This window comes from Frigoribacterium sp. ACAM 257 (assembly GCF_007954365.1).
Classification (GTDB): Bacteria; Actinomycetota; Actinomycetes; order Actinomycetales; family Microbacteriaceae; genus Frigoribacterium.
On sequence record NZ_VOLO01000002.1, the window covers coordinates 1 to 57,251 of the forward strand.

At 68.5% G+C, this 57,251-nt stretch carries 52 protein-coding genes, 2 tRNA genes and 2 pseudogenes (1 of these 56 running past the window's edge); 25 read left to right on the forward strand and 31 right to left on the reverse strand.

The genetic code is table 11. The features are described from left to right. Window positions 1-250: 250 nt before the first annotated feature. Window positions 251-1,153: a phosphotransferase gene (locus ES689_RS06310; protein ID WP_146902000.1), complete on the reverse strand. Its 903-nt coding sequence runs from the start codon at window positions 1,151-1,153 to the stop codon at window positions 251-253. Between the two features lie 97 nt (window positions 1,154-1,250). On the opposite strand from ES689_RS06310, the gene ES689_RS06315 reads away from it, so the two are divergent. Further along, a complete protein-coding gene (locus tag ES689_RS06315; RefSeq protein ID WP_146902002.1) occupies window positions 1,251-1,493 on the forward strand; it encodes a hypothetical protein in 243 nt (80 codons plus the stop codon). 1 nt (window position 1,494) lies between these two features. On the opposite strand, the gene ES689_RS06320 is transcribed toward ES689_RS06315, so the two are convergent. Both ES689_RS06320 and ES689_RS06325 read right to left on the reverse strand, forming a co-directional pair. Further along, window positions 1,495-1,758: a hypothetical protein gene (locus ES689_RS06320; protein WP_146902005.1), complete on the reverse strand. Its 264-nt coding sequence runs from the start codon at window positions 1,756-1,758 to the stop codon at window positions 1,495-1,497. Window positions 1,759-2,113: 355 nt separating this feature from the next. Next, window positions 2,114-3,958 carry a carboxylesterase/lipase family protein gene (locus ES689_RS06325; protein WP_223269448.1) on the reverse strand — a complete coding sequence of 615 codons (1,845 nt, stop codon included), beginning with the start codon at window positions 3,956-3,958 and terminating at the stop codon, window positions 2,114-2,116. A gap of 101 nt (window positions 3,959-4,059) precedes the next feature. Between ES689_RS06325 and ES689_RS06330 the strand changes: the two genes are divergently transcribed. Then, window positions 4,060-4,686, forward strand: a complete 627-nt coding sequence (locus ES689_RS06330) for a TetR/AcrR family transcriptional regulator (protein WP_146902011.1) — start codon at window positions 4,060-4,062, stop codon at window positions 4,684-4,686. Window positions 4,687-4,723: 37 nt separating this feature from the next. Here the strand turns inward: ES689_RS06330 and ES689_RS06335 are convergent, their stop codons facing one another. Continuing rightward, the gene (locus tag ES689_RS06335) at window positions 4,724-5,914 is read right to left on the reverse strand and encodes an adenosylhomocysteinase (RefSeq protein ID WP_146902014.1); all 1,191 of its coding nucleotides are present in this window, start codon (window positions 5,912-5,914) and stop codon (window positions 4,724-4,726) included. 388 nt (window positions 5,915-6,302) lie between these two features. On the opposite strand from ES689_RS06335, the gene ES689_RS06340 reads away from it, so the two are divergent. Both ES689_RS06340 and ES689_RS06345 read left to right on the forward strand, forming a co-directional pair. Continuing rightward, on the forward strand, window positions 6,303-7,775 hold the full coding sequence (locus ES689_RS06340) for a hypothetical protein (protein WP_146902017.1): 1,473 nt from the start codon (window positions 6,303-6,305) through the stop codon (window positions 7,773-7,775). Window positions 7,776-7,959: 184 nt separating this feature from the next. Next, entirely contained in the window at window positions 7,960-8,691 is a 732-nt protein-coding gene (locus ES689_RS06345; protein WP_146902020.1) for a restriction endonuclease, read from the forward strand. A 152-nt stretch (window positions 8,692-8,843) separates the two neighbouring features. Here the strand turns inward: ES689_RS06345 and ES689_RS06350 are convergent, their stop codons facing one another. The 12 genes and pseudogenes from ES689_RS06350 to ES689_RS06400 form a co-directional block, all read right to left on the reverse strand. Further along, window positions 8,844-9,629 (reverse strand): hypothetical protein, encoded by a 786-nt coding sequence (locus ES689_RS06350; RefSeq protein ID WP_146902023.1) that lies wholly within the window; start codon window positions 9,627-9,629, stop codon window positions 8,844-8,846. Window positions 9,630-9,791: 162 nt separating this feature from the next. Next, complete coding sequence (locus tag ES689_RS06355) at window positions 9,792-10,562, reverse strand: hypothetical protein (protein WP_223269521.1); 771 nt, start codon at window positions 10,560-10,562, stop codon at window positions 9,792-9,794. Window positions 10,563-10,844: 282 nt separating this feature from the next. Then, window positions 10,845-10,934: pseudogene (locus tag ES689_RS16105) on the reverse strand (DUF2510 domain-containing protein); the annotation flags it as partial. Window positions 10,935-11,693: 759 nt separating this feature from the next. Then, window positions 11,694-12,134, reverse strand: a complete 441-nt coding sequence (locus ES689_RS06360) for a hypothetical protein (protein ID WP_146902029.1) — start codon at window positions 12,132-12,134, stop codon at window positions 11,694-11,696. A 2-nt stretch (window positions 12,135-12,136) separates the two neighbouring features. Beyond that, window positions 12,137-12,688 carry a hypothetical protein gene (locus ES689_RS06365; RefSeq protein WP_146902032.1) on the reverse strand — a complete coding sequence of 184 codons (552 nt, stop codon included), beginning with the start codon at window positions 12,686-12,688 and terminating at the stop codon, window positions 12,137-12,139. Between the two features lie 390 nt (window positions 12,689-13,078). Beyond that, complete coding sequence (gene dnaB, locus ES689_RS06370) at window positions 13,079-14,482, reverse strand: replicative DNA helicase (RefSeq protein ID WP_146902035.1); 1,404 nt, start codon at window positions 14,480-14,482, stop codon at window positions 13,079-13,081. Between the two features lie 619 nt (window positions 14,483-15,101). Beyond that, window positions 15,102-15,554 (reverse strand): 50S ribosomal protein L9, encoded by a 453-nt coding sequence (rplI, locus tag ES689_RS06375; RefSeq protein ID WP_146902038.1) that lies wholly within the window; start codon window positions 15,552-15,554, stop codon window positions 15,102-15,104. A gap of 28 nt (window positions 15,555-15,582) precedes the next feature. Continuing rightward, window positions 15,583-15,843 (reverse strand): 30S ribosomal protein S18, encoded by a 261-nt coding sequence (gene rpsR / locus ES689_RS06380; RefSeq protein ID WP_055964231.1) that lies wholly within the window; start codon window positions 15,841-15,843, stop codon window positions 15,583-15,585. 51 nt (window positions 15,844-15,894) lie between these two features. Then, entirely contained in the window at window positions 15,895-16,470 is a 576-nt protein-coding gene (locus ES689_RS06385; protein ID WP_146902041.1) for a single-stranded DNA-binding protein, read from the reverse strand. A 111-nt stretch (window positions 16,471-16,581) separates the two neighbouring features. After that, a pseudogene (gene rpsF, locus ES689_RS06390) lies at window positions 16,582-16,944 on the reverse strand (30S ribosomal protein S6); the annotation flags it as partial. 192 nt (window positions 16,945-17,136) lie between these two features. Beyond that, window positions 17,137-18,543: a sugar ABC transporter substrate-binding protein gene (locus ES689_RS06395; protein ID WP_146902047.1), complete on the reverse strand. Its 1,407-nt coding sequence runs from the start codon at window positions 18,541-18,543 to the stop codon at window positions 17,137-17,139. A gap of 16 nt (window positions 18,544-18,559) precedes the next feature. Then, a complete protein-coding gene (locus ES689_RS06400; protein ID WP_146902050.1) occupies window positions 18,560-19,990 on the reverse strand; it encodes a CCA tRNA nucleotidyltransferase in 1,431 nt (476 codons plus the stop codon). 173 nt (window positions 19,991-20,163) lie between these two features. On the opposite strand from ES689_RS06400, the gene ES689_RS06405 reads away from it, so the two are divergent. The 6 genes from ES689_RS06405 to ES689_RS06430 all read left to right on the forward strand — a co-directional run bounded on the left by ES689_RS06405 (window position 20,164) and on the right by ES689_RS06430 (window position 28,157). After that, complete coding sequence (locus tag ES689_RS06405) at window positions 20,164-22,455, forward strand: DUF6049 family protein (RefSeq protein WP_146902054.1); 2,292 nt, start codon at window positions 20,164-20,166, stop codon at window positions 22,453-22,455. Further along, the gene (gene murJ / locus ES689_RS06410) at window positions 22,452-24,122 is read left to right on the forward strand and encodes a murein biosynthesis integral membrane protein MurJ (RefSeq protein WP_223269449.1); all 1,671 of its coding nucleotides are present in this window, start codon (window positions 22,452-22,454) and stop codon (window positions 24,120-24,122) included. Before ES689_RS06405 ends, murJ begins: the two co-directional genes overlap by 4 nt. Window positions 24,123-24,295: 173 nt before the next feature. Further along, window positions 24,296-25,303, forward strand: coding sequence for a thioredoxin-disulfide reductase (gene trxB / locus ES689_RS06415; RefSeq protein WP_146902057.1), 1,008 nt, complete (start codon window positions 24,296-24,298; stop codon window positions 25,301-25,303). Between the two features lie 71 nt (window positions 25,304-25,374). After that, a complete protein-coding gene (gene trxA / locus ES689_RS06420; RefSeq protein WP_146902060.1) occupies window positions 25,375-25,701 on the forward strand; it encodes a thioredoxin in 327 nt (108 codons plus the stop codon). A 123-nt stretch (window positions 25,702-25,824) separates the two neighbouring features. Further along, window positions 25,825-27,132 (forward strand): PLP-dependent aminotransferase family protein, encoded by a 1,308-nt coding sequence (locus ES689_RS06425; RefSeq protein ID WP_146902063.1) that lies wholly within the window; start codon window positions 25,825-25,827, stop codon window positions 27,130-27,132. Between the two features lie 65 nt (window positions 27,133-27,197). Beyond that, complete coding sequence (locus ES689_RS06430) at window positions 27,198-28,157, forward strand: D-alanine--D-alanine ligase (RefSeq protein WP_146902066.1); 960 nt, start codon at window positions 27,198-27,200, stop codon at window positions 28,155-28,157. 58 nt (window positions 28,158-28,215) lie between these two features. On the opposite strand, the gene ES689_RS06435 is transcribed toward ES689_RS06430, so the two are convergent. The 8 genes from ES689_RS06435 to rpmH all read right to left on the reverse strand — a co-directional run bounded on the left by ES689_RS06435 (window position 28,216) and on the right by rpmH (window position 33,678). Further along, window positions 28,216-29,178: a ParB/RepB/Spo0J family partition protein gene (locus ES689_RS06435; RefSeq protein WP_146902069.1), complete on the reverse strand. Its 963-nt coding sequence runs from the start codon at window positions 29,176-29,178 to the stop codon at window positions 28,216-28,218. Then, window positions 29,178-30,080 carry a ParA family protein gene (locus ES689_RS06440; RefSeq protein WP_305038351.1) on the reverse strand — a complete coding sequence of 301 codons (903 nt, stop codon included), beginning with the start codon at window positions 30,078-30,080 and terminating at the stop codon, window positions 29,178-29,180. Before ES689_RS06440 ends, ES689_RS06435 begins: the two co-directional genes overlap by 1 nt. Before the next feature lie 508 nt (window positions 30,081-30,588). Continuing rightward, the gene (rsmG, locus tag ES689_RS06445) at window positions 30,589-31,227 is read right to left on the reverse strand and encodes a 16S rRNA (guanine(527)-N(7))-methyltransferase RsmG (protein ID WP_146903519.1); all 639 of its coding nucleotides are present in this window, start codon (window positions 31,225-31,227) and stop codon (window positions 30,589-30,591) included. 50 nt (window positions 31,228-31,277) lie between these two features. Next, window positions 31,278-31,724 carry a R3H domain-containing nucleic acid-binding protein gene (locus ES689_RS06450; protein ID WP_223269508.1) on the reverse strand — a complete coding sequence of 149 codons (447 nt, stop codon included), beginning with the start codon at window positions 31,722-31,724 and terminating at the stop codon, window positions 31,278-31,280. A gap of 140 nt (window positions 31,725-31,864) precedes the next feature. Next, window positions 31,865-32,827, reverse strand: coding sequence for a membrane protein insertase YidC (gene yidC, locus ES689_RS06455; protein WP_146902074.1), 963 nt, complete (start codon window positions 32,825-32,827; stop codon window positions 31,865-31,867). Window positions 32,828-32,837: 10 nt separating this feature from the next. Further along, the gene (yidD, locus tag ES689_RS06460) at window positions 32,838-33,188 is read right to left on the reverse strand and encodes a membrane protein insertion efficiency factor YidD (protein WP_370512340.1); all 351 of its coding nucleotides are present in this window, start codon (window positions 33,186-33,188) and stop codon (window positions 32,838-32,840) included. Between the two features lie 8 nt (window positions 33,189-33,196). Further along, window positions 33,197-33,532: a ribonuclease P protein component gene (gene rnpA / locus ES689_RS06465; RefSeq protein WP_146902080.1), complete on the reverse strand. Its 336-nt coding sequence runs from the start codon at window positions 33,530-33,532 to the stop codon at window positions 33,197-33,199. Window positions 33,533-33,540: 8 nt separating this feature from the next. Further along, complete coding sequence (gene rpmH, locus ES689_RS06470) at window positions 33,541-33,678, reverse strand: 50S ribosomal protein L34 (RefSeq protein ID WP_123356527.1); 138 nt, start codon at window positions 33,676-33,678, stop codon at window positions 33,541-33,543. Between the two features lie 306 nt (window positions 33,679-33,984). On the opposite strand from rpmH, the gene dnaA reads away from it, so the two are divergent. The 10 genes from dnaA to ES689_RS06520 all read left to right on the forward strand — a co-directional run bounded on the left by dnaA (window position 33,985) and on the right by ES689_RS06520 (window position 45,316). After that, entirely contained in the window at window positions 33,985-35,400 is a 1,416-nt protein-coding gene (dnaA, locus tag ES689_RS06475; RefSeq protein WP_123547400.1) for a chromosomal replication initiator protein DnaA, read from the forward strand. A 490-nt stretch (window positions 35,401-35,890) separates the two neighbouring features. After that, on the forward strand, window positions 35,891-37,039 hold the full coding sequence (dnaN, locus tag ES689_RS06480) for a DNA polymerase III subunit beta (protein ID WP_133739079.1): 1,149 nt from the start codon (window positions 35,891-35,893) through the stop codon (window positions 37,037-37,039). Window positions 37,040-37,095: 56 nt separating this feature from the next. Next, entirely contained in the window at window positions 37,096-37,980 is an 885-nt protein-coding gene (gene gnd / locus ES689_RS06485; protein ID WP_146902083.1) for a phosphogluconate dehydrogenase (NAD(+)-dependent, decarboxylating), read from the forward strand. 15 nt (window positions 37,981-37,995) lie between these two features. Then, complete coding sequence (gene recF, locus ES689_RS06490) at window positions 37,996-39,192, forward strand: DNA replication/repair protein RecF (protein ID WP_146902086.1); 1,197 nt, start codon at window positions 37,996-37,998, stop codon at window positions 39,190-39,192. Further along, complete coding sequence (locus ES689_RS06495) at window positions 39,189-39,773, forward strand: DUF721 domain-containing protein (protein ID WP_370512341.1); 585 nt, start codon at window positions 39,189-39,191, stop codon at window positions 39,771-39,773. Before recF ends, ES689_RS06495 begins: the two co-directional genes overlap by 4 nt. Window positions 39,774-39,938: 165 nt before the next feature. After that, a complete protein-coding gene (gyrB, locus tag ES689_RS06500) occupies window positions 39,939-41,912 on the forward strand; it encodes a DNA topoisomerase (ATP-hydrolyzing) subunit B (protein ID WP_146902089.1) in 1,974 nt (657 codons plus the stop codon). 76 nt (window positions 41,913-41,988) lie between these two features. Further along, window positions 41,989-44,661: a DNA gyrase subunit A gene (gene gyrA, locus ES689_RS06505; protein WP_146902092.1), complete on the forward strand. Its 2,673-nt coding sequence runs from the start codon at window positions 41,989-41,991 to the stop codon at window positions 44,659-44,661. Beyond that, on the forward strand, window positions 44,654-45,061 hold the full coding sequence (locus tag ES689_RS06510; protein ID WP_146902094.1) for a DUF3566 domain-containing protein: 408 nt from the start codon (window positions 44,654-44,656) through the stop codon (window positions 45,059-45,061). The genes gyrA and ES689_RS06510 overlap by 8 nt, the downstream gene beginning before the upstream one ends. Before the next feature lie 71 nt (window positions 45,062-45,132). Then, window positions 45,133-45,206, forward strand: a tRNA-Ile gene (locus ES689_RS06515). A 37-nt stretch (window positions 45,207-45,243) separates the two neighbouring features. Next, window positions 45,244-45,316: transfer RNA gene (locus ES689_RS06520), tRNA-Ala, on the forward strand. Window positions 45,317-45,925: 609 nt separating this feature from the next. Here ES689_RS06520 and ES689_RS06530 read toward each other — a convergent pair. Then, complete coding sequence (locus ES689_RS06530; protein WP_146902100.1) at window positions 45,926-46,471, reverse strand: hypothetical protein; 546 nt, start codon at window positions 46,469-46,471, stop codon at window positions 45,926-45,928. Between the two features lie 138 nt (window positions 46,472-46,609). Between ES689_RS06530 and ES689_RS06535 the strand changes: the two genes are divergently transcribed. Together ES689_RS06535 and ES689_RS06540 are read left to right on the forward strand one after the other, a co-directional pair. Then, a complete protein-coding gene (locus tag ES689_RS06535; RefSeq protein WP_146902103.1) occupies window positions 46,610-47,149 on the forward strand; it encodes a peptidylprolyl isomerase in 540 nt (179 codons plus the stop codon). Further along, a complete protein-coding gene (locus ES689_RS06540) occupies window positions 47,150-47,995 on the forward strand; it encodes a rhomboid family intramembrane serine protease (RefSeq protein ID WP_146902106.1) in 846 nt (281 codons plus the stop codon). Window positions 47,996-48,177: 182 nt separating this feature from the next. Here ES689_RS06540 and ES689_RS06545 read toward each other — a convergent pair whose 3' ends face one another. Beyond that, window positions 48,178-48,441, reverse strand: a complete 264-nt coding sequence (locus tag ES689_RS06545) for a cell division protein CrgA (RefSeq protein WP_123547410.1) — start codon at window positions 48,439-48,441, stop codon at window positions 48,178-48,180. Window positions 48,442-48,554: 113 nt separating this feature from the next. Here ES689_RS06545 and ES689_RS06550 point away from each other — a divergent pair, with 113 nt between their 5' ends. Genes ES689_RS06550 through ES689_RS06555 form a run of 3 tightly spaced genes read left to right on the forward strand, consistent with a single transcriptional unit; the run spans window position 48,555 to window position 50,127 of the window. Continuing rightward, a complete protein-coding gene (locus ES689_RS06550; RefSeq protein WP_146902108.1) occupies window positions 48,555-49,328 on the forward strand; it encodes a class E sortase in 774 nt (257 codons plus the stop codon). 2 nt (window positions 49,329-49,330) lie between these two features. After that, window positions 49,331-49,492, forward strand: coding sequence for a hypothetical protein (locus ES689_RS15570; protein WP_191330261.1), 162 nt, complete (start codon window positions 49,331-49,333; stop codon window positions 49,490-49,492). Beyond that, a complete protein-coding gene (locus ES689_RS06555) occupies window positions 49,489-50,127 on the forward strand; it encodes an aminodeoxychorismate/anthranilate synthase component II (protein ID WP_146902111.1) in 639 nt (212 codons plus the stop codon). Before ES689_RS15570 ends, ES689_RS06555 begins: the two co-directional genes overlap by 4 nt. 57 nt (window positions 50,128-50,184) lie before the next feature. Here ES689_RS06555 and pknB read toward each other — a convergent pair whose 3' ends face one another. The 5 genes from pknB to ES689_RS06580 form a co-directional block, all read right to left on the reverse strand. Next, window positions 50,185-51,882 carry a Stk1 family PASTA domain-containing Ser/Thr kinase gene (gene pknB / locus ES689_RS06560; RefSeq protein WP_223269450.1) on the reverse strand — a complete coding sequence of 566 codons (1,698 nt, stop codon included), beginning with the start codon at window positions 51,880-51,882 and terminating at the stop codon, window positions 50,185-50,187. Between the two features lie 209 nt (window positions 51,883-52,091). Further along, window positions 52,092-53,882 (reverse strand): protein kinase, encoded by a 1,791-nt coding sequence (locus ES689_RS06565; RefSeq protein WP_146902117.1) that lies wholly within the window; start codon window positions 53,880-53,882, stop codon window positions 52,092-52,094. After that, complete coding sequence (locus tag ES689_RS06570) at window positions 53,879-55,351, reverse strand: penicillin-binding protein 2 (protein WP_146902120.1); 1,473 nt, start codon at window positions 55,349-55,351, stop codon at window positions 53,879-53,881. The genes ES689_RS06565 and ES689_RS06570 overlap by 4 nt, the downstream gene beginning before the upstream one ends. Then, window positions 55,351-56,832: an FtsW/RodA/SpoVE family cell cycle protein gene (locus ES689_RS06575; RefSeq protein ID WP_146902123.1), complete on the reverse strand. Its 1,482-nt coding sequence runs from the start codon at window positions 56,830-56,832 to the stop codon at window positions 55,351-55,353. Before ES689_RS06575 ends, ES689_RS06570 begins: the two co-directional genes overlap by 1 nt. Next, window positions 56,816-57,251, reverse strand: partial view of a PP2C family serine/threonine-protein phosphatase gene (locus ES689_RS06580; protein WP_146902127.1) — the 3' end only. Its footprint extends 809 nt past the window's final position; only the last 436 of its 1,245 coding nucleotides appear in the window; its start codon lies beyond the right edge, outside the window; it ends in the stop codon at window positions 56,816-56,818. Before ES689_RS06580 ends, ES689_RS06575 begins: the two co-directional genes overlap by 17 nt.

Consider the following 57,251-nt stretch of genomic DNA (forward strand, 5'->3'; position numbering starts at 1 on the left):
TCCTCGAGGGCACCACCGTCCACATCAGCCCCGACGCCGCCGCCCTGCTGAACCAGACCTTCAACACCGACGCCGTCCAGGACGAGATGCTCGTCGGCGTCGCGAAGATCACCGTCGCCACCGAGTAACTCTCTCCCGCACGGTGTCGACCGCGCCGGTGCTGCGCCGTACCTCGTAGGGCCGGCATCCCGGTGGAACCCCATCCCGCTTCGTGAGCGGGATGGGGTTTTTCCGTGCGCCCGGGCGGGCCTCAGGCCCAGCGCCGCCTCAGCCAGCCCAGGGCGGCCGCGGCCTCTCGCCGTTGGAACTCCCGGAGGGTCGGCATGTCCGCCGGCGCGGGCGTCTGCAGCGCCTCCGTCCACGAACCGGCGAGGCCGGCGAGGACCGCGTCGACCGCCTCCGGCGGCACCTCCCGCAGGGAGTCGTGCAGGAGGTGCCCCTCGACGTCGCTGCTCGGGTCGCGTACGAGCACATCGAGCAGGTACGTCACCGAGTCGAACCACGACGCACCGACCGAGGCCCACGGCCAGTCGACCAGCCACACGCGTGAGCCAGCGTCGACGAGGAGGTTGTCGGCACGGCAGTCGAGATGCACCAGGTGGTCACCGTCGGCCGCCTCAGGGAGCCGCAGGGAGGCATCGCGCAGCCGATCGAGGTGCGTGACGGTCCAGGGATCGAGCTCCCCCACCGCTCCGGCCGCGCTCAGGCGGTCCCAGCTCGCGGCGTCGGGCGTGAGCTCGTCCGTGAGGCGCGGCAGTGCCGAGACACCGTCGACGCGGGGCAGAGCGGCGAGCGCATCGAGCACGAGCGTCGTGTCGTCCGGCCCCGGATGACGGCCGTCGACGTCCTCGAACGCCGCGACGACCCAGTCGTCCTGCTCGACCTCCGCGACCAGTCGGGGCGCCGACACCGACGCGGGCAGCTCCCGGACGACCCCCGCCTCCCGCCGGTGCAGCTCGTGGGTACCCGCGTTCCGCGATCGGCTGGCCGACTTCGCGAAGACCCTGTGGCCGTCCGCGAGCACCAGCCGATCGGCGCTGCCGGAGGAGAACCCCGCCGACTGGCTCACCGCCTCCTCGACCTCGCTGCCCAGCGCCTCCTCGAGTGCACGGCGCACGGCGCGGGGCACCTCCGCCCACGTCGTCCTGGCCATGTTCGCTCCTCCCGCGACTCTCCTAGTCTCCCCGGTGGTGCAAGCACCCGACCGGAACCGGTGCCCGCGCAGTGTCACGAGGGGCGATACTCGATTCGTGAACGACACGACGCGCCGCGGCGAGCGCGCCCTGCGTCAGCGCCTGCGCACGACGTCGTGTTCCGACTGCGAGCACCCGTGGGAGGAGCACGCCGGGTCGGCGGACGACGCTCCGACGACCTGCAGCGAGTGCCGGTACGAAGCCGACCACGACCAGGTCGTCGACGGTCGGCCGCTGTGTCGCGACACCGTCCCCGCGGCCGTGATCGCACCTCCTCCCCTCAGGGGCGATCAGCCGTAGGTCACGCGTCGGCGGACGCTGCCGAACGCCGTCGGAACAGGCGCACGACCACGGTCCCCGCCACCCAGACGACCGTGAGGGCGACGAAGGCGACCCACATCGGTGCGTCGAGGCGGTCGACGACGAACCAGAACAAGACGCTGCCCCCGAAGACCAGCAGCAGGTTGACCACGACGTCCTTGACGGGCAGCCACGGCGACGGGGGCTCGACGACCTCACGGACCTCGACGGGGCGAGGTCTCGGCGGGTCTGTCTCGTCGCTCATGGTCTGAGGATGCCAGATGTCCCCGCGCCTCACTCGGACCCGAGGAGGTGGCGATCGCGTCCGCGAGGACGACCGTCGCTGGGGGACCGTTCGAGCTCCGTCGTCCGGGCGCGCGGTCCGAGGCACCATGATCGGTTCATGAGGATCAAGGTCACGTCGGCGGCGATGGCGATCGTCATCCTGTCGACACTTTCCGGTTGCGCTGCGTCTGGACGTCACCGTCGTGTTCGATGACGGAACGCTGCAGCGTGAAGCTGACGAGCGCTACGGCTCCGACATCGTCGTCGTCGTCTCGGCCTTGAAGCCCGCCTGACCGTCCCGGGTCACGGATCAGCGGTCGACGCGGTCGCGGTCATCACGGTCGTTGGCGGCGCAGCCAGAAGTCGACCGCCTCCGCCGACGGGCGCGCCGTGACGGAGGTGACGTCACCGAGCTCGAGGACGCTGTCGGGCGCCTCCTGCAGGCTAGGCCACCGTCCACGGTCGGCTCCGTTCGGATCGCCCCGCGTGACGAAGTCGAGCCAGTACCCCGTCATCTCCGACTCGAGGCGACGGTCGACGGTCGTGTAGTCGATGTCCCCGTCGGCGCCGAGGTTGCCGTACGCGTACATCACCTCGGAGCCGTGGTACGCGCCGAAGCGGTCGAGGTCCGGGTCCGGAGGAACTCGCGTGAAGTAGTAGGGGTACACCGGCGACGTGCCGGACCTGGCAGCCGTCAGCCCCCACTTCCGCATCGGGGCGGTCATGGACTGGTCGGTGCCGGACCGGATCCGCGACGCGACCACCTCCTCCTCGTCCCCTCCCGGGTACAGCCCGAGGAATTCGTCGGCGTCGTCCCCGTACTCCTCGCGGGCCTCCCGAGCCCAGGTCGCCGGGTCCGAGTCGACCCCGCCGATCAGGTCGAGGGACGTCTCGTCGGCGTTGCTGCCGAGCAGCAGGGGGACGTCGTTCTGCTGCCCGGCCTCGTAGATCGCCGACGGGGTGTCGGGCAGCACGGCGTCGCCGACGACGGGCCACCAGTGCGTCGTGAGGTCCGCGGCCGCTGATGCCTTCGCGATTCGCTCCGCCGGCATGTCCCTCATCTCCGCAAGCGTGGCGCCGCCGAGCGCGTCGCTCAGGCCGCGGGCGGCCTCGCGCGCGTGCTCGGCGTCGTCGTAGAGATCGCCCCCGTCGCGGTCTCCCGCACTGCCCAGGCACCCGCCGCTCTCGCCGATGAGACCGTGGACGAGGCCCCTGGCCAGGGGCGAGACGCCCAGGATGCACGCGGCGCCCGAGCCCGCCGACTCCCCCGCGACGGTGACCCGCCCCGGGTCCCCGCCGAACTCGCCGATGTTGTCGTGCACCCACTCCAGGGCGGCGAGCTGATCGAGCAGCCCCTGGTTGCCGGGGGTGCCGCCGCCGAGTTGGTCGCCGGCCAAAGCCGTGCTGTCCAGGAACCCGAACACCCCGAGCCGGTAGTTGATCGTGACGACGACGGCTCGACCGGTGGACGCCAGGGCCGTCCCGTCGTAGGCGGGCAGCGCGCCCGAGCCGGAGACGAACCCGCCGCCGTGCAGGTAGACGAGCACGGGCAGGGGCGAAGGAGGCGCCTCCGACGGTCTCCAGACGTTCAGCCGCAGGCTGTCCTCGTCGGTCGCGTACCCGCCCAGCAGCGTCTGCTCGAGCGGCAGGTCGAGCACGCGGGTCGCGGCCCGGGTGACGACGCTGGGCTCGGCCTGGACCACGGAGGTGCCGAAGTCGTCGGCGACGAGGGTCTCGGATCGTGCGGGCGCCGGTCGCGGCGCCTCCCACCTCAGGTCGCCGACCGGCGGGGCCGCGTAGGGGATGCCCGCGAAGGCGTCCACGCGGCCGCTCGGGTCGCGCACGCCGACCACGTCGCCCTGGGCGGTCGTCACGGGATCCGTGTGGGGGCCGTCCAGGGTCCTGGTCCCGACGATCGGCCCTGCCGCCAGGGCCACGCCGCCGACGAGGGCAGCCACCCCGACCCACGCTGCGCCGCGGACGAACCACCGTCGACGCCGCCACGTCCGCGACAGGAGCGCGGCCGCCGCGACGGTCGCGGCCACGAGCAGCCACCCCCACCACGGAGCCTGGTTCAGCCAGGCGACCACCGCGCCGACCAGTGCCACGGCTGCGGTCGGCAGCCACCACCTCCTGCCGTGCGGTCCGCTGCGTGATCCGTCCTGCGTCTTCTTCGTCACCCTGATCCTCTCGATGCGGTCCGTACTCGATACGAACCGTACTCGATACGGACTGCACCCAATCTGGAGGAGGTGCGGGCCGGGGCGCATAGGCTCGTCCCGTGAACGACGGAGAAACCCCCTCGGTGCGGCGACGGACCGACACCCGGCGTCGCCTCCTGGCGGCCGCGGCCGACCTGTTCGAGGCGAGCGGCACGATCAGCCAGAGCGTCGAGGCCCTGTGTGCGCGGGCGGGCTTCACCCGCGGGGCCTTCTACTCGAACTTCACCAGCGTCGACCAGCTCTACCTCGCGCTGCACGAGGAGCAGGCGGGCCGGGTCTGGCACCGTCTGTGGGCGGCCCTGGAGGCGCAGACGTCAGGTGAGGGGCGGCGAGGCTCCCTCGAGGAGGCGGTGGGCCACCTCCTGGACTCGCTGCCCGACAGCAGGGAGTGGTTCTCGCTGCGGTCGGTGCTGCTCGCGCGGGCGGCTGCGGACCCCGTCTTCGCCGACCTGATGAGGATCGACGACGGCGCCGTCGCGGCGGAGCTGGGCGCGCGGTTCGTCGCCCTCGCCGCCGTCCACGGACGCGAGCCCGTCGTCGAGCCGGCCCTGCTGGCGAAGGCCGTCGTCGCCGCCCACGTGGGCGCGGTCGGCCAGTCGGCCGTCGATCCCGACGGCGTGCGGACGCAGGTCGTCGCGGTGACGGCGGTCATCCGCGGGCTGACGGTCGAGTCGGCTGCGCCGTAGGGCTGCTACCGCTCCCCCGACGGACGTCCGTGGCTCGTCAGCGCTCGCCGCCCCTGCCGAGCATGGCCACCAGGGCGGTGGCGAGGCTGCGGTCGATGTCGTCGGGGACCGCGCCGGCGCCCGTCCAGGGCACGTCGCCCCGGGCGATGGCGGCGAGGCTGCGTGCCTGCAGCGACAGGCCGAGGTCCATGGCCTGGATGGGGTTCCCGCCGGCGGCGGTGAGGTTGATCATGCGAGTGCCGTGCAGCGTGATGATCTCCCGACCGTCGACGAGACGGTGCAGGACACGGGCGTCGGGGTCGCCGCCGGGGGCGGAGAGGTCGACGGTGTCCACGGTGCGGCCGGCGAGCGCCGCGTGGTCGAGCTCCAGGCCCTCGTGGCCGACGCCGGCGATGATGACGCCGTCCCTGAGGAACTCGATGTGCTCGTCGTCGATGACGGCCCGTGCGCCGGTCGCGAGGAAGAGCAGCTCGGTCCCGGGCAGGACCGAGCGGAGCGACCCGACGAGGTGGCCGCGCATGATGGCGTCCAGGGCGCGGAAGGGATCGGTGTCGACGACGCTGACGACGGCGCCGAGACCACGGAGGGTGTCGGCGACGCCCTTGCCGCAGGGACCGTACCCGACGACGGTCGCCCGGGCTCCCGGGAGCATGGAGTTGGTCGCGTTCATGAAGCCCTGGACGATGCTCTGCCCGACGCCGTGTTCGTTCTCGACGACGAGCTTCAGCTGGCTGTCGTTGATGACGACGACGGGGAAGTCGGGGGCGACCGGGAGGGCGCGGACGGCGATGCCCCCGGTGGTGGTCTCCTCCGTGGCGCCGAGGAAGTTCGCCGACCGGGGCGCGCCCCGGGTCAGCTTGGCGATGAGCTCGCCGCCGTTGTCCATGACGATGTCGGGCTCTGCCGCGAGGAGTCGGTCGAGGTTCCCGTCGTGCTCGTCGGCGCCGTCGGCGCGGTGCCCGATGACGGTGACGCCGAGCTCCCCGAGTGCGTCGGCCGTCTCCGCGACGGTGGTGCCGACGTTGCCGGTGAGGGTGACCCGAGCGCCCTGGTCGAGCAGCCAGCGGCACAGCACCGCAGTCTTGGGCTCGATGTGGATGCAGATGCCGACGTGCAGACCTGCGAAGACGGGGGCGTCGCGGCTGATGCTGTCCGCGAGGAGCGGCATGTTGCGGGTGGCCCAGTCGATGGCGGGGTAGCCGGCGGGGGCGAGGGTGCGTGAGGACATCGTGGTGCCTTCTTGTTCTGTCAGGCGGGTCATCGGTGGTGTGGTTTGCGGTCCACAGTGTCACTCGGCGCATGGGATGAGAGCCTTTCTGTCACCCTTGGCGGACCCTGGCTGCTGCTCTGTTTGTCACCAATATGATCCAACAGCCCATTCGGCTCTCGGCTCTCGGCTCTCGGCTCGGAGCTATGGGCGCCTGCCCAAGATGGCATTCCGGCTAGACCCTCCACCTGAGGTCCCCCTAGCTGCTGCAAGCAGCTGCAAGGACGATCGATGCGGAGGGCAAGGCGGCGCGAGCGGCCAATGCGTAGATCGCATCAAGCGCGACGTCGACTCGAACCGCGCCTGCAAATGGCGACCTCATGTCGCGGTGATGGGGCAGACTGCATGTGTGAGCACACCTCGCATCTTCTTCTCTGACCAGTTCGGGATTCCCCGTGCAGCGCTCGACAAGTACGGCGCGTTCGATATCAACCTTCTTGCTGATGTACGCCTGTTTGTCGACCCCTTCCTGCTGTTCAACAGCAAGAAAGCGGAGTACCAGGCGTTACACGAAGATGTCCTCCGGTACCTCCGGTTCCTTAAAACAATCGCTGGCGATGACCTTCCCTCCGGAACGGTCAAGGATTTGTTCCGGTTCCAAGAAGTCAAGCAAAACTGGTTCGGCTACTGCGAACTCGGTAACGAAGGGCGTGGCCTCGGGCTCGACTTCGCTAAGGCGATGCGAGAAGCCCTTGGGCGCGCGCTCAGTAACTTCGGCGAGGAAACTGGGACAAAAAGTAGTCACCTGGAAAAGGTGGCCCTTATCCGCCCACGCGTGGGCAAAGACAACATCAGTGACTTCACCACGAACCTGATCAAGCACTATTTGGTGGATTACACCGAAAGGTTCGCGAAAGAACACATCGATCCCGCTTTCTGCGCGACGGTCGGTGTTCGTAGGGTTCGTTTCAATTACGACACGCAGACTTGGGTAGACGAACCGAGGTACCTGCCCGTATTCCAGGGTGATTACGTGCTCCTCACCCCGGTAGACATGCTGATTCACGATGACGTCTGGATCAATCATGGCGACATGGTGAAGCGGTATCCGCAGATCGTTGAAGGCGTAGATGACGACGTGCAACGCGCCCGAGTAGACCAGTACTTCCGTCGACAGCTCGCCGGCACGAAAGACCCAACGCCAAAACAAATTGGAAACGCGCGAGAGCGGACTCTCGCGATGTTTCCTTCATTGCTGGACATCTATATTCGCTTGCGCGAGAACGACGGCGATGGTGCGGCCGCTGTCAGTGACGAAGAGATCGAGTACCTGCGGGCTGTGTTCGTGTCCTCTCTCTCTAAAGTACTCGAGGAGTTCTGGTCCCTTCCGGACATGGCCGCGAGGCCAAAGGCACCGAGTCTCGAAGAGGTCCGGTACCGAGTCAATGTCTTCAAGCGGTGGGTAGAAGACCAGGAAGGCTACCGGACTCTCAACGATGTTCGGGGCAAAGCTGCAGCAGAGAAGGACCTTCAACGGGTGGTCTTCCTTGCCTTGCAAGCAAGCCGATTTGACGTAAACGCAGAGGTGAACAACGGCCGCGGGCCGGTCGACTTTAAAGTGAGCCGAGGGTCAGCTGACAGCGCCTTACTCGAGATCAAGCTGGCATCAAATTCCCACCTGCGTCGGAACCTACAAAACCAAGTCGACGTCTATCGAAAAGCGAATAACACCCGACATTCGGTGACCATGATCATCTACTACACCCGGGAAGAGAAGGCGAGAGTGGATAATATCGTGGCAGAACTGGGGTTAACGGACGAACCTGACGTTGTCCTTATCAACGCCCGGAACGACGACAAGCCATCTGGCTCAAAGGCGTAGGCAAATAGAAATGCCTTCTTTGGGCGTAGGGGCATCTCAACCCATAGCGGAGATCCTGCGGTTGACTCAGGCACCGGCACAATATCCGTATTTAGGGAGTGGTCCGACGGCTGGCAAACCTAAGCCTCCCTTGATGCCATAGGACCGCATTACGCTGGGTCAGCACACACAGAACTGGATAAGTATGCAAATCGAGCCCCTACACCGCCAGAAGGCAGTCGAACTGGGCCTCCTATTTGGCGAAGGTTACCCCAACATCCATGACTCTGCGGCAGCGATTAGCGAAGCCGCAAGGCGCGACCGAGAGATGCAACGCGAGCTCAACGACATTGCAGCTGAATTTGGGGATGCACATTTTCACGTGGCGCCCGAGAACGACTTCACGCCCAGCCAGCTCAGGATCGCCAAGCTCTACCTGGCCGAACTCGGCTCCATCGCTTCTAAAGCGATTGCTACCGCCCTCCAGTGGCGAGCCCTCTTGGGTAAAGATGGCACTTACCCAGAGGCTGGCACGCAGTACCCACACCTTCGAGACGCGGCGACCCGCAAAGAAATCGCGCGGGAGTTCGCTACAAAACACCCGACGGCCGCCATGAGTGGCGTAGGTAGCGCCGGAGGGTCATTGCGTCGCCCGAGACCGGGGACAGCCGAGGCACGATATGCGGAGCTGTGGGTCGCCAGTCATCTCGGCGGCGGCGCCACCGCAGCTAGTAATGATCGTGGCATTGACGTCCTGGGCGGGGGGTACGCGGTACAGGTGAAGAACCTTGCCAGCCCCGTGGGTCGGCCGGTTGTTCAGAGCATCTTCGGGGCTGCCCAGGGACATGGAAAACCGGCTATCTGGTCAAACCGTGGATTCACGTCTGGGGCCGTTGCCGAGGCCCGTCGGCTCGACGTTGCATTGTTCAGCTTTTAGATCACCCGAGGAAATCACCAGCACTCTTGCCAATGATCCCGGGACTGCTGTCGCTTCAGTTGCCTCCTGCGCTGCAAGGATTTCGGTTCTCACGAAACGACAGTCACCGCGCCAAGAGCAACGCATATGACGATCACGCGTCAATAAAGGCTCTATCCAGAGGTTGCCTCGTCATGCAAACTAATCCATGTAGTGCCTACGGCCTGTGCCAGGTCACCTGACACTTCGTCCGACGTGATGACGGCGACGGCACCGTCGCGCTCAACCCAGAGGTCATTCTCATTCATTTTTCCTACCTCGATTACTCCTGCGGCAAACTCGACCTCGAGGGCGTCAGGACTGGCGGCCTGGACGAATACAGCCGGCCGCGCTCCCTTCGCATCCACGATCATGCAGCTCGCACTCGCGACGAAGCGCGAAGTATCGACTTGGAAGAGCCCCTGGTCCGCTGGCGCTGGCGCCACCAGCTCGTCAACACAGGGCAGAAGAATGGTCAGTTGCTGGATGTTGACAATCTCACCTTGGTTCTCTCCATAGTTTTCTCCGTAGAGCCGGATACTCGAGTTCGCATGGAGGCCGAAGAGAGTAAGGCAGCAAACGACAGCGCTGACAACCAATGCACTTGCCATCGCGTAAGCGGTGGCTTTTGATGCTTGCCCCCCGGTACGGAGGGACAGGAACGACAGCCCTGTCCCCAAAGCTCCGAACAGGACTCCGAACCAGGAGACGTGCCCGAGGAAGAACAGGCCGCAAGCCATCACGACGGATAGGGCAGCAGCAAGGGATGGCCAGCTTGTCGGCTCTCCACCCCGACCTTGCCTCAGGGGCCTACCCGTCGATCCTCTGGTGGTCAGGATGTGATAGATAGCCCACAGGAAGAACGCGATTGCAGCTCCGGCCAGGGCAAACCACACCATCATGCAGACGAGGACAATCATCGAAAGGACTTGAACAAAGCCCAGCCCTAGTGACGCTTCCCGCATATTCGCCCCCCCAGGCCACAGTGTCAGGTCCTGAGGACCATGCAAACCCCATGTTCGGGGGCGCCAATTTCACTTCACGTAAGAGGACGGTTGCGTCCACGCGTCGCGGTCTGGCGATTACTTCGCCGCTTTGAGCGCGGCTGTGTTGACGGCTGCGGCGAAGCTGTGGGCTAGTTCGCTGTCCTTGGGGCTCAGTTTGACCGACCAGACCCGTTCGGCTCCGGTGATGACGAGGTAGAGCTCGCGGTCGTCGGTCTTCTTCTCTCTCGCTCCAATTACTGCTCCTACAGGGCCGAGAAGCGCAGCGCCGGTGATGGTGTTTCCCCAGTCGAACCGTCGAGAGATCTGCCCTGAGGTAAGCACCTCCACGTGGGTACCAGCCACCGGCTGGCTTGCACCCGCGTACGTGATTCGATTGCCGGAGAAGGTGACCCCACCTAGCGTGTGGATTCCGTCGACGCCGCGAGCACCTGCCTCCTTCTTAGCCTTTGCGTAGAAGTAGATGCCAAATCCGATGGCGCCGATGGCGCCAGCGATTAGTGCGTAGGTCAGCCCGCCGGCAAAGGCACCGATGGCGGCGCTCATGGATCCGCCGATTATGGCCCCGAGCCAACCCTCGGCCTGACCGGGTACCCGTTTCTTGACCTTTCGTCTCTTCCTCGGCTCACTCAGCGCGGCCGGCGGTGCCGGGATCTTCTCGACGGCAAGTCGTTCCGCCATTACGAGCGCCTCGCGAATGCGTAGCCATTCCTCTCTGCTCGTCGTGGAAGTTCGAACGAAAGCAGTTTGAGACGTAGCGGATATTTTGTCGAGCGGCGGTTGGCCAACACGGTCGAAGTCGACGACATTGTTCATGTCGTTCACCCTGACGCTACTGACGGTGCTCATGGGCAATTCAAGGTGCGGTTTACTCGTGGCCAGCTTCCGAAAGAGCAGTACTCCCCGCGCATCAAGCTCAATGAGGTTTCCCACGACTTGTGTCGGGGTAAATGTCGCGACGTTCGAGGCCTGTGTGTCGACCGGTTCGGCGCTCAAGTTGCCGCTTTCGGCGGGTGCAGCAGGCGCGGTTGCGGAAGGGGCGCTCCCCGAGGACGACGGGGCGGCTGCAACGATGACCTCGTCACTCTTCGGGGCGGGTTCCGACTGCTGGAGCTCGCTGGTAGCTGACCGGTGCTCGGTCCATTGGTTTCCGTCCCACCACCGCGCGTGACCCGCTCGCCCCGCATCCGGGTACCAACCTGCCGGAACCTGCTCAGCCATGGGCACTCCCTCATCCTGCCCGGATCCTCGCACAAGGATGGAGGACACAAAGCCGCCGCCGCGCACATACGGTTCTTTATGTGGCTTAGGGACGTCTCGTCTCGCCGCGAGACGGGCCCGGTCATGGGCTCCCACGCACGCAAGTCCGATCTGCGAGCACGCATCGTGAGGCGTGTTTCAGGGATTGCCGAAGAACCGATCGTGACGGGTAGCCAACAGACAGCTCGGGTGTTCAGCACTGACCAGGGAACGGAACGGACTTGTGCCGTCCCTCGGGTCATGAGGCAACGTTGGCGAAAGGCTTGCGTCCAAACGTCTCCTCGAACCGAGCTATCCACCGCTGCTCTACCGTCCGGCCGAGTTCTTCGCCGGTGGGCGCCCAGCCCACAAGAAGTTCGTTTGCGTCCGCTAGTTGCCAGATGGCGCGTCCGCCGGTGTGGCTACTTCCTCGGCGTGCGTATTGCTTGACGCGACTGTGTATGCCGCCCTTCGCTGGGTCGGCTTTACCGATGTAAAGGATCGGGCTGTTCTCTACCCATCGGCCCACCAAGGTTTCAACGTCGTAGGGCCTACCTGTCGCCAGGCTTGTGCTCGTGAAAGCCCGCTTGGTGGAACCTGGGCGCACGACGGCGTAGATACCGTGCGTCTTCGGCAGCTCGAGGTGTCGAGGAATCCGGACATCGTCGAATGTAACGAAGCCGCGAAAACCCACAGACTCAAGGCCCGCTCGGTCCCAGCTTGGAGGATATGGAAACTCGTTCATAAGTCACTCGGCGTGTCGTCGTCTGCCAAAAGATCGTCGATCCGCCGCTGGACGCGTGCGGCCTCGGCATGCCGGTCACACGTCCAGATGCCACTGATTGCCACTGCCGCGTCGTCGCCGCACTGGGAACCGAGAGCGCCACCTCGCTCACACCGGTGCTTGATTTCTGGCAGCAAATGCGCGGGAGCAAGATCACTGTTCCGCCACCACCGACCTGTCCACTGGCTCAAATGTTCAGAGCAGTACCACCATCCGATACCACCGGACTTAGTCCAGTGCCTGATCACCGTCACGTCCTCAACCGGGTACCACGGGTCGCCTTCTCGGGTTCCGCGGTATGAGCACTGGCTCAGGTTCTCGCTGCCGACGTAGAGGCTGCGGTCTTCGACCTCACGAAGTGGTGTCGGCGTCTCGACCTTCATCTCACCTAGCTTCATGGTCAGGCTACGTTCTGCGTTGTGCGGTTCAGGACCGCACGCCATCGTTTGGCCTGCTCTTCCGTGATGCCAACGTGCAGCTCGTGCCTCAGCTTGAGCTGCCGGCCGGACATGGTCACAAGAGGCCACTCGGTCGAGCCTTCATAGAGTCCGGGCCCCCACAGTGGAGCGTCTTTGTAGTGCTTCCTCAGGTGCGGAGTGATGTGGCGGCACGCAGTTCGCCATTCTCCGATCGTGAGCTCCGTGCGCTCGGAGATGTCCGTTGTGGAGAACAGCGTCCCGGGACTCTCGGCACAAAGAGTCATGACGATGGACCACCGACGGGTGGTCTCGGTCGTCGCTGCCGCGAGCCGCTCCAACGCAGATTCAGGCCACGGAATGAACGCGCCGAACGTCGTGCGACGAAGCATTTCGCTAGCAAGCTCGTCATCGCTCAGTTCACCAGCTGACGGCGAAGTGGGTTCGCCACGCTTCCGTTGACGCTCCGCGATATCGAGTTCGATCGAATCGGCGTCTTGTGCCGGGACGGGAAGAAGAACCCATTTTGTGACCATTATTTGGTCCTTTCGGTCGCAGCCAGGACTTCCGGCCGCCTCCAAATAGAGTGACCCGTTGCTACCAATCTGCACAACGGGCTACGTCGGAAATTTGCAACCCGCAGCTGGGCGGTCCCGAAGAGGGCGAAGGAAGGGAACTCCTGACGCGACTGCGAAAGCTGCTGAATAGCACCTCACCCTGGAGGCGACAGCAGCCCCCCGCGCTGGCTTCTCTAGCCGGATAGACGTGTGTTGGCAACCGTTTCCGAGTGGAGCGCACGGACGCGGAACGGCAGTATCGAGACCGGAATGCCCATCCTGCTAGTGCAGGTCAAATTGTCGCCTTTCGTCGAAAGCGACAACTTAGACAGCATTTCGACAAGATAGTTCGCAGACGACAGCAAGTTGCTAGCTCGGCATGTCCACGAACCGCGAGAACATGCCGTGGAAGGCCACGGTGATCGTGTCCGTCGGGCCGTTGCGGTGCTTGGCGACGATGAAGTCGGCCTCGCCTTGGCGCGGGTTGTCCTTCTCGTAGGCGGACTCGCGGTGCAGCAGGATGACCATGTCGGCGTCCTGCTCGAGCGAGCCGGACTCACGCAGGTCGCTGATCGCGGGCTTCTTGTCGGCACGCTGCTCGGGGCCACGGTTCAGCTGCGACAGCGCGATCACGGGCACCTGCAGTTCTTTCGCCATCAGCTTCAGGGCACGCGAGAACTCCGAGACCTCCTGCTGACGGCTCTCGACGCGCTTGCCCGAGGTCATCAGCTGCAGGTAGTCGATCACCACGAGCTTGAGGTTGTGCTGCTGCTTGAGCCGGCGGCACTTCGCGCGGATCTCGACCAGCGTCATGTTGGGCGAGTCGTCGATGAAGAGGGGCGCGTCGTTGATGCGGCCGCGCACCTGCGCGATGTTCGTCCAGTCACGGGCGTCGACGGTCCCCTTGCGCATGTTCTGCAGCGGCACGCTCGACTCGGCCGACATCAGGCGCATCGCGATCTCGCTGCGCCCCATCTCGAGCGAGAAGAAGACCGAGGCCTGGCCGTGCTTGATCGATGCCGCCCGCGCGAGGTCGAGCGCCAGCGTCGACTTTCCGAGCGCGGGTCGCGCCGCCACGATGATCAGCTGACCGGGGTGGAACCCGTTCGTCAGCGCGTCGAGCTGCGCGAAGCCGGTGGGCACGCCGGTCATCTGCCCGTCCCGGCCCTTGGCCGCCTCGATCTCGTCGATCGCGACCGTCACGGCCTCGTTCAGGGGCACGTAGTCCTCTGTCTGGACTCCCCCGGCGACGTTGTAGACCTCGGCCTGCGCGTTGTTGACCAGGTCGACGACCTCGCCCTCGCTCGCGTAGCCCATCTGCACGATGCGGGTGCCGGCCTCGACCAGGCGCCGCAGCACCGCCTTCTCGGCGACGATCGAGGCGTAGTAACCGGCGTTGGCGGCCGTGGGCACGACGCCGGTGAGCGTGTGCAGGTACTCCGCGCCTCCTGCCCTCGACAGGTCGCCCGACTTCATCAGCTCGTCGCTGACCGTGATGACGTCGGTGGGCTCGCCGTGCGAGTACAGGCCGAGGACGGCGTCGTAGATGACCTCGTGCTTCGGCACGTAGAAGTCCATGCCGCGGACGGTCTCGATGACATCGGCCACCGCGTCTTTGCTCAGCAGCATGCCGCCGAGGGTGCTCTGCTCGGCGAGCAGGTCGTGCGGGGGCACCCGGTCCATGCCGGTGCCCATGCCGCTGCGGTCGCTGCGCTGCTGCCGGTCGCTGTCGCCGGACGTGCCGCTCGCGAGACCGAGGTGAGCGATCGACATGGGACCTCCTGCAGGGTGTTCGGGTGCGTGCCGGACGGCGACGGACGTCGTCCAGGACGGTTCTACAGCGAGCGACCGACATCCCCGTGCCGAGCCGCCGCGACCCCCGTCTGGTGAGCGCGGTACACCTTATGGACACCAAGTTCTCCACAGCAAATGCACCTGTGGATAACTCTGGGGAGAACCGGTGAGAAACGCCGGGGGTGCTTGTTGACAACTGTGGATCGTCCTGTGGACAAAAAGATACTTCACGCCAATTACAGCCCTTTGACCTGGGCTTTAATTCTCGGCAGCCTGTGTGTAGAAAGTTCCTTGAACCGTGGGTTGAGAGTCCCGATTTGACTTCTGGCTGTGCACAGAGAAGTTGACAAGGAGGCGCGGTGCCCGGTACGAGCGCAGGTCGCGTTCAGCTTGACGTAACCCCCTGTTCGGGGGCTGTTCGCCGCCTCCTGCACCCCACTGGCCCCACGTCGTACCCTCCATGCAGCGTTCCGGACAAGATGACGCGGCACGCGGGTGCATCCTGTCCGGAACGCGGCACCAGGGGACGCAGAAGAGCGGCGACCCCCGTGGGGGCCGCCGCTCTGCTCTGCTGCGGTGCTGCTGGCGCAGCGCAGGACTACTTCGCGCTGACCACCGTGAGGGTGATCGTGGCGACGACGTCCTCGCGCAGGCGCAGGGTCGCCTCGTGGTCGCCCACGAGCTTGATCGCCGTGGGGATCTCGACCTTGCGCTTGTCGATGGTCGCGACGCCCTGGGCGTTGACCGCGTCCGCGACGTCGCCGGGACGGACGGAGCCGAACAGACGACCGTCGGCACCGGTCTTGACCGTGAGGCGGATCTTCTGGGCCTCGAGGCGGGCCTTGAGGTCGTGCGCCTCCTCGATGGTCTTGAGCTCGCGGGTGGCGCGGGCGGTGCGGATCTGCTCGACCTGCTTCTCGCCGCCACGCGACCACGCCACGGCGAAGCCCTGGGGGACGAGGTAGTTGCGGGCGTAGCCGTTCTTGACGTCGACGACGTCACCGGCCGAGCCGAGGCCGGAGACCTCGTGCGTGAGGATCACTTTGGACATGGTTGCTCTCTCTTCCGTTCGCCGCTGATCAGCGGCCGGAGCCGGCGTAGGGGAGGAGCGCCATCTCGCGGGCGTTCTTCACGGCACGGGCGATGAGGCGCTGCTCCTGGACGGAGACGCCGGTGATGCGACGGGCGCGGATCTTTCCACGCTCCGAGATGAACTTGCGGAGGGTCGCGACGTCCTTGTAGTCGATGACGCCGACGCGGATCGCCTTCGCGGGAGCGGCGTTCTTGCCGCCCTTGCCGCGGAGGGGCTTGCGGCGGTCGCCGCTGCTCTTTCCAGCCATTGTTTTTCTGCTTTCGAGTTCAGATGAAGAAGAAGTGAGGTGCGACGAGGCCTAGAAAGGCGTCTCGTCGTTGTAGGTGCCGCCGCCGCCGGGGGTGTTCCAGACGTCGCCGCCCTGAGAACCGCCGCCCTGCTGGCCGCCGCCCTGAGCCGGTGCGGACTGGCCCCACGGCTCGGACTGCTGGGCGCCGCCGACCTGGCCCTGCTGGCCGCCGCCGCGGTTGCCCCCGAAGGAGCCACCGCCACCGCCGCCCTCGCGGGACGAGGCCGCGCGCGTGACCTGGGCGGTCGCGTAGCGGAGCGAGGGGCCGATCTCGTCGACGTCGAGCTCGAAGCTGGTTCGCTTCTCGCCCTCTTTCGTCTCGTAGCTGCGCTGCTTCAGACGGCCCTGCACGATGACGCGCGAGCCCTTCGTCAGCGACGACGCCACGTGCTCGGCGAACTCGCGCCAGACGCTGGCACGGAGGAAGAGCGCCTCGCCGTCCTTCCACTCGTTGGACGCGCGGTCCAACGTGCGGGGGGTCGACGCGATGGTGAAGTTCGCGACCGCGAGCCCGTTCTGCGTGTAGCGCAGCTCGGGGTCACTGGTGAGGTTGCCCACCACTGTGATGACGGTCTCGCCAGCCATCGGCTACTCGGCAGCCTTCGGTGCGGCGGGCGCAGCGGGAGCGGCAGGCGTCGCGGAGCCGGCAGGCGTCGCGGAACCGGCGGCAGCCGGTGCAGCAGCGGCGGCCGGAGCAGCGGCGGGAGCCTTGGCGGCCTTGCGGGCAGCCTTCTCGTCCGAGAGCTTCTTGGCCTCGGCGACCATCGCGATGGCCTCCTCGGCGCGCAGCACCTTGGTGCGGAGCACGGCCTCGGAGAGACCCAGCTGACGGTCGAGCTCGACCGTGGCGGCCGAGTTCGCCGTCATGTTGACGACGGCGTAGATGCCCTCGGTCTTCTTCTTGATCTCGTAGGCGAGACGACGACGACCCCAGATGTCGACGTTGTCGATCGTGCCGCCGTCGTTGCGGATGACGTTGAGGAACTTGTCCAAGCTCGGGGCGACGGTGCGCTCATCGATCTCGGGGTCCAGGATGACCATCAGTTCGTACTGGTGCATGACTAACCCACCTCCTTCGGACTTCGCGGCTACAGACGTTCTGCAGCAGGAGGGTGTTCATGACGTCGCGCCCGCCCGGGGGCAGACGCAACCTTCCCAGCGTAGCCGGTCACCCGGCCCCGCACAATGCCGGGCCAGCACAGTGCCCGGCCGGCGACGACTGGCGACGAGCACCGACCGAGACGACCCCGGTCAGCGGGGAGTCCCGCGCCCGCCCGCGTCCTGGTCGTCCTCGAGCGTGGCGGTCGCCGCCTCCTGCGCCCTGGCCAGCGCCTCCTCGACCGTCGTCGTGCCGAGGAACATCTCGTCGAGCACCGGGTCGACGACCGGCTCGGCGTCGCCCCAGATGCCGGTCGGCGCGGGGATCGAGCGTCCCGAGGCCACCACGTCGAAGAACGGCGCGACGTCGACGCCCTGCTCGGACCAGTGCTCGTAGTACGCGGCCTGGGCGCCGAGCACGGCGGGCACGGCCGCTCCGTCCGCGCCGATGTAGCGAGACCCGTCGGTCGAGCCGAGCCAGGCGAGCACCCGTGCCGTCGCGTCGAGGTGCGACGTGTGGGCGTTGCCGGCCGCGACGATGCCGTTCGACACGCTGACGCGCCCTTCCGGCCCGGCGGGCATGCGCGCGACGCCCCAGCTGAAGTCGGAGGCGGCCGCGACCGGCGCCAGGCTGTACAGCCCCGACTGGAACAGCGCCATGTGGCCCGACGTGAACTGGTCGCGGCTGTAGTCCGGGTCGGCGTTGGTGAGCGACGCCGGGGGAGCGACCCGGTGCTGCTGCACCAGGTCGACCACGTACCGGAACGCGGCCTGCGCCTCCGGCGTGTCCAGCTCGAAGGAGGTGCCCGTCGCGTCCTCGAGGCTCGCCCCGTTCGACCCGAGGTAGTCGAGCCAGATCGCCTGCAGGTCCTCGCCCGCGTTGTAGCCGTACTGCACGGGGGTGCCGTCGAAGGCGGGATCGGCGGCGCTGCGGCCCTGGCCGTCGCGGGTGAGCTGCTCGAGCACGGGCAGCAGGGTGTCGCCCTCGCCGCCGCCCGGTGCCCAGGTGAGGTCGTCGAGCGCCGCGGGGTCGACGCCCGCCGCGGCCAGCAGGTCGGCGTTGTAGTAGAGGGCGACGCCGCCGTCGCTGAGCTGGGGCACGCCCCAGAGGTGCCCGTCGAGCGTGTACTGCTCGGTGACGTCGGGGCTCCAGGCGCGGTGCGCCGAGGCGCCGAGCACCTGGTCGACGTCGAGCAGGTCGCCCGCCTCGGCCTGGTCGGCGTAGGCGGCGCTGTTCAGCCAGTAGACGTCGGGGGCGGTGCCGGCGTCGACGTCCGAGTCGAGGTCGGCGAAGTACCCCGAGTACGGGACCACCTCGACGTCCACGTCGATCGTCGGGTTGTCCCGCTCGAAGGTCGCGAACGACTTCTCGTAGCCCGCCGCGACTCCCTCGTCCCACAGCCGCACGGTGACGGTCTTCCGTCCGTCGCGGCCGGGAGACGCCGTCCTGCTCTCGGACGAGTGGGAGGCGCCGAACGCGGCGATGCCCGCGGCGGAGCCGGCGACCACGACGACGCAGACGGCGGCGGCGATCGTGACGGAGCTGGGTCGGGTGCGCACGACCCGACAGTACGGCCTAGGAGGCGCGCGCCGCCCACCAGGCCAGCAGCCGGTCGGTCGCGACCTCGCTGCCGAGGGGCCCCTCCTCGGTGCGCAGCTCGAGCAGGAACCGGTACGCCTCGCCCACCTCGCGGCCGGGGGAGATGCCGAGCACGCGCTGGATGTCGTCGCCGTCGAGGTCGGGGCGGAGCGAGTCGAGCGCCTCCCGCTCGCGCAGGTCGGCGATGCGGGCCTCGAGGTCGTCGTAGGCGAAGCCGAGCCGGTCCGCCTTCCGCTTGTTCCGCGTCGTCACGTCGGCGCGGGTCAGCATGTGCAGGCGCTCGAGCTCGTCGCCGGCGTCGCGGACGTACCGACGCACGGCCGAGTCGGTCCAGGCGCCCTCCGTGTACCCGAAGAAGCGGAGGTGCAGCTCGATCAGCCGTGACACGGCCTTGGTCGTGTCGTTGTCGAACCGCAGGGCCCTGAGCCGCCTGCGGGCCAGCTTCGACCCGACGACGTCGTGGTGGTGGAACGTCACCACCCCGCCCGGCTCGAGCCTGCGGGTGTCGGGCTTGCCGCAGTCGTGCAGCAGCGCGGCGAGCCGGAGGGTGAGGTCGGGCGCCTCGCCGGGGTGCCGCTCGCGCTCGTAGCCGATGGCCTGGTCGAGCACCGTGAGGCTGTGCTCGTAGACGTCCTTGTGGTGGTGGTGCTCGTCGATCTCGAGGCGCATCGCCGCGAGCTCGGGCAGGACGTGGTCGGCGAGGCCGGTGTCGACCATCAGCCGGATGCCGTCTCGGGGCGTGTCGGTGCGGAGCAGCTTCGAGAGCTCGTCGGCGACGCGCTCGACCGAGACGATCGAGAGGGTGGAGGCGCGGGCCGAGATCGCCTCGCGCACCTCGTCCGAGACGGAGAAGCCGAGCTGCGCGACGAAGCGGGCGGCGCGCATCATGCGGAGCGGATCGTCCCGGAACGAGTCGACGGCGCTGCCGGGCGTCGCGAGGCGGCCGGCCAGCAGGTCCTCCACGCCGCCCGAGGGGTCGACGAGCACCTGCTCGGGCAGCCGCAGCGCCATGGCGTTGACGGTGAAGTCGCGGCGGACCAGGTCGCCCTCGAGGGTGTCCCCGAACTCGACGACGGGCTTGCGCGTCTCGCCGTCGTAGACGTCGCTGCGGTAGGTCGTGATCTCGACGACCTCGCCGTCGACGCGGGCCGCGATGGTGCCGAACTGGCGACCGACGTCCCAGTGCGCCTCGGCCAGCGGCACGACGATCTCGAGGATCTCGTCGGGGGAGGCGTCGGTCGTGAAGTCGAGGTCGTTGACCCGCCGGTCGAGGAACGCGTCGCGGACGGGGCCGCCGACGAGGGCGAGCTCGTGGCCGGCCGCGGAGAAGGCGGCGGCGAGCCTCGCGATGCGGGGCGTGGCGGCCAGGTGGTCCAGTCGCTGGAGGGCGGAGGCGACGGTGTCCATGACCGACCACTTTGCCACAGTGCGCCCGGCGCACCCGGCCGCGCCCGCCTCCTCCCCAGGGCTGAGCCGGTCCGTCGCCGGTCGCGTCCCGGGGCGCCCACCGCGACCGTCCGGTCTCGATTGCCTAGACTCGGCATGCTCGTCGGCCGTCCCGCGCCGGCCGCACCTTGCCTATGAGACGACTCCACGCCCTGCTCGCCGCGCTGACGGCGGTGTTCGTCGTGGTCGTCGGGCTGCCCGCAGTGGCCGGCCCAGGTCTCGGGCTCGGCGGTGCGGGCCTCGGGCTCGGCGCCTCCTCGGCGTCGGCCGCGTCCGTGCCCTCGAGCGTCCCCGACGACGCCGTCACCCTCGCCCTGGCGCCCGCCGAGTCCGGGGTGCTCGTGCCGGATCGCGACCTCGTGCTCGACGTCGTCGTCACCAACACCACGGAGGACGACCTGCCCGCGTCGGTCGCCCGCGTCTACCTCGACCGGAACGCCTTCGTCACCCGGGCCAAGCTGGCGAGCTGGCTCTCGCCGGGCTCGACCAGCGGCAACGACTACCTCGGCACCTCCCTGACGCGCGTCGACGTGCCCGAGGTCCCCTCGGGGCAGTCGCGCACGGTCGGATCCGTCACCGTGTCCGCCGCGGCCGTCGCCCTCGGCGGCTACGGCTGGGGCGCCCGTGCCCTGGGCGCCCGACTCGTCGACTCGGACGGCGCCCAGCTCGCCCAGGCGCGCAGCAGCGTCGCGTGGTTCCCGGCCGAGAGCTTCCAGGCGACGAAGGTCGCCGTGGCGGTGCCGATCACGACGCCCGAGACCGAGAACGGCGTGCTCGACGCCAGCGCGCTCGCGGCCTACACGTCGATCGACGGCACGCTCACGCGCCAGCTGAGGGCCGTGAAGGGCACGCAGGCCGCCGTGGCCGTCGACCCCATGATCATCGCGTCCGTCCGGCTGCTGGGCACGTCGGCGCCTGCCTCCGCACTCGACTGGCTCGACCAGCTGCAGCGCTCGGGCCTCGAGACGTTCCCGCTCGCGTACGCCGACGCCGACGTCGCGGGCCTGAGCCAGGGAGGCGCGGCGTCGATCCCGACGCCCGTCTCGTTCGACGCCCTCGTCGACCCGACCCTCTTCGCCGAGTCGACCCCGAGCGGCACCCCCGAGCCGTCGACGAGCGGCACCTCCGAGCCGTCGGCCGTCGAGCCGCCGGCCGACGGGGGCACGGGCCCCGACGGGTCGGACGACCCCGCCGCGGCGCCGCCGCTGCCCACCACCGAGTCGCTGCTGAGCTGGCCGTGGTCGTCCACCGGCGTCGCGTGGCCCGAGGCCGACACCGTGGTCGCCGCCGACCTCGACGTCCTGGCCGCGAGCGGGTACACCTCCACGATCCTGTCGAGCTCGAACGTCGCGGTCTCGACGGGAGCCACCGAGAACGCGGCGACCCAGCTCGGGGCCACCGCGGGGCTCGTCTCGGACGACACCCTCTCGACCCTCCTCTCGGACGCGGCCGGCGCCTCCGGCGACGAGGCCTGGGCCACCACGATGGCCGAGCTCTCCGCCAGCGTCGCGACCGTCGCCCGCGAGCGTCCGAGCGACGCCCGCACGCTCCTCGCCACGCTCGGACGCGGCTGGTCGCCCGACGGCGCCTACCTGACCCAGACCCTGGCGGCGCTCCGCGACCTGCCGTGGTCCGCCGCGAGCACCCTGCAGGAGGCGTTGGCCAGCGCCCCGACCGCCGCCACCGTCGTCGACGAGCCCGAGGACGACGCCCGGGCGGCCCTGATGCGCACGCTCGTCACGGCCGATCGCCGCGTCGTCGACTTCGCCACCGCCCTCGCGCAGCCCCAGACCGTGACGGCCTCGTCGCGCCTCCGGACCCTGGCCCTCGCGTCGCACTCGTGGCGCGCGAACCCCGACGGCCTCGCGACGGAGGTCGCCGTCGCCGACGCCGACTCCGTCACCACGTCCGGCCTCGTCTCGATCGTGCAGGGCAGCGACCTCTCCATCCTCGGCGACCGCACGTCCCTGCCGCTCTACGTCCAGAACTCGACGTCGTCGGCTGCCACCGTCTACCTGATGGTCCAGCCGTCGAACTCGCTGCTGTCGGTCGAGCAGAACCGGATCGAGGTGACCGTCGCGTCCGACTCGCAGGCACGGGTCAGGGTCCCGGTGCAGTCCGTCGCGAACGGCACCGTCGACGTCTCGCTCAGCCTCGTGAGCTCGACGGGGGTCGCCATCTCGACGCCCGCCACCGTGTCCATCTCGGTGCAGGCCGGGTGGGAGACGGCGATCACGTGGGTCTTCGCCGTCGGGTTCCTCGTGCTCTTCGGCGGGGGCATCTACCGGACCTTCCACAAGCGGCGGCTCGCACGCGAGCAAGCGGCCGGCGCAGGCGCAGGCGCCGGAGCAGAAGCGGACGCAGCAGCAGCAGCAGCGGCGTCGACCGACGGCGGCGACACCGCCGAGACCGGTGTCCGCCCGTGAGCGCACAGGGCGGCCTCGGCCGCGCGAGCGTGTTGCTCGCCTCGGGCACGATGGTGTCGCGGGTGCTCGGCTTCGTCAAGACGGCCGTGCTGGCGGCCGCCATCGGCCAGTCCGCGAGCCGCGCAGCCGACTCGTTCGCCCTCGCCAACCAGCTGCCGAACAACATCTACGCGCTCATCGCGGGCGGCCTGCTGAGCGCGGTGCTCGTGCCCCAGATCGTGCGGGCGGCCACGCAGGACGACGACGGCGGCCAGCGGTTCATCAACAAGATCGTGACCCTCGGCACCATCGTCTTCGCGGCGGTCGGCCTGGTCGGCACGCTGCTCGCGCCCCTGCTCGTGCGCCTCTACGCCCAACAGGCAGGCTCAACTGGTCAAGGGGGTTACACGTCCGACGCCATCGCCCTCGCGACGGCCTTCGCCTACTGGTGCCTGCCGCAGATCTTCTTCTACGCGATGTACTCGCTGCTGAGCGAGGTGCTCAACGCCCGTCAGGTGTTCGGGCCCTTCACCTGGGCTCCCGTGATCAACAACGTCGTGGCGATCGCGGGCCTGGTCGTGTTCATGGTGCTGTTCGGCGGCTCCGCCGAGAACTCGGTCGTCGAGGTCTGGACCCCTGGCCGAATCACGGTGCTCGCCGGCACGGCCAGCCTCGGCGTGCTGGCGCAGGCGGGATTCCTGCTGCTCTTCTGGCGCCGCGCAGGGCTGTCGTTCCGCCCCGACTTCCGCTGGCGCGGCGTCGGCCTCGGCGCCACCGGCAAGGCCGCGGGCTGGCTCTTCGGCATGGTGCTCGTCACCCAGCTCGCCGGTCTCGTGCAGAGCCGCGTCGCGTCCGAGGGCAGCGGGACGGGCGCGTCGAACGCCGTGCTCGCCAACTCGTGGCTGCTCTTCATGCTGCCCCACGGCATCGTCGCCGTGTCGATCGCGACCGCCTACTTCACCCGGATGAGCGGGCACGCCTCGCGCGGGGACCTGCGCGCGGTGCGCACCGACCTCTCGCAGTCGCTCCGCACCATCGGCATGTTCATGGTGTTCGCGACGGTGGCCATGTGCGTCGTGGCGTACCCGTTCGCGAGCTTCTTCGAGAGCACCTTCACCGGGGCGAGCCAGATGGCACAGGTCATCCTCGGCTTCATGCCGGGGCTCGTCCTGTTCAGCGTCCTCTTCGTCGTGCAGCGAGTCTTCTTCGCGCTGCACGACCAGCGCACGCCGTTCTTCATGCAGATCGTCCAGTCGGGCATCTTCGTGATCGGCACCCTCATCTCGTCCGCCCTGGTGCCCGACGACCTCATCGCCGTGGCCATCGCGGTGACGACCTCGGTCGCGGGCTCGGCCCAGACGATCGTCGCCCTCGTGCTGGTGAAGCGCCGCCTCGGCGGCATCGACGGCCGCTGGGTGCTGCGCCGGTACCTGCAGTTCGCCTTCTTCTCGCTGATGGCCGGCATCGTCGGGCTCGTCGTCGTGACCGGTCTGGGTGGTTTCGACCCCGAGGGCTTCGCGCACTCGGGCCGCATCGCGGGCATCCTGACCGTCGTCGTCGCCGGGCTCGTCATGGCCGTCGTCTACCTCGGGCTCCTGGCGCTGATCCGCCTGCCCGAGCTGACCGACCTGACCGCCCCGGTGATCCGCCGGGTCCGACCGCTGGCAGCGCGCCTCCTACGTCGCTGACCGGAGAGCGAGCCGGCTGCCGAGCCGGTCGCTGGGCGCCGTCTGCGAGCCCTGGGCCGTCGGAATGCGTCGACCCTAGGATGTGTTTCACCAGACGGTCGAGCGAGGGCGAGACGGGCGGACAGCCCGCCGTTCCCCTCCCGTCATCCACGAACGTCACGAGGAAGGTGCTCATGCGCCAGATCATCATCATCGGCTCCGGACCCGCCGGCTACACGGCGGGCATCTACGCGGCACGCGCCGGCCTCGAGCCGCTGATCGTGGCGAGCTCGGTCGAGGCGGGCGGCGAGCTCATGAAGACCACCGAGGTCGAGAACTTCCCCGGGTTCCCCGACGGCATCCAGGGGCCCGAGCTGATGTTCAAGCTGCAGGAGCAGGCCGAGAAGTTCGGCGCCGAGGTGCTGCTCGACGACGTCACCAGCGTCGACCTCACGGGCGACGTGAAGACGGTCACGCTCGGCAGCGGCACCGTCGAGCAGGCGCTGACCGTGATCTTCGCGACCGGCAGCGCGTACCGCAAGCTCGGCCTGCCCGACGAGGAGCGCCTGAGCGGCCGCGGCGTCAGCTGGTGCGCCACCTGCGACGGCTTCTTCTTCAAGCAGAAGGAGATCGCGGTCGTGGGAGGCGGCGACTCGGCCATGGAGGAGGCGACGTTCCTGACGCGCTTCGCCTCGAAGGTCTACGTCATCCACCGCTCGGAGACGCTCCGCGCGTCGAAGATCATGCAGGACAGGGCACGCAGCAACGACAAGATCGAGTTCGTGTTCAACACGCAGGTCACGGCGATCCTCGGCGACGAGAAGGCCACGGGCGTGCAGCTGACCGACACGGTCGACGGCAGCACGCGTGACCTCGACCTCGACGGCCTCTTCATCGCGATCGGCAACGACCCGCGAGTGCACCTCGTGCACGGCCAGGTCGACCTCACCTCGAGCGGCACCATCGCCGTCGAGGGCCGCAGCTCGAAGACCAACCTCCGCGGCGTCTTCGCGGCGGGCGACGTCGTCGACGACACCTACCGCCAGGCGGCCACCGCGGCCGGCTCCGGGGTCGTCGCCGCGCTCGACGCCGAGCACTTCCTGGCCAGCCTCGACCAGTCGTTTCTAGCCGAGCACACCGAGGGCGCCGCAGAGGGCATCGACACCGCCGAGTCGGTCGCCCCCGAGCCCGTCTCCGCCTGACCTGCGACCGCGGGTCGACGACGTCGGCCCGCGTGCGCGAACCACACGAACCCCTGACGAAAGGAACCACCATGAGCAGCGCCAAGGCAGTCACCGACGCCTCCTTCGAGGCCGACGTCCTCAAGTCCGACAAGACGATCCTGGTCGACTTCTGGGCCGAGTGGTGCGGCCCGTGCCGCGCCGTCTCGCCGATCCTCGACCAGATCGCGGCCGAGCACGCCGACAAGATCGAGATCGTCAAGCTCAACGTCGACGACAACCCGCAGACCGCCATGCAGTACCAGATCACGTCGATCCCGGCGATGAAGGTCTACAAGGGCGGCCAGGTCGTCAAGACCGTCATCGGCGCCAAGCCGAAGCCGGCCCTCGAGGCCGACCTGGCGGAGTTCCTCGCGTAGGTCGACCCCGCGTCGACGCACCGCACGAGAGCCCGCCCAGCACCCGCTGGGCGGGCTCTCGCCGTCTCCGGGCCGCTCCGGGCATATCCTGAACCGCACCACCTCTGACCGACAGGGACGCACATGACCGACAAGGGCACCAACCTCGACCCGTGGTACGACTCGTACGCCGACCGCACGGCCGGCCTGAGCGCCTCCGAGGTCCGAGCCCTCTTCGCCGTCGCCAGCCGTCCCGAGGTCGTCTCGCTGGCGGGCGGCATGCCCTTCGTCTCCGCCCTGCCCCGTGAGCTCGTCACCGGCGCCATCGACCGCGTGATGTCGCAGAACGGCGGAGCCATGGCCCTGCAGTACGGGTCCGGGCAGGGCACTCCCGCGATCCGCGAGCACATCATGCAGATCATGGCCATGGAGGGGATCCGGGGCAGCGCCGACGACGTCGTCGTGACCACCGGCTCCCAGCAGGCCCTCGACCTGGTCACCCGGCTCTTCGTGAACCCGGGCGACGTCGTCCTCGCCGAGTCGCCCAGCTACGTGGGCGCCCTGGGCGTCTTCAAGGCGTACCAGGCCGAGGTCTCGCACGTCGCGACCGACGCCGAGGGCCTCGTGCCGGAGGCGCTGCGAGAGACGATCGCGCGGGTCAGGTCCGAGGGCCGCACCATCAAGTTCCTCTACACGATCCCCAACTTCCACAACCCGGCCGGCGTGACGCTGACCTGGGCCCGCCGACTCGAGATCCTCGAGATCTGCCGCGACGCCGGGATCCTCGTCCTCGAGGACAACCCGTACGGCCTCCTGTACTTCGACCAGCCGGCCCCCCAGGCGATGCGCTCGGTCGACGACGAGGGCGTCATCTACCTCGGCTCGTTCTCGAAGACGCTCGCTCCCGGCTTCCGCGTCGGCTGGGCCCTGGCCCCGCACGCCATCCGCGAGAAGCTCATCCTCGCCAACGAGTCGGCGACCCTCTCGCCCAACTCGTTCGGCCAGTTCGTCATCACCGAGTACCTCGACCAGGCCGACTGGCGCGGTCAGATCGAGTCGTTCCGCGGTCTCTACCGCGAGCGTCGGGACGCCATGATCTCGGCGCTGGGGGAGTATCTCCCGTCGCTCAGCTGGACCGTGCCCGACGGCGGTTTCTTCGTGTGGGTCACCCTGCCCGACGAGCTCGACTCGAAGGCGATGCTGCCTCGTGCGGTGAAGGAACTCGTCGCCTACACGCCCGGCACGGCGTTCTTCGCCGACGGTGGCGGCCGCCAGAACATCCGGCTGTCGTTCTGCTACCCGACGCCCGAGTCGATCCGGACCGGGATCGCCCGGCTCGCGACCGTGGTCAACGGCGAGCTCGATCTGCTCGCGACGTTCTCCGGCGCCCGGCTCGGCTCGCCCCTGACGATGCGCTCCGGCGTGTCGACACCGCCGCCGAACACCAACTGATCAGCACTTAAGCCGAAACGCCGCCACAGGACGACCACGTGGCCGATCCACGAGAGAGAGCCCCGATGACTCAGAGCGCCGTCAAGAAGGTCACCGTGCTGGCCGGGGGCATCTCCCACGAGCGCGACGTCTCGCTGAGATCGGGGAGGCGCGTGGTCGACAGCCTCGTCGCCAACGGCATCGAGGTCGACCTGCGCGATCCCGACGCGTCGCTGCTCGGGCACCTCACCTCCACGCGCCCCGATGTCGTCTGGCCGGCGCTGCACGGCGCCAGCGGCGAGGACGGCGCCTTGCGAGGTCTACTCGAGGCGCTCGACATCCCCTTCGTCGGCAGCAGCTCGGCGGCGGCGCGGCTCGCCTGGGACAAGCCCACCGCCAAGGAGCTCGCGCACCGCGCGGGAGTCCGGACACCTCGGGGCATCACCCTCTCGCACGACGCCTTCCGCGAGCTCGGCGCGGCCGGAGTGCTCGCCGCCATCTCGGAGGAGCACCCCGTCCCCGTCGTCGTGAAGCCGGCCCGGGGCGGCTCGGCGCAGGGCGTGACCGTCGTCGAATCCGCGGATCAGCTGCCCCGTGCGATGGTGGATGCCTACACGTACTGCGACGACGTGATCGTCGAGCAGAAGATCACCGGTATCGAGATCGCGGTCGGCGTCATCGACACGGGCGACGGCCCCTCGGCCCTGCCGGCCGTCGAGATCGTCCCCCGCAATGGCGTCTACGGCTTCGAGGCCCGGTACAACGCGGGTGAGACGACGTTCTTCACGCCGGCCCGCCTCGATGACCGAGCGCAGGAGGCGGCGGCCCAGACCGCCGTGACGGTCCACCAGGCTCTTGGCCTCCGCCACCTCTCCCGGGTCGACCTGATCGTCGACGCGGCGGGCACCCCGTGGTTCCTCGAGGTCAACGTGCTGCCGGGGCTGACGGAGACTTCTCTCGTACCGATGGCGCTCGACGCAGCAGGTTTCGAGCTCGGGCTGGTCTACGCGGCTCTCGCCGAGAAGGCCGTCCTCGACCACGCGTGACACCGTTTCACGTGAAACACGCTCAGGGGGTGACGTCTCGAGCGATCGAGCGTGCCTCCTACTGGGAGAACGGGTCCTGGCCCAGTGCAGCGAGGATGCGGTTGAGGTCCTGCATCGAGGCGAAGTCGATGGCGATCGAGCCTTTACGGGCGCCCATCCGCACCTTCACCTTGGTCTCGAGCTTGTCGCCGAGGTTCTCCGCGACCTCATCGAGGTGAGCCTGGTGGCGACCCACAGCGCCCCGTGTCGTGCGGGGCTTGATGCTCGTGCCGGCAGCAGCCGCCTCTGCAGCGCGCACTGACAGGTCCTCGTTGACGATCTTGTCCGCGAGCCTCTCCATGAGCAGAAAGTCTCCGGTCGACAGGATCGCGCGAGCGTGTCCGGCAGACAGCACTCCCGACGCGACCCGGCGCTGTACGCTCGCCGGCAAGCGAAGGAGGCGCAGCGTGTTCGAGATCTGCGGCCGACTACGCCCGATACGACTGGAGAGCTCGTCCTGAGTGATGCCGAAATCAGCGAGAAGTTGCTGATAGGCGGATGCTTCCTCGAGCGGGTTGAGCTCAGCCCGGTGCAGGTTCTCGAGCAGGGCGTCCCGGAGCATCGACTCGTCCGCCGTCTCCTTGACGATCGCAGGGATGGTCGCGAGCCCCAGCTGCTTCGTCGCGCGGAGGCGTCGCTCACCCATGACGAGTTCGTACTGCGGGGCCGCGGTGGCCCCCTTCGCGGACGCGTCTCGAGGGAGCGGGCGAACGACAATCGGCTGGAGCACCCCGACCTCGCGGATGCTGGTGACCAGCTCAGCCAGCTCCTCCTCGCGGAACTCTGCTCGCGGCTGCTGCGCGTTCGGCACGACGTCGAGGGGGTTGAGGTTTGCCAGCCGCGCACCGGGCACGGCCACCAACTCGTCGGCCGTCTGCTGTCCGGTGGGGAAGAAGACGTCGACAGGCCGATCCGTGCCCTCCTCGGCCACGGGGATGAGCGCACCGATGCCGCGCCCGAGTCCGGTTCTCTTGGTTGCCACTACTGGGGTGCTCCTCGTCGTGCTAGTTCTGCTGCGGCCTCGAGGTACGAGATCGAGCCGGGTGAGTTCGTGTCGTAACTGATGACGGTCTGTCCGTAGCCCGGTGCCTCGCTGATGCGAACGGACCGGGGGATCAGCGTCTGGAGGGCCTCCGAGGGGAAGTGCTCACGAACATCGGCGACCACCTGACGAGCCAGGTTCGTGCGACCGTCGTACATCGTGAGCAAGATGCTCGACACCTGCAGACGCGGGTTGAGGTGCTTCTCGATCAACTGGATGTTGCGCAGCAGCTGGCTGAGCCCCTCCAGGGCGTAGTACTCGCACTGGATCGGGATCAACACCTCGCCCGCCGCGACGAAGGCGTTGATGGTGAGCAGGCCCAGCGAGGGCGGGCAGTCGATGAACACGTAGTCGAAGCGCTCGCCCGCGGCTTCCGTGGCCGACAGGTAGGCGTCGAGCTGCGTCCGGAGCCTCTGCTCACGAGCCACGAGCGACACCAGCTCGATCTCCGCACCGGCCAGGTGGATCGTCGCCGGGACGCAGTAGAGATCAGGGAACTCGGGACTCTGCTGGACGACGTCGGAGATGTCGCCCTCGTTCACGATAACGTCGTAGACACTCGGTGTCTCCGCCCGGTGCTCCACCCCGAGTGCGGTCGACGCGTTCCCCTGCGGGTCCAGGTCGATCACGAGCACACGGGCCCCGCTCCGAGCCAGAGCGGCGGCGAGGTTGACCGTGGTCGTCGTCTTGCCTACCCCGCCCTTCTGGTTCGAGACGGTCAAGATCCGGGTCTTGTCCGGCGCCGGGAGGGGATCCTTCGAGAGCGCCTCGCGCCGACGGCGGAGATCAGCGAGCTCCCGTGCCAGGGGAGTGCTGTCGTCGTACTCCGTGGATGAACTCACCGGGGATCTCCGCATCGCTGTGTTTCACGTGAAACGGCCTCCTGCGTGGTCACGATCGACGATGATCATCACTGTTGGGCCGAGCCTCCACTCTATCTCGCCCGGTCGCGTGGCCAGGCACGGGAGCTCTCATCATCTTGTCCATGTTTCACGTGAAACGGGAACCAAGGCAGTGCCTCGAAGTGTTCAGAGAGAGTGATCGACGTGTTTGTGCACAGGCTCGCCAACATGTGCATAACTGCGTCGAAGACGCATCGGACAGGTCGATGACACGTGTCTCGGCAACTGCCGCAACGGACGTAGAGTGAAACGCCGTGGCCTGGACCTCAGAACACCGAGATCGACCGCACCCAACTGAAGATCATGGCAAATGCTGATCAAGTCCGGTATCTGCGTGATCCGCGCAGAGACACCGTGAGACCCAGTTCGTCGGGAGACAGCAACGGCCAAGTGCCCGAAGCGCTCAGATCGCTTCCTGTGGAGCCGACCACCGCCTCCTCGGCCGGCGTCAGTCGAGTGTGGCTCGGAACACCCGGGTGGTCTCGGCGGGGTCCACGACGCCGACGCCGAGCTCGAGCACCTCGACGTCGACGAGGTGCGTCCGGGCGATGACCTTGCGGGCGGCCTCGACCTCGTGGTCGACGCGCGCGCCCTTCATCAGGATCAGCTCTCCGCCCGTCTTCACGAGCCGAGCCGTGAGCGGTATCAACTTGGTCAGGGCCGAGACGGCGCGAGCCGTCGCCTGGTCGAGCCAAGTGTCGAGCTCGACGTCCTCCGCGCGCGCGCGGATCACCTCGACGTTCGTGAGGCCGAGGCGCTCCGCCTCTGCGGACAGCCAGTCGGTCCGACGCTCCATCGGCTCGATGAGCAGGAGCGTGGTGTCCGGTCGGGCGGCAGCGAGCACCAGGCCCGGCAGGCCGGCACCCGAGCCGATGTCGCCGACGCGTGCGCCGGATCGCAGGAGCGGTGCCACGAGCCCCGAGTTGATCACGTGCCGGGTCCAGAGGCGCGGCAGCTCGAGGGGGCCGATCAGGCCCAGCTCCTCTCCGTGCTGCGCGAGGTCGGCAGTGAACTGCCGGACGACCTCCACGCGATCGCCGAAGATCTCGCGTGCGACGGCGGGCTCGGCCTCGAGCTCCGTGCTCAGGTGCGGACGGACCGGCCCGTCAGCGTCGTGCTCAGTGCTCACGGTGGGGGTCAGCCGCGCTTGATGACGGTGTGCCGGTCTCGGCCCTCGCCCTCGGACTCCGAGACGAAGCCGCGGGCGGCGACGATGTCGTGCACGAGCTTGCGCTCGTACGACGACATGGGAGGCAGCGAGGCCGCCGTGGCGCCCTCCTCCAGGCGCTCCACGGCCCGGTCCACCATGGCCCCGAGCTCGGCCTCGCGCGTCTGCCGCGACCCGCCGATGTCGAGGATGAGACGAGAGAACTCGCCCGTCTTGGTCTGCACCGCGATGCGCGTCAGCTCCTGCAGGGCCGTCACCGTGTCGGGCTTCGACAGTGCCCTCAACGAACCCTCGCCGGAGGCGTCGACCGAGATGTACGAGCGGCCGCCGCGGACCTCGATGTCGATGTCGCCGTCGAAGTCGCAGATGTCGAGGAGCTCCTCGATGTAGTCGGCGGCGATCTCGCCCTCGTCGATGACGGACGCGGCGTCGGCCCCGTCGACCGTGTCGGATGCGCCGGAGTTGTGCTGCCGGTCGTCCGTGACGGTCGCCTCCTCGGGCCCCTCGGCGTTCACCTCGCGAGCCTCGTTGCCGGTGGTGTCGATGTCGGTGTCCTTCACTTCTTGGCGCCGTTCTGCTTCTTGGCGCGGTTCTTGCCGACGGGCTGCACGCGCTGCGTCGCCTTGGGCACGGCGGGCGCGGACTCGATCTCGGTGACCGTGATGTCGCCGATGCCGAGTCCCTTGCGCTGGGCCTTCTTCGCGAGACGCTCCTCGCGGGCGAGAGCCGCCTCGCTGCCGGGGGTGGGCATGTTCCGGATGACGATGAACTGCTGGGCCATGGTCCAGATGTTCGAGGTCAGCCAGTAGAACATGACGCCGAGGGGGAACGAGAGGCCCGAGAAGACGAACACGAGGGGCAGGAAGTAGAGCAGCATGCGCTGCTGCTTGAACATCGGGCTCGCCTTGGTCTCGGGCGACATGTTCTTCGAGACGATCTGCAGCTGGGTGATGAACTGCGACGCGGTCATGACGACGACCATGATGCCGGCCATCAGCCGGACCTCCCAGGTCGTGGCGCCCAGGAAGGTCTCCTTCAGGGGCGCGCCGAAGAGCGAGGACTCACCGAAGGAGGTGGAGAGCGCCTGGCTGAGGAGGCCGATGCCGACCTTGTCCTGCTGGGCGTTGTGCAGCACCGTGTAGAGGCTGAAGAAGATCGGCATCTGGATGAGGAGCGGCAGGCACGAGCTCAACGGGTTGGTGCCCGTGTCCTTGTACAGCGCCATCGTCTCTCGCGACATGGCCTCGCGGCTGAACTGGTCGCGCTTGCCCTTGTACTTGTCCTGGATCTTCTTGAGGCGAGGCGCGATCTCCATCATGCGTCGCTGGCTCTTGATCTGCCGGACGAAGATCGGGATCAGGGCGGCCCGGACCACGAGCACGAGGCCGACGATCGACAGGACCCAGGTGCTGCCCGCGGCCGTGTCCATGCCGAGGGCGGTGAGCACGTTGTGGAAGCCCACGAGGATCGCCTCGACGACCCACCTGAGGGGCCAGAGGATGGTTCCGATGAAGTCCATGGTGTTCGGGTCAGCCCTTTCCGTGGCTCTGGACGAGGAGACGGGGCGTGCCGCTCGGGGCGGGCGCGACCACGTCGGATCGAGGGACCACGAAGCCGAAGGCCGTGGTGGTGTACTTCTGTCGCCGAGGCGGGGTCACGTCGTCGATGCCGCCGGCAGCCCAGGGGTTGCAACGACCGATCCGCCACGCGCCCATCGCCGAGCCCCGCACGACTCCGTGCTGCTGGATGGCCTCGAGCGCGTACCGCGAGCACGACGGGTGGTACCGGCAGACCTCGCCGTAGAGGGGAGAGATGACGGCACGGTAGGCGCGGAGCAGCACGACGCAGACGTTGCGCGGCAGCAACGTCACGAACTGCACCGCTTGCTTCACTGTCCCACGACCTTGTCGACGACCCCCGAGATGTCCGTGAGCAGGGTAGACCACGGAACGTCGAGGCTGCCTGGCAGTGCGCGGACGACCACGTCGGTGCCGGGCGGCACCCCCGGGAGGATGTCGTGACAGACGTGCTTCAGCCGACGGCGCACGGTGTTGCGCGCGACCGCGTTGCCGACGGTCTTGGCCACGATGAACCCGAACCGGACCAGGTCGTCATCTCGACGACGCACGTAGACGACCGAGTGCGCCGTGCCCGACTTGCGGCCACGGCGCACTGTGTTTCGGTAGTCGTCTGCGCGGACGATCCGGTTGGCCCGGGCCAACACGGAGGCTGCTACGCGGAGAGCTCGGTGCGGCCCTTGCCGCGGCGGTGGGCCAGGATGGCGCGGCCCGCACGGGTGCGCATACGTGCACGGAAACCGTGCTTCTTGGCGCGACGACGGTTGTTCGGCTGGAACGTTCTCTTGCTCATGGTGTTCTCTCCAGGGGATGCGGACCTGGCCTGGTGCCGTGATCCGAGAAGTCTTCAACAGCCGAGTCGGCTGGGATTCAACTGATTAAAAGTACGCGGCATCTGTCCTGCGGTCAAACGACAGCTCTCCCGGGAGTTCTCCACAGTGTTGACAACCTTGGTTGCGGAGGGTGTGGGCCGACGAACTAAAGTGGGCACCTCCCACTCCGCATCCGCGTAGTTCTGGGGAAGTAGCAGTGTTCCTGGCTGAGACGACGATCGTCCGCCAGTGGAGAAACCTGTGCATAAGTAGGTAGGAAGAGCCCCGTGGCGAACACCGTAGATCCGGTCCAGGACCTCTGGCGATCCGTGCTCGCGACCCTGACGACCGACGATCGCATCACTCCCCAGCTGCACGGCTTCATCAGCCTGGTCGAGCCGAAGGGCGTGCTCGGCGGCACTCTCTACCTCGAGGTCCCCAACGACCTCACCCGCGGCATGCTCGAACAGCGCATCCGCACTCCGCTGCTCGAGTCGATCGCCGCGCTCGGCGACACCTCCGTCGCGAGCTTCGCCATCACCGTCAACCCCGACATCACGCCGGACACGCTCACGCAGCAGCCCGAGGAGTCGGAGCCCGCCCACTACATCGAGGCCCCGTTCGTCCCGGCCCCGGTGGAGTCGCCCTCGACGGGCAAGCGCAACGACTCGCGGCTGAACCCCAAGTACAGCTTCGACAACTTCGTGATCGGCGCCTCGAACCGCTTCGCCCACGCCGCGGCCGTGGCCGTCGCAGAGGCTCCGGCCAAGGCGTACAACCCTCTCTTCATCTACGGATCGTCCGGGCTGGGCAAGACGCACCTCCTCCACGCCATCGGCCACTACGCCGAGACGATGTACCCGGGCATCCGCGTCCGCTACGTGAGCAGCGAGGAGTTCACGAACGACTTCATCAACTCGATCGCGAACAACCGCTCGAACCTGTTCCAGCAGCGCTACCGCGAGATCGACATCCTCCTGATCGACGACATCCAGTTCCTGCAGGGCAAGGACTCGACTCAGGAGGCCTTCTTCCACACCTTCAACACGCTGCACGACCACGACAAGCAGCTCGTGATCACGAGCGACCTGCCCCCCAAGCACCTGACCGGCTTCGAGGACAGGATGCGGTCCCGCTTCGAGTGGGGCCTGATCACCGACGTCCAGGCGCCCGACCTCGAGACCCGCATCGCGATCCTCCGCAAGAAGGCGCAGAGCGAGAAGCTGCAGGTCCGCGACGAGGTGCTCGAGTTCATCGCCACGAAGGTGTCGAGCAACATCCGCGAGCTCGAGGGCACGCTGATCAGGGTCACGGCGTTCGCCAGCCTCAACCGCACCGCGGTCGACATGGCCCTCGTGCAGACCGTCCTGAAAGACCTGATCACCCTCGACGAGGACAACATCGTCGCGCCGGTCGACATCATCAACCACACCGCCGACTACTTCAAGCTCTCGGTCGACGACCTGTACGGGTCCTCCCGCTCGCAGGCCATCGCGACCGCCCGGCAGATCGCGATGTACCTCTGCCGTGAGCTGACGAGCCTCTCCCTCCCCAAGATCGGCCAGCTCTTCGGCAACCGCGACCACACGACGGTCATGTACGCCAACAAGAAGATCAGCGAGCTCATGAAGGAACGCCGCTCGATCTACAACCAGGTGACGGAGCTGACCAGCCGGATCAAGCAGGACACCCGCTACAAGTAGGCGAGTCGCGGCGCCCTGCCGGCGCCTCCTCGCCGTGGGCCCCGAACGGGCGTCGACCTCGTGTCGGCGCCCGTTCGTGCGTCGACGAGCCTCCAGGAGGCGGTCGACCGCCCCTGGGTACAGTCGTCGTTCCCACAGTGTGGATAACTTGTGGAAAGACGTGGACAACTCGGGCTGACGTGTTCACGGATCACTCCGGCCTGTGGGAAGTGGCTCCGGCCTCGGGTCGGCACTCGCCCCGTCGACCCCGTCGAGTCCACACCCCGTGCACAAGTCACAGACGTGTAGTTCCCTCTGGCCTCGGGGTTTTAAACAGGTTATCCACACTGTGCACAACGGTTAAGACTGTTAATCCTGATTACAAGAAATTGTTGGAGAGACAACCTTGTGGACAGCCGGCGGCGGTCTCCGGGCCCGGGACCGCCCGCCTCCTCGCTGTGGCAGTATTGGCGGGCCATCCACGAGCGAGTAGTCGAACAGGGGTCCCCGCGTGAAGTTCCAGGTCAACCGCGACGTCTTCAGCGATGCCGTCTCCTTCGCCGTGAAGCTCCTCCCGCAGCGCACCACCCTGCCGATCCTCAGCGGAGTCCTGATCGAGGCAGATGCCGACGGGCTCACGCTGTCGTCGTTCGACTACGAGGTCTCGGCCCAGACGAGCATCGCGGCCGAGGTCGACGAGCCGGGGACGATCCTCGTCTCGGGGCGTCTGCTGGCCGACATCGCCAACCGCCTCCCGAACGCACCCGTGACCTTCTCCACCGACGAGAACCGCATCGCCGTCAGCTGCGGCTCCGCGAACTTCTCGCTGCTGAGCATGCCCGTCGAGGAGTACCCGACGCTGCCCACGGTCGGTGAGCGGTCCGGGGTCGTTCCCGGCGACGCCTTCTCGCTGGCGATCTCGCAGGTCGCCGTCGCTGCCTCACGCGACGACGTGACGCCGGTCATCACGGGCGTGCAGCTCGAGGTCACCGAGAACGCTCTCTCGCTCGTGGCCACCGATCGCTACCGGGTCGCCGTCCGCGGCATCGAGTTCGATCCCGGCACTGCCGCCAGCACCGAGACGACCACGGCGCTCGTGCCGGCCCGCACCCTGCAGGAGGTCGGCAAGACCTTCGGCAGCGCCAGCACCGTGTCCGTCTCGATCACCGGCAGCGACGACCGCGAGCTGATCGCGTTCCAGGCCGGTGACAAGACCGTCACGTCGTTGCTGATCAAGGGCAACTTCCCCCCGGTCAAGCGACTCTTCCCCGAGACCGTCGAGAACTTCGCGGTGATCAACACCGCCGAGCTCGTCGAGTCCATCCGCCGCGTCTCGCTCGTGCTCGAGCGCGAGGCGGCCCTCAGGTTCACGTTCACGATCGACGGCCTCACCCTCGAGGCCGTCGGCAGCGAACAGGCGCAGGCATCAGAGTCGATCGACGCGTTGTTGACGGGAGAGGACACGGTCGTCTCGTTGAAGCCGCAGTTCCTCCTCGACGGCCTCGGAGCCGTCCACTCCGAGTTCGTGCGGATCTCCTTCACCAAGACGGAGAACCCGAACAAGCCTGGTCCTGTGCTGATCACCAGTCAGTCGTCCAAGGACCAGGCAGGGGCTGACAGCTACCGCTACCTGCTGCAGCCCAACCTCCTCCTGCGCTGACAGCGCGACACGACGGAGGCGCCACGATCGACGCCTCCACAGAACGAAGGATCCTCATGCACATCGGCCTCGTCGGTCTCGGCAAAATGGGCAACAACATGCGCGCTCGCCTGCGCAACGCGGGCATCGAGGTGACCGGCTACGACGCCAACCCCGCCGTCTCCGACGTCGCCGACCTGGGCGCCCTCGCCCAGGCGCTCCCGTCGCCGCGCCTCGTCTGGGTCATGGTCCCCCACGGCCAGATCACCGACGCCGTCATCAAGGACCTGGGCGAGGTCCTCGAGCCGGGCGACCTCGTCATCGACGGCGGCAACTCGAAGTGGCTCGACGACGAGGTCCACGCGACCCTCCTCGACGCCAAGGGAATCCGCTACATGGACGCCGGCGTCTCCGGCGGCGTCTGGGGCCTCGACAACGGCTACGGCCTGATGGTCGGCGGCGACACCGCCGACGTCGAGCGGGCGATGCCCGTCTTCGACGCGCTGCGCCCCGAGGGCCCCCGCGAGGAGGGCTTCAGCCACGCGGGCCCCGTCGGTGCCGGGCACTACGCGAAGATGGTCCACAACGGCATCGAGTACGCGATCATGCAGGCCTACGGCGAGGGCTACGAGCTCCTCGAGGCCAAGGGCCTCGTCGAGGACGTCCCCGCGGTCTTCAAGGCGTGGCAGCGCGGCACGGTCGTCCGGTCCTGGCTGCTTGAGCTCATGGTCCTCGCGCTGGACGCCGACCCCAAGCTGGACGCGCTCTCGGGCTACGTCGAGGACAGCGGCGAGGGCCGCTGGACGCTCGAGGAGGGCATCGCCCACGCCGTGCCGATGCCGGCCCTGAGCGCGTCGATCTTCGCGCGCTTCGTGTCGCGCCAGGGCGAGGGCTCGCCCACCATGAAGGCCGTCGCCGCCCTGCGCAACCAGTTCGGCGGCCACGCGGTCAAGAAGGCCTAGTCGCCTCCGGCCCGCGTGCGAGTACTCCATCTGAGCCTGACCGACTTCCGGAACTACGCTTCCGCCGAAGTCGCACTCGCGCGCGGGCCCAATCTCTTCGTCGGGCGGAACGGCCAGGGCAAGACCAACCTGGTCGAGTCGCTCGGCTACCTGGCGACCCTCGGGTCGCACCGTGTCTCGTCCGACGCCGCGATGATCCGGCAGGGCACCGACTCGGCGATCGTCCGGGCACGACTCGAGTCCGAGGGGCGCGAGCTCCTCGCCGAGGTGCAGATCAACCGCGCCGGGGCCAACCGCGCCCAGGTCAACCGCAGCGCGATCAAGCCCCGTGAGCTGCCGCGCTACTTCACGAGCGTCCTGTTCGCCCCGGAGGACCTCGCGCTTGTCCGGGGCGAGCCGTCGGGCCGGCGCCGGTTCCTCGACGAGCTCCTCGTGACCCGGGCGCCGCGGTTCGCGGGCGTCCAGGCCGACTACGACCGGGTGCTCCGGCAGCGGAACACGCTCCTCAAGTCGGCCCGCGCCTCCGGGGTCAAGGCCGGCCAGCTCGGCACCCTCGACATCTGGGACGAACGACTCGTCGCGCTGGGCACCGAGATCGTCGTCGCCCGCGAGCGTCTGGTCGCCGACCTCGCGCCCGAGGTGGCTCGTTCGTACGCCGCCGTCGCGGGCGAGGACCACGCGGCACGGCTGTCGACCGTCCTGAGCATCCGCGGCGCGACGGTCGACGACGACGCCCCCGCGCCGGAGGCGCCCACCGAGCAGGTGGCGCCGGCCGAGGTCGCCGACGTGTTCCGCGAGGCGCTCGCCCGGGTCCGGCCCAGCGAGCTCGACCGAGGCCTCACCCTGGTCGGGCCGCACCGCGACGACCTGTTCCTCTCTCTCAACGGCCTCCCCGCCCGGGGCTACGCGAGCCACGGCGAGTCCTGGTCGTTCGCCCTCGCCCTGAAGCTCGCGTCGGCGGCGGTCGTCCGCGCCGAGGCGACCACGGGCGATCCCGTCATCGTGCTCGACGACGTGTTCGCCGAGCTGGACGGGTCCCGGCGCGAACGGCTGGCCGACGCCGTGGCCGACTACGAGCAGGTGCTCATCACCGCCGCGGTCGAGGAGGACGTGCCCGACCGGCTGGCCGCGCACACGGTCCGCATCTCTGCCGGCACCATCGTGGAGGCTCCGGTCGTCGCGGACGTCGGCGATCCTGCGGGCGCGTCGTGAGCGTCGACGACGATCGCCCCGTCGAGGAGGCGCCCTCCTCGACGACGGGACCGCCGCCTCCTGCGCCCCCCGGGGCCCTGCCCCCCGAGCCCCTTCCGGACGACGAGGCACAGCGGGTCTACCTGAGGTTCCGCCGCGTCTTCGGCGACCCGAACGGCCGCTCGCGGGACGGCCGTCGGCGCAAGGCGATCAAGCTCGGCTCGCCGAGCCAGCCGTTCGGCACGGGACGCGAGCCCCGGGGGATCGCCGACGTGCTCGCGAGCGTCACGTCCGAGCTGGGCTGGAAGTCGCCCCTGGCGCAGTCCGACCTGATGGCGGCGTGGCCCGACATGGTCGGCGACGAGCTCTCCGCGCACTCGCACCCGGTGTCCATCGACGACGGCACCCTGACCGTGCAGTGCGACTCGACGGCCTGGGCGACGCAGCTTCGCCTGATGCGCGGGACGGTGACGACGACCATCGTCCGGCGGTACCCCGACGCGGGCATCCAGTCGGTGCGTTTCCTGGCACCCAACGCCCCGTCCTGGAAACGCGGCCCCAGATCGGTCCCAGGGCGTGGCCCTCGCGATACCTACGGCTAGGGAGGGTGAATCGTCCACCCGGCTCGGGAAAATCCCTCTGAGGGCGGAATCTGCCCCGTGGGGGACAGGCCTGCGGTAGACTCACAAGGTCGTCCGCGAGGCGTCCTCAGCGAGGTCGCGGCCGGGCGACGACCCTCGTCCCAGACGCCAGGAGCCCCCGCGAACATGACACCGAACCCCGCCGACGCCCAGCCCGACGACTCCTACGGCGCCAGCGCGATCCAGGTGCTCGAGGGTCTCGAGGCGGTGCGCAAGCGACCGGGCATGTACATCGGCTCGACGGGCCCGCGTGGTCTGCACCACCTCGTCTACGAGATCGTCGACAACTCGGTCGACGAGGCGCTGGCCGGCTGGTGCGACCACATCGAGATCACCATGCGAGAAGACGGCGGCGTCCGCGTCGTCGACAACGGTCGAGGCATCCCGGTCGACGTGCACCCGGTCGAGGGGCGGTCGACCGTCGAGGTCGTCCTGACCGTCCTGCACGCCGGCGGCAAGTTCGGCGGCGGCGGCTACGCCGTGTCGGGCGGCCTGCACGGCGTCGGCAGCTCGGTCGTGAACGCGCTCTCGAGCGAGCTCGACGTCGAGGTCCGCCGGCAGGGGAACGTCTACCGCCAGAGCTTCACGGACGGCGTCCCGGTGGCGCCCCTCGCCAAGGGCGAGGCGGACGACACCACCGGCACGACGATCACGTTCTGGCCGAACGCCGAGATCTTCGAGACCGTCGAGTTCGACTACGAGACGCTCCGCACCCGGTTCCAGCAGATGGCGTTCCTCAACAAGGGGCTCCGGATCGAGCTCAGCGACGAGCGCCCGCAGCCCGACGACGCCGAGCCCCGCCACGACGTCTTCCACTACGAGAAGGGCCTGGTCGACTACGTCCAGTACCTCAACGCAGTCAAGAAGGTCGAGACCGTCCACGACGACATCCTCGCCTTCGAGCAGGAGGACACCGAGAAGAAGATCTCGCTCGAGGTCGCGATGCAGTGGAACACCTCGTACCAGGAGAGCGTCCACACCTACGCGAACACCATCAACACGCACGAGGGCGGCACCCACGAAGAGGGCTTCCGCGCCGCGCTGACGACGTTGATCAACCGCTACGCCCGCGAGAAGAACCTGCTCAAGGAGAAGGACGACAACCTCACGGGCGACGACGTCCGCGAGGGCCTGACGGCCGTCATCTCGATCAAGCTGGGCGAGCCGCAGTTCGAGGGCCAGACCAAGACCAAGCTCGGCAACACCGAGGCGAAGTCGTTCGTGCAGAAGGTCACCTTCGACCAGATCACCGACTGGTTCGACCGCAACCCCAAGCAGGCCGCCGAGATCGTCCGCAAGGGCATCCTCGCCGGCCAGGCGCGCATGGCCGCCCGCAAGGCACGCGAGCAGACGCGACGCAAGGGCGTGCTCGAGTCGAACGGCATGCCCGGCAAGCTCAAGGACTGCCAGAGCAAAGATCCGTCACGCAGCGAGATATTCATCGTCGAGGGCGACTCGGCCGGCGGCTCGGCCGTCCAGGGCCGCAACCCCGAGACCCAGGCGATCCTGCCCCTCCGCGGCAAGATCCTCAACGTCGAGAAGGCCCGGCTCGACAGGGCCCTCGGCAACAACGAGGTCCAGGCGATGATCAAGGCGTTCGGCGCGGACATCGGCGAGGACTTCGATCCCGACAAGGCCAGGTACCACAAGATCGTGCTGATGGCCGATGCCGACGTCGACGGCCAGCACATCACGACGCTCCTGCTGACCCTGCTGTTCCGCTACATGCGACCGCTGATCGACCTCGGCTACGTCTACCTCGCGCAGCCGCCGCTCTACAAGCTGAAGTGGAGCAACGCCGCGCACGAGTACGTCTACAGCGACGCCGAGCGCGACGCCGTCCTCGTCTCGGGCAAGGCCGCCGGCAAGCGCATCCCCAAGGACAACGCGATCCAGCGCTACAAGGGCCTCGGCGAGATGGACTACAAGGAGCTGTGGGAGACCACGATGGACCCGGAGACGCGCACCCTGCTCCAGGTCACCCTCGAGGACGCCGCGGCGGCGGACACGACCTTCGACACCCTCATGGGCGAGAACGTCGAGTCCCGGCGCAACTTCATCCAGCAGAACGCGAAAGACGTCCGCTTCCTCGACATCTGACGCGTGCGCCGGCTGAGCCGGAGCACGCCCGCGCCCCGCGGAGGACACCGGGGCAGACCACGACAGACGGAGAATCATGGCCGACGAGCCGAACGACACCCCCGAGGGCACCGACGCCGAGGGCACCACCGCGTTCCCCGCGGCGATCAAGCGCGACAGCATCGAGCAGGTCGACCTCCAGCTCGAGATGCAGCGCTCGTACCTCGACTACGCGATGAGCGTCATCGTCGGCCGTGCGCTGCCCGAGGTGCGCGACGGCCTCAAGCCCGTCCACCGTCGCGTGATCTACGCGATGTATGACGGGGGCTACCGTCCCGACCGCGCGTTCTCGAAGTGCTCGCGCGTCGTCGGCGACGTGATGGGCCAGTTCCACCCCCACGGCGACACGGCGATCTACGACGCGCTCGTCCGGCTGGTCCAGCCGTGGAGCCTCCGCTACCCGCTCGCGCTCGGCCAGGGCAACTTCGGCTCGCCCGGCAACGACGGCGCAGCAGCACCCCGGTACACCGAGACGAAGATGGCGCCACTCGCCCTCGAGATGGTCCGCGACATCGACGAGGACACCGTCGACTTCCAGGACAACTACGACGGCCGCACGCAGGAGCCGGCCATCCTGCCGGCACGCTTCCCGAACCTCCTCGTCAACGGCTCGGTCGGCATCGCCGTCGGCATGGCGACGAACATCCCGCCGCACAACCTCCGCGAGGTCGCCGAGGGTGCGCAGTGGTCGCTCGCGCACCCCGAGGCATCTCGCGAAGAGCTGCTCGAGGCGCTGATGGAGCGCATCAAGGGGCCGGACTTCCCGACCGGCGCGCAGATCCTCGGCGTCCGCGGCATCCAGGACGCCTACCGCACGGGCCGTGGCTCGATCACGATGCGTGCCGTCGTCAACGTCGAGGAGATCCAGGGCCGCACCTGCCTCGTCGTCACCGAGCTCCCCTACCAGGTCAACCCCGACAACCTCGCGATCAAGATCGCCGAGCTCGTCAAGGACGGCCGCATCGGCGGGATCGCGGACATCCGCGACGAGACCTCGGGCCGCACGGGCCAGCGCCTCGTCATCGTCCTGAAGCGCGACGCCGTGGCGAAGGTCGTGCTCAACAACCTGTACAAGCACACCTCCCTCCAGGAGAACTTCGGCGCCAACATGCTGGCCATCGTCGACGGCGTGCCCCGCACGCTGGCGCTCGACGGCTTCATCTCCGCCTGGGTGGCGCACCAGATCGACGTCATCGTGCGGCGCACCCAGTTCCGCCTGCGCAAGGCCGAGGCCGACGCCCACATCCTCCGCGGCTACCTCAAGGCGCTTGACGCCCTCGACGAGGTCATCGCGCTCATCCGCCGCTCGCCCACGGTCGAGGAGGCGCGCGCGGGCCTCATGGACCTGCTCGACGTCGACGAGGTCCAGGCCTCCGCGATCCTCAACCTCCAGCTGCGCCGCCTGGCCGCCCTCGAGCGCCAGAAGATCCAGGACGACGCGGACAAGCTCGAGCGCGAGATCGCCGACTACAAGGACATCCTCGCCAGGCCGGAGCGCCAGCGCACGATCGTCAGCGACGAGCTGCGCGAGATCACCGACAAGTTCGGCGACGACCGGCGCACCGAGATCATGTTCGGCTTCGACGGCGACATGAGTGTCGAGGACCTGATCCCTGAGGAGGAGATGGTCGTCACCATCACCCGCGGCGGCTACGTGAAGCGCACCCGCAGCGACAACTACCGCAGCCAGCACCGCGGCGGCAAGGGCGTGCGCGGCGCGCAGCTGCGGGCCGACGACGTCGTCGACCACTTCTTCGTCACCACGACGCACCACTGGCTCCTGTTCCTCACGGACAAGGGGCGCGTCTACCGCGCCAAGACCTACGAGCTGCAGGAGGCGGGGCGCGACGCCAAGGGACAGCACGTCGCGAACCTGCTCGCCATGCAGCCGGACGAGTCGATCTCGCAGGTGCTCGACATCCGCGACTACGAGGTCGCGCAGTACCTCGTGCTCGCCACCCGCGACGGCCTCATCAAGAAGACGGCCCTGACCGAGTACGACACGAACCGCACCGGCGGCATCATCGCGATCAACCTCCGCGAGGGCGACGAGCTCGTCTCTGCCCTGCTCGTCGACGAGAGCGACGACCTGCTGCTGGTCTCGCGCCACGGCATGTCCCTGCGCTTCACGGCGACCAACGACTCGCTGCGCCCGATGGGCCGCTCGACGTCGGGCGTGAAGGGAATGACCTTCCGCGAGGGCGACACGCTGCTGTCCGCCTCGGTGGCGGACGACACGGGCTACGTGTTCGTCGTGACCGAGGGCGGCTACGCCAAGCGCACGGCGGCCGACCAGTACCGCGTCCAGAACCGCGGCGGGCTGGGCATCAAGGTCGCGAAGCTCGCGGAGGCCAGGGGCGACCTGGCCGGCGCCCTGATCGTCGGCGACGACGACGAGGTGCTCGTGGTGCTCTCGAGCGGCAAGGTGGTACGTTCTGCCGTGGCCGAGGTGCCGGCGAAGGGGCGTGACACCATGGGTGTCGTCTTCGCCCGGTTCGCCGCCGACGACCGCATCATCGCACTGGCGCGCAACACCGAGCGCAACCTCGTGGCACCGTCCGACGAGGCCGTCATCGACGCCGTCGGCGACAACGACGCCGTGCCCGCAGTCAGCCCCGGAGACGTGATCGACGCCGTCGAGCCCGCCGCCGAGGTCGACACGGACACGGCCGACGACAGCAGCACCGGAGAGGAACCGACCCATGAGTAGCGTCGCCGAGAAGCTTCAGCGCAAGACCGCGCGCCCGTCCGGCACCAAGCAGGTGCGCCTCAAGCTCGTCTACATCGACTTCTGGTCGGTGGTGAAGCTGTCGTTCCTCATCGCCGTGGCGCTCGGCATCGTCACCGTCGTGGCGTCGTTCCTGATCTGGCTGATCCTCAACCAGACGGGCATCTTCAACGACCTCGACCAGGTGCTCCGCGACATCCTGGGCGACCAGAACTTCACCATCCAGGACAGCTTCAACGTCGGCCAGGTCATGCTGTTCTCGATCGTCGTGGCCGTGCTGAACGTCGTGGTCGGCACCGTGCTCGGCGCCGTCGTGGCCGTGCTCTACAACCTGAGCGTCCGCGTCACCGGCGGCCTCCTGGTCGGCTTCACGAACAACTGATCCGGGTCGGATCGGTCCCCGCGGCCGATTCGTCATCTCCGTCGTGGTGCTGTAGGCTTTACGACGGTCCGGGGGCTATAGCTCAGGCGGTTAGAGCGCTTCGCTGATAACGAAGAGGTCACAGGTTCAAGTCCTGTTAGCCCCACTCCCGTAGGTAGTACGACGGGTCCACCCGGTACCTCGGGGCCTTAGCTCAGTTGGTAGAGCGCCTGCTTTGCAAGCAGGATGTCAGGAGTTCGATTCTCCTAGGCTCCACTCGATATCGGCTTCGCGTGTTCGGTCACTGCGTGACCTCACGAGAGACATCTCGTCGTGCTCGTCTGGCTGCGCCGCCGCTCCTGCGGCGCAGCGTGTCGGCTGCGATCCAGCCGCCTGCGGAGCAGGCGACGTCGCTGCGCTCGTCGCCGGGTGCGACGTCGCTGCGCTCGTCGCCGGGTGCGACGTCGCCGCGTGTGGGCTCCTCATTCAGGAAGATCTGGCCTGAGTCGTGCCAGGTAGGCGTGCGAATCCTGAGTCGTGCACCGATCAGGACTCCTGGAACCGCACCTCCTGAATTGTGGGGCGTGCGAGCCCTTCCCTGGACCGGGCGTCGTGGCCACCGCATCAAGCCGACTCGGAGCGGGACGATCGTCGAGGGCGGGTGTTCCGCGTCGAGGGCGGGTGACGGGCGACCCGCCCTCGACCCGAACTACCCGCCCTCGAGCAGTGAGTCGTGCGCAGGGACACGACCGGCGGCAGTCGAGGAGGCGCGGGTCGGGATGGGCGACGGGCCGGCCTTCGAGGAGGCGCGGGCGGGGACGCACGAAGGGCCCGCCTCCCAGGAGACGGGCCCTTCACAGCGGTGATGGCTGCGGGGTGTGAGGACTACGCCTTGGTGTCTGCGTCGTCGTCGGCGACCCAGAGCTCGTCGTCGGCACGGAGCGTCTGCACCGCGGCGAAGACGAGACCGCCGAGCGCCACGACGCCGAGGCCGATCAGCAGCACGCCTCCGACGCCGGGGCCCGACTTCTTCTTGGTCGGCGCGTACTTCGACGCCTTCGAGGCGAACTTGCCGCCCTGCTTCTTTGCCTTCTTGACGGCCTTCGCGACCTTGGGGTCGTTGACCAGGTCGAGGCCGCCGAAGTAGGAGGAGAGGGCCGGGTAGACGTCGTGCTTCAGACGGTCCTGGGCGACGGTCGCGGCGTGGCTGCCGGCGGACAGGCCCTGCGAGACGGCCGGGCGGACGTTCTGGTCGACAGCGTGCTTGATGCGCGGCGTCACGTTCTTGTTGGCGTACCGGACGCCGTGGTCACGGGCGTCGCCGATGACCTTGCCTGCGTGGCTGACGACCTCACGCTGCTCCGACCACACGTCGAACGCGTGCTTCTTGAACTTCTTCAGTTCTTTCTTCTGCTTGCGTGACAGGGCCACAGTGTTCCTCCAACGACTAGTAGGCAACGGCTCGGTTCGATGCTGGCTTCCCAGTCTGGCACGAGGCTTCCTGGCAGGTAACACCGCGCTGGCTGGGCACCCGCTGATGTGCGGAGGGCCCTGTGGGAGAATGGGGCCATGTCTACGCACACCGCTGTCGCCACCATCAAGACCAACCACGGCACCATCACCGTGAACCTCTTCGGCGACCACGCACCCAAGACCGTCGCCAACTTCACCGGCCTCGCCACCGGCACCATCGAGTGGACCCACCCGTCCACGGGCAAGGTCAGCACCGACCCCCTGTACGACGGCGTCGTCTTCCACCGCATCATCAAGGACTTCATGCTCCAGGGCGGCGACCCCCTCGGCCAGGGCATCGGCGGCCCCGGCTACCAGTTCGACGACGAGATCCACCCCGAGCTGACGTTCGGCGAGCCCTACGTGCTCGCCATGGCGAACGCCGGCAAGCAGGGCGGCCGCGGGACCAACGGCTCGCAGTTCTTCATCACCACGGTGGCCACCCCCTGGCTGCAGGGCAAGCACACCATCTTCGGCGTCGTCGCCGACGACGAGTCGAAGAAGGTCGTCGACGCCATCGAGGGCGTCCCCACCGACGCGCGCGACAAGCCCCTCGAGGACGTCGTGATCGAGAGCGTCACCATCGACGAGGTCTAGGTGACACAGGTCCCCGCCGACGCAGCGAACTACTGCTACCGGCACCCTGACCGGCAGAGCTTCGTGCTCTGCCAGCGATGCGGGCGCACCATCTGCGGCCAGTGCCAGACCCCGGCTGCGGTCGGGGTGCACTGCCCTGAGTGCGTGCGTGAGGCACGGGCCTCGGCTCCGCGCGTGCAGCCGCGCGTCGTGGGGAGCATCCGCAGCGCCTCCCGCGGCGGGGCCCCGGTCGTCACCTACGGCCTCATCGGCGTGAGCCTGCTCGTGTACCTCGCGCAGGTGCTCACGGGTGGCGTCGTCAGCTCGGCGTTCTCGTACTTCGCCCCGATCGCCCTGACCGAGCCGTGGCGCATCGTCACCTCGATGTTCACCCACGGCAGCGTGCTGCACATCCTCTTCAACATGTACGCGCTGTACATCTTCGGGGCGCAGCTCGAACGGACGCTGGGGCGGGCCCGCTACGCGGCGCTCTACTTCATCAGTGGCCTGGGCGGCGCGGCGGCCGTGACGCTCCTCTCGCCGGCCACTCCGGTGGTGGGCGCCTCCGGGGCGATCTTCGGCCTCATGGCGGGCTTCTTCGTGATCGCGCGCAGCCTGGGCGGCTCGAACGGCGTCCAGCTGCTCGTCCTGCTGGGGATCAACCTCGCCATCGGCTTCGTGTCCCCGAACATCTCGTGGCAGGCGCACGTCGGCGGGCTCGTCGTGGGTGCCCTCGTGTCGTTCCTCTACACGAAGACGCGCCACCGGTCGAAGGCCGGGCTGCAGACGGCGGGGCTCGTCGCCATCGGCGCCGTCTGCCTGCTGATCGTCCTCGGGCGCTCGGCGATGTACCTCGGCTATCCGTGACGCGAGTCGGGCCGAACGAAGGAGGCGGCACCCACCTGGGTGCCGCCTCCTTCGTCGTCGGACCGGTCCGATCTCAGCGAGCGGGGTTCTCCACCGACTTATCCACAGGGCTCTCCACAGTGGGGATAGTTACAGCCATGTAAGTGCGAACGCCTGTTCGAGCGGGCTGGGCCGGGTGGAGCTCAGCGCCAGCGGGTGGTCATGAGGAACCCGATGAACATGATCCCGAACCCGATCAGGATGTTCCAGGAGCCGAGCGAGCCGATGGGCAGGGCGCTCTGGCTGACGTAGAAGACGACGATCCAGGCGAGCCCGATCAGCATGAAGCCGAACATCACCGGCTTGAACCACACCGGGTTCGGGGCGTCGGCCGCGGGGCGCGCCTCGGCGGAGCGGTCCGCGCGGGCGCGGGCGGGCTTCGAGGTGGGGTTCTTGTCTGCAGCCATGGCGCACATCCTAGCGTGGAGCCCCTGGCGGGGCTGGTGGCCGGGTCGGAGGCCCTCCACAGGCGGGCCGTCGTCGCCGCCGACGTCCAGAGCGGCGCGGATAGGATCGGCCCATGACCGTCGACGCACGTCTCGCCCCGACCGACGGTCGGCGCCCTCGGCGACGGCGCCCCAGGGTGAGCTTCGTGGGCGTGCTAGGCGAGCTGCTCATCACGGCAGGGGTCCTCGTGCTGCTCTTCATCGCCTGGCAGCAGTGGTTCAACGACCTCGTCGTCGCGGGCGAGCACCGGGACCAGGCCTCGCAGCTCTCGCAGCAGCTCGAGCGCCAGGCCGAGGAGGCGCCACCCGCGACCGCGGACGAGGCCGGCGCCCCGCCGGTCACCGCTCCTCCGGCCGAGGCGGAGCAGTTCGCCAACCTCTACGTGCCTCGCTTCGGCGCGGACTACGCCGTCCCGATCGCGGGCGGCACGAGCACGGTCCGCACCCTAAACAAGATCGGCATCGGCCACTACGACGACACGCAGATGCCCGGCGAGGTCGGCAACTTCGGCATCGCCGCGCACCGGACGACCTACGGTGCCCCGTTCAACAAGGTCGCCGACCTGCGCCCGGGCGACGAGCTCTACGTCCAGACGGCCGACGGCTGGTACACCTACACCTTCCGCAACCTCCAGTACGTGCAGGCGACCCAGGTCTCGGTGCTGCAGCCCGTGCCCGACGCGCCCGACGTGACCGCCGCCTCCGGGGAGCGACTCATCACCCTCACCAGCTGCAACCCCATGTTCACCGCTCAGGAGAGGATCGTCGCGTACGGCGTCTTCGACTCGTGGCAGCCGCTCTCGGACGGCCCGCCCGCCGCCCTGGCCGCTGCCGGGATCGGGGGCTGACCGTGTACGGCGCCCTCTGGCGCGTCCTCCCGGGGCCCTGGTGGCTGCGGCTCCTGCTGGTACTGGTGCTCCTCGCCGTCGTGCTGTTCGCCCTGGTCGAGTGGGTCTTCCCCCTCGTGAACGAGATCATCCCCGCCCCCGACGTCACCGTGGAGGAACAATGACGCGCATCCTGGTCGTCGACAACTACGACAGCTTCGTCTACACGCTGAACGGGTACCTGCAGCAGCTCGGCGCCGAGACGGACGTCGTGCGCAACGACTCGTTCGGCCGCGACGAGATCGCCGACCGCATCGCGGAGTACGACGCGGTGCTGCTCTCGCCCGGCCCCGGCACCCCGGCTGCGGCGGGCGTCTCGATCGACGTCGTCCACGCTGCTCTGGCCGTCGACAAGCCCCTGCTCGGCGTCTGCCTCGGGCACCAGGCGATCGCCGAGGCCCTGGGCGCCACCGTCACGCACGCAGAAGAGCTGATGCACGGCAAGACGTCGCGCGTCGAGCACGACGACAGCGCCTTCTACGCCGACGTGCCCCAGCCCTTCACCGCCACCCGGTACCACTCGTTGGCCGTCGTCGACGAGACGGTGCCGGACGACCTCGACGTCACGTCGCGCACCGCGGGCGGAGTGATCATGGGGCTGCAGCACCGCTCTGCCCCCCTGTACGGCGTGCAGTTCCACCCGGAGTCGGTGCTCACGCAGGGCGGCTACCAGATGATCGGCAACTGGCTCGGAGTCGCGGGGCTGCCCGAGGCGGCGGTCACGGCCCGCTCGCTCAGCCCGTTGGTCGACCTGAGCTGACGCGGGGGCCGGTCAGCCCGGTCAGTGCGCTCAGCCCGGTCAGTGCGCTCAGCCGGGTCAGCCTGCGCTGCAGACGCCGAGCGTGATCTCGGAGCCCTGCGGCTGGTCCCCCGGGGGCAGCGACTGGTTCGACACGCTGCCGCCCGAGCAGCCCGGGTCGACGTACGACTTGACGGTGAGGCCCAGCTGGTCGCCGAGGACCGAGACGGCCTGCTCGAACGACTGGCGGGTCACGTCGGGGACGTTCACCTTGCCGTTGCTGACGACGAGGTCGACCGTCGCTCCCTCAGCCAGCTCGGTGCCCGCCGCGGGCGTCGACTCGAGCACGGCGTTCTCAGGGACGTCGGGCGAGTAGTCGGACGTCTGTTGCCCCTGGGCGAGTCCAGCCGCGGTGATGGCCGCCCAGGCGTCCTCCAGCTGTTGACCGTCGACGGCCGGCATCGCGACCTGGACAGGACCGGACGACACGGTCACCGCGACGGGCGAGTTCTTGAGCACCGCGGTGCCGGCCTCGGGGTCGGTGGAGATGACGACACCCTCGTCGACCGTGTCGCTCGGGGTGTCGGTGCGGGTCACGGTGAGGTCGAGGTCGCCCAGCTGGGTCGCCGCCTCGTCGTAGGTGCTGCCGGCGACGACGGGGATGGTCGAGGTCTGAGCGTTGTCGATCTGGGGAGGCTGGAGGTTCACCACCCAGAACACGACGGCCACGATGACGATGCCGACGAGCACGATGCCGGCCCAGATCCAGGCGACCGGGGGTCGTGTCTGCGTCCGTTGCGGTCGGTCGTTGTCGTCGGAGGAGAGCTCCTTCAGCGCAGCCTCGCTGCCGACCCGGCTGTGAGGATCGACGCCGAAGAGCGTCGACCCTGCCTCGGGCGCGGGGCGTCGTCGTTCCGGTGCGCGCCCCTCGCCGGCGGCGTGGACGTCGGCTCGGAAGTCGGCGGCCGTCTGGAAGCGCTCGAAGCGGTCTTTCGCGAGGGCCCGGAGGACCACGGCGTCGAGGGCCGGCGAGACCCCCGGCGCCACGGTGCTCGGCGGCACGGGGGCTTCGCTCACGTGCTGGTAGGCGACCGCCACGGGGGAGTCGCCGCGGAACGGCGGGCGCCCGGTGAGGAGCTCGAAGAGCAGGACGCCGGTGGAGTACAGGTCTGAGCGGGCGTCGACGGTCTCGCCCCGTGCCTGCTCGGGGCTGAAGTACTGGGCAGTGCCGAGGATCGTGGTGGTCTGGGCCACCGTCGCGGACGAGTCGGAGATGGCACGGGCGATGCCGAAGTCCATCACCTTGACCTGCCCCGAGTGCGTGATCATGACGTTCCCGGGCTTGATGTCGCGGTGCACGACGCCTGCCCGGTGGGAGTACTCGAGTGCGGTCAGGATGCCCTCGGTGATGCGGACGGCCTCGGCCGGGTCCATCGGCCCCTCGCGGACGACGTCCTTGAGGAGTCGCCCCTCGACGTGCTCCATGACGATGAAGGGCACCTGGACCTCGTGACCGCTGCGGTCGCGGGTGGTCTCCTCGCCGGCGTCGAAGACGCGGACGATGGTCGGGTGCGCCATGCGAGCGGCAGCCTGGGCCTCTTGGCGGAAGCGGGTGCGGAACGCGGGATCGGTGGCCAGCGACGGCTTCATCAGCTTGATCGCCACGCGGCGGCCGAGCCTCGCGTCGGTCCCGACGTGGACGTCAGCCATCCCGCCCCGCCCGATCAGCTCACCGATCTGGTACCGGTTGGCGAGGAGGTGGATGCCCTCTCTCACGCCTTCAACCACGCGCCGGTCTCCCCTCTGGGACCTCGCTGCCTGCGCGACCCTTCCGAACCGGACCCAGTGTATCCGGGCCTCGACCCTCGGACGGGGCCGTCGCCTACGCCAGAGGGATGATTGTCAGCGCTTCGTGACACCCCGACGACGGCCGAGGCCACGACCGTCGGGGACGATCGTGGCCTCGGTGGAGCGAGGGAGCTGCGTCACTCCTCGTCGCCGTTCTCGTCGGTCGGGACGGGGCTCGGCGTCTCGACGGGGGCCGTCACGGTCACCGAGACGCCGGCGGACGGGGCCGAGCTCAGCTGGCCGCAGACGGCGACGTACTGCACCGTCATGGTGCCCGGCGTCTCCGACTTCACGGAGACGCTCGTGAGGTTCGTGCCGAGCTGTCCGCTCGTCTGGCCGCCCATGTCCGTGCCGCCGGTGATCGAGTACGTGTACCCGGTCAGCGTGTAGCCCACGGGGCAGTTGCCGTAGGCCTGCCACGACACGTCCACCGTCTGCTGGCCGTCCCCGAGGACGGTGGGGGCGGAGGCGGTCGGCGCGGTCGGCTGCGGGGGCGTCGGCGCCGCACGGTAGATGTACATCGTCACCGAGGCGCCGATGGGCACGTTCCCGCTGCGGTCGAGACCTGCGACGGTCCCGACCAGCGCTGCGTCCGTCGGCGTCGTCGTGGCGTCGATCGCGGTGACGTCGAGGCCCAGGTCGACGAGACGTCCGCGTGCGTCGTCCTCCGAGAGGCCGATGTAGGCGTCCTCGTCGACCGCGACCGTGGTCGGGGTCGGCTCGGGCTCCGGGGACGAGCTCGAGGGGGACGGCGCGGGCGCGGACGACGACGGGGTGGTCGGAGCCGGTGCCGGGTCGTCGGAGTTCACCGCGAAGGCGACCAGGGCGGCGACGCCGGCGAGGACGATGACGCCGAGCACGATCAAGGGCCAGAACCACGGGCTGCGCGGCTTCTTCTCGTCGTCCAGGTCATCGCCGTCGCCGCGCTGGGCCTCGGGGTCGGCCGCACCGGGCGTCCAGGCAGCGGCACCGGGCTGCTGGCGCGTGCTGCCGCTGGGGTCGTAGAGCTGGGTCGTGGCGTCCTGGGCGCTGAAGGCCTGGGTCGCGGCGTCCCCTGCCCCGGCGGCCGCCATGCCGATCATCGGGACCGCGACGGTCGCTGCCGCCACGTCGCCCCGGCGGAGCGCCCGTGCCGCCTGGGCCAGCGCCGAGGCGCTCGCGGGGCGGTCGGCGGGCTTCTTGGCGATGCAGGACAGCACCAGGCGGCGCACGGGTTCGGACACCGTCGAGGGCAGGTCCGGCGGCTGCTCGTTGATCTGCGCCATGGCGATGGCGACCTGCGACTCGCCCGTGAAGGGCCGACGGCCCGCCAGGGCCTCGTACGCCACGATGCCGAGCGAGTAGATGTCGGTGCTCGGCGACGCCGGGTGGCCGCTCGCCTGCTCGGGCGACAGGTACTGGACGGTGCCCATGACCTGTCCGGTCGCGGTCAGCGGCACCTGGTCGGCGATGCGCGCGATGCCGAAGTCGGTGATCTTGACGCGGCCGTCGGGGGTCACGAGCAGGTTGCCCGGCTTGATGTCGCGGTGCACGAGGCCCGCCGCGTGGGCCGCCTGCAGCGCGGAGGCCGTCTGCGCGACGATGTCGAGCACCTTGTCGGTCGGCAGCACGCGGTCGCGCTCGAGCACGGTGGACATGGCCTCGCCGGGGACGAGCTCCATGACGAGGTAGGCACTGCCTTCCTCCTCGCCGTAGTCGAAGACGTTCGCGATGCCCTCGTGGTTGACGAGCGCGGCGTGCCGCGCCTCGGCGCGGAAGCGCTCGAGGAATCCGGGGTCGCCCAGGTACTCGTCCTTGAGGATCTTGATCGCGACCGTTCGGCCGATGACCAGGTCCGTGGCTTCCCAGACCTCGCCCATGCCGCCGATGGCGACGCGGGTCGACAACTGGTATCGCCCACCGAAGGTGATTCCGCCGGAAGGTCTCATTTGTTCAGCACCGCCTCTAGTACTTTCTTCGCGATTGGTGACGCGACACTGTTCCCGAACGCGGACTGTCCGAGCCCGCCGCCGTTCTCGACGACCACCGAGATGGCCACTTCTGGGTCCGCCGCCGGCGCGAAGCCGGTGAACCACAACGTGTAGGGGTCGCCCGGGCCGTTCTCGGCCGTTCCTGTCTTGCCCGCGACGTCGACCCCAGCGATTCTCGCACCGCTGGCGGCGCCGTCCGCGACGTCCTGCACCATCATGTCGGTCATCGTCTCGGCCGTCGCCGCGCTGACGGGCTTGCCGTACTGGCTCGGCGAGAAGTCCTCCACAGGGCTGAGGTCGGGGTTCAGGACGCTCTCGATCAAGGTCGGGTCCATCAGCGTCCCGCCGTTCGCGATCGCGGACGAGACCATGGCCATCTGCAGGGGCGTGACCCGGTCCGAGCCCTGGCCGAACGACTGCAGCATCAGCGTCGCGTCGTCGATCGGCTCGCCGTCGCTCTCGGTCGGGAAACGGCTGGGCGTGACGGCCTGGGGGATGTCGATCGAGTCGTCGCCGAAGCCGAACGCCTCCGCCTGGTCGGCCATCGCGTCGGCGCCCAGGGCCTGGCCGAGCTGGGCCATGGGGATGTTGCACGACAGGCGCAGGGCGGTCGCGATGGTGGCCGTCTCGCCGCCTCCGCAGCTGCCGCCCTCGGCGTTGTTGATGCTGAAGGTCGAGCCGGGCAGCTGCAGGGTGCTGGGGTTCGGGAACTCGCTGTCGGGCGTGTAGTCGCCGCTCTCGAGGGCGGCCGCGACGGTGACGAGCTTGAAGGTCGAGCCGGGGGCGTACAGGTCGCCCTGGATCGCCCGGTTCTGCAACGGGTCCGAGGGGTCGGCGACGAGGGCGTCGTACGAGCTCTTGACCGCGGCGGGGTCGTGCGACGCCAACGGGTTGGGGTCGTAGCTCTGCTTCGAGACCATGGCGAGGATCTTGCCCGTCGCCGGGTCCATCGCGACGACCGAGCCCGAGTTGTCGCCGAGGGCGTCGTACGCCGCCTGCTGCACGGCGGGGTCGAGCGTGAGGTTCACCGTGGCGCCCTCGGGGTCCTGGCCGGTGAGCAGCGAGTTGATCTGGTCGAAGAACTGCGAGTTCGCGTTGCCGGTCAGCTGCTGGTTCATGGCGTCCTCGACGCCGCGCGAGCCCTGACCGAGCGTGTAGTAGCCCGTGACGGGGGCGTAGAGCTCGGGCTGCGGGTACGTGCGCTGGAACTCGTAGACGTCGTCGACTGGCACGGACTGGGCGACGGGCTGGCCGCCGACCAGGATCGGGCCACGCTGGGCTGAGTAGCTCGCCAGGAGCGAGCGATAGTTGCGCCCGTCGGCCCGGAGCGTGTCGGCCTGGATCGTCGTGATGTACGAGCTCGAGATGAAGAGCGCCACGAACATGGCGAGCACGACGAAGCTCACGCGCTTGAGTTCTTTGTTCATCAGCCGATCACCAGCCTCGGTTGGTCGCGGACGGAGTCGGACAGCCGCAGCAGGAGCGCCACGATGATCCAGTTCGCCACGAGGGAGGAGCCGCCCGCGGCCATGAAGGGAGCCGTCAGCCCGGTCAGCGGGATCACCCGCGTGACGCCGCCCATCACGACGAACACCTGCAGGGCGATGACGAAGGCGATGCCGACGCCGAGCATCCGCCCGAAGTCGTCCTGGCCGACGAAGCCAATGCGGAAGCCGCGCGAGACGAGCAGCAGGTAGAGCGCCAGGATCGCGAAGATGCCGGCCAGGCCGAGCTCTTCACCGAGCGAGGCGAAGATGTAGTCGCTCTCGGCGAGGGGCGTCGTCTGGGGTCGGCCCTGGCCGAGCCCCGTGCCGACGAGGCCGCCGTTCGCGAAGCCGAAGAGGCCGGTCACGAGCTGGAACGAGCCGCCGTCGGCCGAGTACTCGGCAGGGTCGAACGGGTTCAGCCAAGCCCGGAATCGACCCTGGACGTACCCGAGGAACGTGCTGGCGACGATGGCGCCCCCGAGGAACATCGTGAGGCCCAGCACGATCCAGCTGCCGCGGCCGGTGCCGATGTAGATCATCACCAGGAACAGGCCGAAGTAGAGCAGCGAGGTGCCGAGGTCACGCTGGAAGATCAGCACGCCCATGGCGACGACCCAGACGATGAGGATCGGCCCGAGGTCGCGGGCCCTCGGGAACCGCATGCCGAGGATCTTGGGGCCCATCAGCGACAGGTTGTCGCGGGCGGTGACCAGGTACCCGGCGAAGAAGATCGCCAGCGTGATCTTCGCGATCTCGCCGGGCTGGAACGAGAACGGGCCGATGTCGATCCAGACGCGGGCGTTCAGGCCCTCGCGGCCGAGACCCGGGATCAGCGGCAGCAACAGCAGGGCGATGGACACGAACATCGCGATGTACCGGTAGCGCGAGAGCACCCGGTAGTTGCGGACCACGATCAGGGCGACGAGCGCGATCGTCATCGCCATCACGGTCCAGGCGATCTGCTTGATGCCGAAGGCCGCCCAGCCCTCACGCCCGTAGGCGAGGTCGATCCGGTAGATCATCGAGATCCCGATGCCGTTGAGCGTCAGCGCGATCGGCAGGAGGAACGGGTCGGCCTCGCGGGCCACGACCCGGAGCACGAGGTGGAAGATCAGGCCAAGTCCGAGCACCGCGGAGCCCGCCACCAGCACTGAGGCGTCGATCGCCCCGGTCGCGCCGAGCTGCACGAGCACGATCGCCCCGGCGCAGATGCCGGCCGCGACGATCAGCAGCAGCAACTCGAGGTTGCGCAGCTTCGCGGGCTGGCGCAGCCGCAGCGTGATCGCCTGGGTCAGGTTCTGGGCCTGAGAGGCGTCCGAGGAGGCGCGAGCGGGTCCACGGGACGCGCCCGCGCCTCCTGCGGGACGCCCGATCTGCTCGGTGAGGGCCCCGTCTGACCGCTGGTCATCGAGCGACGGCATCGGCAAGCCTCTCGACGATGGCGCGGGCGTCGCCGAGCGAGTCCGCGTTGATCGTGTCCTCGACGGTCTGCTGCGTGTAGTTCGGCAGGTCGTCCACCTGGACGCCGGTGACCTCGTGCACCTCGCTCAGGGTGATCGGCCCGAGCGTCTGCTGCACTCCCTTGTAGATCACGACCGTGCCGTCGCGCTCGCCGACGTAGTAGTGGTCCTGGGTCCACTGGTAGGCGAGGAACAGGCCGGCGGCGAGGGCGCCGACGGCGACGACCAGCGCCACCAGCCAGGTGACCCGCCGGCGGCGACGCCGACGCCTGTCTTCTGCGATGAGCTCGGCGAGGTACTCGTCGGACTCGGGCTCGAAGTGGCTGTCCTCCGGGGTCGAGGCGACCTTGAGGGGGTGCAGCAGGATCGTGGGCAGACGG

Excerpts from the sequence above, each read along its gene's own strand:
- dnaB (WP_146902035.1), bottom strand. The coding sequence starts at position 14,482 with ATGTCGATCGCTCACCTCGGTCTCGCGAGCGGCACGTCCGGCGACAGC.
- ES689_RS06360 (WP_146902029.1), bottom strand. The coding sequence starts at position 12,134 with ATGAAGCTAGGTGAGATGAAGGTCGAGACGCCGACACCACTTCGTGAG.
- ES689_RS06355 (WP_223269521.1), bottom strand. The coding sequence starts at position 10,562 with ATGAGCACCGTCAGTAGCGTCAGGGTGAACGACATGAACAATGTCGTC.
- ES689_RS06345 (WP_146902020.1), top strand. The coding sequence starts at position 7,960 with ATGCAAATCGAGCCCCTACACCGCCAGAAGGCAGTCGAACTGGGCCTC.
- rpmH (WP_123356527.1), bottom strand. The coding sequence starts at position 33,678 with ATGAGCAAGAGAACGTTCCAGCCGAACAACCGTCGTCGCGCCAAGAAG.
- ES689_RS06555 (WP_146902111.1), top strand. The coding sequence starts at position 49,489 with ATGACGCGCATCCTGGTCGTCGACAACTACGACAGCTTCGTCTACACG.
- ES689_RS06545 (WP_123547410.1), bottom strand. The coding sequence starts at position 48,441 with ATGGCTGCAGACAAGAACCCCACCTCGAAGCCCGCCCGCGCCCGCGCG.
- trxB (WP_146902057.1), top strand. The coding sequence starts at position 24,296 with ATGCGCCAGATCATCATCATCGGCTCCGGACCCGCCGGCTACACGGCG.
- trxA (WP_146902060.1), top strand. The coding sequence starts at position 25,375 with ATGAGCAGCGCCAAGGCAGTCACCGACGCCTCCTTCGAGGCCGACGTC.
- yidC (WP_146902074.1), bottom strand. The coding sequence starts at position 32,827 with ATGGACTTCATCGGAACCATCCTCTGGCCCCTCAGGTGGGTCGTCGAG.
- ES689_RS06425 (WP_146902063.1), top strand. The coding sequence starts at position 25,825 with ATGACCGACAAGGGCACCAACCTCGACCCGTGGTACGACTCGTACGCC.
- gnd (WP_146902083.1), top strand. The coding sequence starts at position 37,096 with ATGCACATCGGCCTCGTCGGTCTCGGCAAAATGGGCAACAACATGCGC.
- rplI (WP_146902038.1), bottom strand. The coding sequence starts at position 15,554 with ATGTCCAAAGTGATCCTCACGCACGAGGTCTCCGGCCTCGGCTCGGCC.
- rpsR (WP_055964231.1), bottom strand. The coding sequence starts at position 15,843 with ATGGCTGGAAAGAGCAGCGGCGACCGCCGCAAGCCCCTCCGCGGCAAG.
- ES689_RS06320 (WP_146902005.1), bottom strand. The coding sequence starts at position 1,758 with ATGAGCGACGAGACAGACCCGCCGAGACCTCGCCCCGTCGAGGTCCGT.
- gyrB (WP_146902089.1), top strand. The coding sequence starts at position 39,939 with ATGACACCGAACCCCGCCGACGCCCAGCCCGACGACTCCTACGGCGCC.
- ES689_RS06350 (WP_146902023.1), bottom strand. The coding sequence starts at position 9,629 with ATGATTGTCCTCGTCTGCATGATGGTGTGGTTTGCCCTGGCCGGAGCT.
- ES689_RS06365 (WP_146902032.1), bottom strand. The coding sequence starts at position 12,688 with ATGGTCACAAAATGGGTTCTTCTTCCCGTCCCGGCACAAGACGCCGAT.
- ES689_RS06430 (WP_146902066.1), top strand. The coding sequence starts at position 27,198 with ATGACTCAGAGCGCCGTCAAGAAGGTCACCGTGCTGGCCGGGGGCATC.
- ES689_RS06535 (WP_146902103.1), top strand. The coding sequence starts at position 46,610 with ATGTCTACGCACACCGCTGTCGCCACCATCAAGACCAACCACGGCACC.
- ES689_RS06565 (WP_146902117.1), bottom strand. The coding sequence starts at position 53,882 with ATGAGACCTTCCGGCGGAATCACCTTCGGTGGGCGATACCAGTTGTCG.
- ES689_RS06550 (WP_146902108.1), top strand. The coding sequence starts at position 48,555 with ATGACCGTCGACGCACGTCTCGCCCCGACCGACGGTCGGCGCCCTCGG.
- ES689_RS06335 (WP_146902014.1), bottom strand. The coding sequence starts at position 5,914 with ATGTCCTCACGCACCCTCGCCCCCGCCGGCTACCCCGCCATCGACTGG.
- ES689_RS06405 (WP_146902054.1), top strand. The coding sequence starts at position 20,164 with ATGAGACGACTCCACGCCCTGCTCGCCGCGCTGACGGCGGTGTTCGTC.
- ES689_RS06570 (WP_146902120.1), bottom strand. The coding sequence starts at position 55,351 with ATGAACAAAGAACTCAAGCGCGTGAGCTTCGTCGTGCTCGCCATGTTC.
- gyrA (WP_146902092.1), top strand. The coding sequence starts at position 41,989 with ATGGCCGACGAGCCGAACGACACCCCCGAGGGCACCGACGCCGAGGGC.
- ES689_RS06310 (WP_146902000.1), bottom strand. The coding sequence starts at position 1,153 with ATGGCCAGGACGACGTGGGCGGAGGTGCCCCGCGCCGTGCGCCGTGCA.
- ES689_RS06400 (WP_146902050.1), bottom strand. The coding sequence starts at position 19,990 with ATGGACACCGTCGCCTCCGCCCTCCAGCGACTGGACCACCTGGCCGCC.
- ES689_RS06575 (WP_146902123.1), bottom strand. The coding sequence starts at position 56,832 with ATGCCGTCGCTCGATGACCAGCGGTCAGACGGGGCCCTCACCGAGCAG.
- ES689_RS06385 (WP_146902041.1), bottom strand. The coding sequence starts at position 16,470 with ATGGCTGGCGAGACCGTCATCACAGTGGTGGGCAACCTCACCAGTGAC.
- ES689_RS06510 (WP_146902094.1), top strand. The coding sequence starts at position 44,654 with ATGAGTAGCGTCGCCGAGAAGCTTCAGCGCAAGACCGCGCGCCCGTCC.